Source organism: Nostoc sp. (assembly GCF_036917315.1).
Taxonomy (GTDB): domain Bacteria; phylum Cyanobacteriota; class Cyanobacteriia; order Cyanobacteriales; family Nostocaceae; genus Nostoc.
Genome location: NZ_JBALDR010000013.1, coordinates 346029 through 403699, shown reverse-complemented (window position 1 = coordinate 403699; position 57671 = coordinate 346029). Strand labels below are relative to the sequence as shown.

The 57671-nt window shown below is 41.9% G+C and carries 50 protein-coding genes and 1 pseudogene (2 of these 51 cut by a window edge); 35 read left to right on the top strand and 16 right to left on the bottom strand.

Annotation, left to right across the window (positions count from 1 at the left end; genetic code table 11):
* The 13 genes from V7K84_RS08075 to V7K84_RS08015 form a co-directional block, all read left to right on the top strand.
* Nucleotides 1-100: the final stretch of a type IV toxin-antitoxin system AbiEi family antitoxin gene (locus tag V7K84_RS08075; protein WP_334837278.1), read on the top strand. The gene continues 983 nt to the left of window position 1, outside the view; 100 of the gene's 1083 nt are visible here — the last part of the coding sequence; its start codon lies off the left edge, out of view; it ends in the stop codon at nucleotides 98-100.
* Nucleotides 93-875: a nucleotidyl transferase AbiEii/AbiGii toxin family protein gene (locus V7K84_RS08070; RefSeq protein WP_334837277.1), complete on the top strand. Its 783-nt coding sequence runs from the start codon at nucleotides 93-95 to the stop codon at nucleotides 873-875. The genes V7K84_RS08075 and V7K84_RS08070 overlap by 8 nt, the downstream gene beginning before the upstream one ends.
* Nucleotides 876-907: 32 nt before the next feature.
* Complete coding sequence (locus V7K84_RS08065) at nucleotides 908-1177, top strand: hypothetical protein (protein WP_334837429.1); 270 nt, start codon at nucleotides 908-910, stop codon at nucleotides 1175-1177.
* Between the two features lie 35 nt (nucleotides 1178-1212).
* Nucleotides 1213-1632: an Mpo1-like protein gene (locus tag V7K84_RS08060; RefSeq protein WP_334837276.1), complete on the top strand. Its 420-nt coding sequence runs from the start codon at nucleotides 1213-1215 to the stop codon at nucleotides 1630-1632.
* Nucleotides 1619-2623 (top strand): aromatic ring-hydroxylating dioxygenase subunit alpha, encoded by a 1005-nt coding sequence (locus V7K84_RS08055; protein ID WP_334837275.1) that lies wholly within the window; start codon nucleotides 1619-1621, stop codon nucleotides 2621-2623. Before V7K84_RS08060 ends, V7K84_RS08055 begins: the two co-directional genes overlap by 14 nt.
* Nucleotides 2624-2883: 260 nt before the next feature.
* Nucleotides 2884-3624 carry a hypothetical protein gene (locus V7K84_RS08050; protein ID WP_334837274.1) on the top strand — a complete coding sequence of 247 codons (741 nt, stop codon included), beginning with the start codon at nucleotides 2884-2886 and terminating at the stop codon, nucleotides 3622-3624.
* Between the two features lie 5 nt (nucleotides 3625-3629).
* Entirely contained in the window at nucleotides 3630-4691 is a 1062-nt protein-coding gene (locus tag V7K84_RS08045) for an aromatic ring-hydroxylating dioxygenase subunit alpha (RefSeq protein WP_334837273.1), read from the top strand.
* Nucleotides 4675-5580, top strand: coding sequence for a ferritin-like domain-containing protein (locus V7K84_RS08040; RefSeq protein WP_334837272.1), 906 nt, complete (start codon nucleotides 4675-4677; stop codon nucleotides 5578-5580). Before V7K84_RS08045 ends, V7K84_RS08040 begins: the two co-directional genes overlap by 17 nt.
* 39 nt (nucleotides 5581-5619) lie before the next feature.
* Nucleotides 5620-6825: a P-aminobenzoate N-oxygenase AurF gene (locus tag V7K84_RS08035; RefSeq protein WP_334837271.1), complete on the top strand. Its 1206-nt coding sequence runs from the start codon at nucleotides 5620-5622 to the stop codon at nucleotides 6823-6825.
* 18 nt (nucleotides 6826-6843) lie between these two features.
* Nucleotides 6844-7128, top strand: a complete 285-nt coding sequence (locus V7K84_RS08030) for a 2Fe-2S iron-sulfur cluster binding domain-containing protein (protein WP_334837270.1) — start codon at nucleotides 6844-6846, stop codon at nucleotides 7126-7128.
* Between the two features lie 32 nt (nucleotides 7129-7160).
* Complete coding sequence (locus tag V7K84_RS08025; protein WP_334837269.1) at nucleotides 7161-7553, top strand: deaminase domain-containing protein; 393 nt, start codon at nucleotides 7161-7163, stop codon at nucleotides 7551-7553.
* A gap of 14 nt (nucleotides 7554-7567) precedes the next feature.
* Nucleotides 7568-8032 carry an SMI1/KNR4 family protein gene (locus tag V7K84_RS08020; RefSeq protein WP_334837268.1) on the top strand — a complete coding sequence of 155 codons (465 nt, stop codon included), beginning with the start codon at nucleotides 7568-7570 and terminating at the stop codon, nucleotides 8030-8032.
* 153 nt (nucleotides 8033-8185) lie between these two features.
* Nucleotides 8186-8431 (top strand): type II toxin-antitoxin system Phd/YefM family antitoxin, encoded by a 246-nt coding sequence (locus V7K84_RS08015; RefSeq protein ID WP_334837267.1) that lies wholly within the window; start codon nucleotides 8186-8188, stop codon nucleotides 8429-8431.
* A gap of 71 nt (nucleotides 8432-8502) precedes the next feature.
* Here the strand turns inward: V7K84_RS08015 and V7K84_RS08010 are convergent, their stop codons facing one another.
* Nucleotides 8503-10008 (bottom strand): RNA-directed DNA polymerase, encoded by a 1506-nt coding sequence (locus tag V7K84_RS08010; protein ID WP_334837266.1) that lies wholly within the window; start codon nucleotides 10006-10008, stop codon nucleotides 8503-8505.
* A gap of 216 nt (nucleotides 10009-10224) precedes the next feature.
* Here V7K84_RS08010 and V7K84_RS08005 point away from each other — a divergent pair, with 216 nt between their 5' ends.
* The 4 genes from V7K84_RS08005 to V7K84_RS07990 all read left to right on the top strand — a co-directional run bounded on the left by V7K84_RS08005 (nucleotide 10225) and on the right by V7K84_RS07990 (nucleotide 14277).
* Nucleotides 10225-11247: an aromatic ring-hydroxylating dioxygenase subunit alpha gene (locus V7K84_RS08005; protein WP_334837265.1), complete on the top strand. Its 1023-nt coding sequence runs from the start codon at nucleotides 10225-10227 to the stop codon at nucleotides 11245-11247.
* A 122-nt stretch (nucleotides 11248-11369) separates the two neighbouring features.
* Nucleotides 11370-12122, top strand: coding sequence for a sterol desaturase family protein (locus V7K84_RS08000; protein ID WP_334837264.1), 753 nt, complete (start codon nucleotides 11370-11372; stop codon nucleotides 12120-12122).
* Nucleotides 12119-12727 (top strand): DapH/DapD/GlmU-related protein, encoded by a 609-nt coding sequence (locus tag V7K84_RS07995; RefSeq protein ID WP_334837263.1) that lies wholly within the window; start codon nucleotides 12119-12121, stop codon nucleotides 12725-12727. The genes V7K84_RS08000 and V7K84_RS07995 overlap by 4 nt, the downstream gene beginning before the upstream one ends.
* Nucleotides 12727-14277: a GH3 family domain-containing protein gene (locus V7K84_RS07990; RefSeq protein WP_334837262.1), complete on the top strand. Its 1551-nt coding sequence runs from the start codon at nucleotides 12727-12729 to the stop codon at nucleotides 14275-14277. The genes V7K84_RS07995 and V7K84_RS07990 overlap by 1 nt, the downstream gene beginning before the upstream one ends.
* A gap of 104 nt (nucleotides 14278-14381) precedes the next feature.
* Here V7K84_RS07990 and V7K84_RS07985 read toward each other — a convergent pair whose 3' ends face one another.
* Together V7K84_RS07985 and V7K84_RS07980 are read right to left on the bottom strand one after the other, a co-directional pair.
* Entirely contained in the window at nucleotides 14382-14729 is a 348-nt protein-coding gene (locus V7K84_RS07985) for a hypothetical protein (protein WP_334837261.1), read from the bottom strand.
* Between the two features lie 191 nt (nucleotides 14730-14920).
* Nucleotides 14921-16408 carry a CIA30 family protein gene (locus V7K84_RS07980; protein WP_334837260.1) on the bottom strand — a complete coding sequence of 496 codons (1488 nt, stop codon included), beginning with the start codon at nucleotides 16406-16408 and terminating at the stop codon, nucleotides 14921-14923.
* 229 nt (nucleotides 16409-16637) lie between these two features.
* Here V7K84_RS07980 and V7K84_RS07975 point away from each other — a divergent pair, with 229 nt between their 5' ends.
* Complete coding sequence (locus V7K84_RS07975; protein WP_334837259.1) at nucleotides 16638-17438, top strand: RMD1 family protein; 801 nt, start codon at nucleotides 16638-16640, stop codon at nucleotides 17436-17438.
* A gap of 48 nt (nucleotides 17439-17486) precedes the next feature.
* On the top strand, nucleotides 17487-17636 hold the full coding sequence (locus tag V7K84_RS07970) for a hypothetical protein (RefSeq protein WP_334837258.1): 150 nt from the start codon (nucleotides 17487-17489) through the stop codon (nucleotides 17634-17636).
* A 364-nt stretch (nucleotides 17637-18000) separates the two neighbouring features.
* Here the strand turns inward: V7K84_RS07970 and V7K84_RS07965 are convergent, their stop codons facing one another.
* The 6 genes from V7K84_RS07965 to V7K84_RS07940 all read right to left on the bottom strand — a co-directional run bounded on the left by V7K84_RS07965 (nucleotide 18001) and on the right by V7K84_RS07940 (nucleotide 27205).
* Nucleotides 18001-23490, bottom strand: coding sequence for a trifunctional serine/threonine-protein kinase/ATP-binding protein/sensor histidine kinase (locus tag V7K84_RS07965; RefSeq protein ID WP_334837257.1), 5490 nt, complete (start codon nucleotides 23488-23490; stop codon nucleotides 18001-18003).
* A gap of 83 nt (nucleotides 23491-23573) precedes the next feature.
* Nucleotides 23574-24020 carry a hypothetical protein gene (locus tag V7K84_RS07960; RefSeq protein WP_334837256.1) on the bottom strand — a complete coding sequence of 149 codons (447 nt, stop codon included), beginning with the start codon at nucleotides 24018-24020 and terminating at the stop codon, nucleotides 23574-23576.
* Between the two features lie 62 nt (nucleotides 24021-24082).
* Nucleotides 24083-24364, bottom strand: coding sequence for a hypothetical protein (locus tag V7K84_RS07955; protein ID WP_334837255.1), 282 nt, complete (start codon nucleotides 24362-24364; stop codon nucleotides 24083-24085).
* 59 nt (nucleotides 24365-24423) lie between these two features.
* Complete coding sequence (locus tag V7K84_RS07950) at nucleotides 24424-24561, bottom strand: hypothetical protein (RefSeq protein ID WP_334837254.1); 138 nt, start codon at nucleotides 24559-24561, stop codon at nucleotides 24424-24426.
* Nucleotides 24562-24586: 25 nt separating this feature from the next.
* Complete coding sequence (locus V7K84_RS07945; RefSeq protein WP_334837253.1) at nucleotides 24587-25711, bottom strand: substrate-binding domain-containing protein; 1125 nt, start codon at nucleotides 25709-25711, stop codon at nucleotides 24587-24589.
* A gap of 3 nt (nucleotides 25712-25714) precedes the next feature.
* A complete protein-coding gene (locus V7K84_RS07940) occupies nucleotides 25715-27205 on the bottom strand; it encodes a cyclic nucleotide-binding domain-containing protein (protein WP_334837252.1) in 1491 nt (496 codons plus the stop codon).
* 201 nt (nucleotides 27206-27406) lie between these two features.
* On the opposite strand from V7K84_RS07940, the gene V7K84_RS07935 reads away from it, so the two are divergent.
* Complete coding sequence (locus V7K84_RS07935; RefSeq protein WP_026103962.1) at nucleotides 27407-27757, top strand: four helix bundle protein; 351 nt, start codon at nucleotides 27407-27409, stop codon at nucleotides 27755-27757.
* A gap of 72 nt (nucleotides 27758-27829) precedes the next feature.
* Here V7K84_RS07935 and V7K84_RS07930 read toward each other — a convergent pair whose 3' ends face one another.
* The 4 genes and pseudogenes from V7K84_RS07930 to V7K84_RS07915 form a co-directional block, all read right to left on the bottom strand.
* Nucleotides 27830-30430 (bottom strand): adenylate/guanylate cyclase domain-containing protein, encoded by a 2601-nt coding sequence (locus V7K84_RS07930; protein ID WP_334837251.1) that lies wholly within the window; start codon nucleotides 30428-30430, stop codon nucleotides 27830-27832.
* A 60-nt stretch (nucleotides 30431-30490) separates the two neighbouring features.
* Nucleotides 30491-31233, bottom strand: a pseudogene (locus V7K84_RS07925) (IS5 family transposase).
* 158 nt (nucleotides 31234-31391) lie between these two features.
* Nucleotides 31392-31547, bottom strand: a complete 156-nt coding sequence (locus V7K84_RS07920) for a hypothetical protein (RefSeq protein ID WP_334837250.1) — start codon at nucleotides 31545-31547, stop codon at nucleotides 31392-31394.
* Between the two features lie 569 nt (nucleotides 31548-32116).
* Nucleotides 32117-34987: a WD40 repeat domain-containing protein gene (locus V7K84_RS07915; protein ID WP_334837249.1), complete on the bottom strand. Its 2871-nt coding sequence runs from the start codon at nucleotides 34985-34987 to the stop codon at nucleotides 32117-32119.
* Nucleotides 34988-35349: 362 nt separating this feature from the next.
* Here V7K84_RS07915 and V7K84_RS07910 point away from each other — a divergent pair, with 362 nt between their 5' ends.
* Both V7K84_RS07910 and V7K84_RS07905 read left to right on the top strand, forming a co-directional pair.
* A complete protein-coding gene (locus V7K84_RS07910; protein ID WP_334837248.1) occupies nucleotides 35350-37233 on the top strand; it encodes an ArsA family ATPase in 1884 nt (627 codons plus the stop codon).
* A gap of 45 nt (nucleotides 37234-37278) precedes the next feature.
* Nucleotides 37279-37563, top strand: a complete 285-nt coding sequence (locus V7K84_RS07905; protein ID WP_334837247.1) for a hypothetical protein — start codon at nucleotides 37279-37281, stop codon at nucleotides 37561-37563.
* A 74-nt stretch (nucleotides 37564-37637) separates the two neighbouring features.
* Here V7K84_RS07905 and V7K84_RS07900 read toward each other — a convergent pair whose 3' ends face one another.
* From V7K84_RS07900 to V7K84_RS07890, 3 genes are all read right to left on the bottom strand, one after another.
* Nucleotides 37638-38330 (bottom strand): DUF6745 domain-containing protein, encoded by a 693-nt coding sequence (locus V7K84_RS07900; protein ID WP_334837246.1) that lies wholly within the window; start codon nucleotides 38328-38330, stop codon nucleotides 37638-37640.
* 101 nt (nucleotides 38331-38431) lie between these two features.
* A complete protein-coding gene (locus tag V7K84_RS07895) occupies nucleotides 38432-38824 on the bottom strand; it encodes a hypothetical protein (protein ID WP_334837245.1) in 393 nt (130 codons plus the stop codon).
* A 213-nt stretch (nucleotides 38825-39037) separates the two neighbouring features.
* Nucleotides 39038-39289 carry a gas vesicle protein GvpG gene (locus V7K84_RS07890; protein WP_334837244.1) on the bottom strand — a complete coding sequence of 84 codons (252 nt, stop codon included), beginning with the start codon at nucleotides 39287-39289 and terminating at the stop codon, nucleotides 39038-39040.
* A gap of 214 nt (nucleotides 39290-39503) precedes the next feature.
* On the opposite strand from V7K84_RS07890, the gene gvpN reads away from it, so the two are divergent.
* The 13 genes from gvpN to V7K84_RS07825 form a co-directional block, all read left to right on the top strand.
* On the top strand, nucleotides 39504-40676 hold the full coding sequence (gene gvpN, locus V7K84_RS07885; protein ID WP_334837243.1) for a gas vesicle protein GvpN: 1173 nt from the start codon (nucleotides 39504-39506) through the stop codon (nucleotides 40674-40676).
* The gene (locus V7K84_RS07880; RefSeq protein ID WP_334837242.1) at nucleotides 40673-41023 is read left to right on the top strand and encodes a gas vesicle protein; all 351 of its coding nucleotides are present in this window, start codon (nucleotides 40673-40675) and stop codon (nucleotides 41021-41023) included. Before gvpN ends, V7K84_RS07880 begins: the two co-directional genes overlap by 4 nt.
* Nucleotides 41010-41444 (top strand): gas vesicle protein K, encoded by a 435-nt coding sequence (locus V7K84_RS07875; RefSeq protein ID WP_114085078.1) that lies wholly within the window; start codon nucleotides 41010-41012, stop codon nucleotides 41442-41444. Before V7K84_RS07880 ends, V7K84_RS07875 begins: the two co-directional genes overlap by 14 nt.
* 36 nt (nucleotides 41445-41480) lie before the next feature.
* Complete coding sequence (locus tag V7K84_RS07870; protein ID WP_334837241.1) at nucleotides 41481-42224, top strand: GvpL/GvpF family gas vesicle protein; 744 nt, start codon at nucleotides 41481-41483, stop codon at nucleotides 42222-42224.
* 288 nt (nucleotides 42225-42512) lie between these two features.
* The gene (locus V7K84_RS07865; protein ID WP_334837240.1) at nucleotides 42513-44336 is read left to right on the top strand and encodes an AAA family ATPase; all 1824 of its coding nucleotides are present in this window, start codon (nucleotides 42513-42515) and stop codon (nucleotides 44334-44336) included.
* Between the two features lie 355 nt (nucleotides 44337-44691).
* Nucleotides 44692-45381, top strand: a complete 690-nt coding sequence (locus V7K84_RS07860; protein ID WP_334837239.1) for a GvpL/GvpF family gas vesicle protein — start codon at nucleotides 44692-44694, stop codon at nucleotides 45379-45381.
* A gap of 239 nt (nucleotides 45382-45620) precedes the next feature.
* Complete coding sequence (gene gvpA, locus V7K84_RS07855) at nucleotides 45621-45842, top strand: gas vesicle structural protein GvpA (RefSeq protein WP_012408764.1); 222 nt, start codon at nucleotides 45621-45623, stop codon at nucleotides 45840-45842.
* 198 nt (nucleotides 45843-46040) lie between these two features.
* Nucleotides 46041-46739 carry a gas vesicle protein GvpC gene (locus V7K84_RS07850; RefSeq protein WP_334837238.1) on the top strand — a complete coding sequence of 233 codons (699 nt, stop codon included), beginning with the start codon at nucleotides 46041-46043 and terminating at the stop codon, nucleotides 46737-46739.
* 448 nt (nucleotides 46740-47187) lie between these two features.
* A complete protein-coding gene (locus tag V7K84_RS07845; RefSeq protein ID WP_334837237.1) occupies nucleotides 47188-48519 on the top strand; it encodes a response regulator in 1332 nt (443 codons plus the stop codon).
* A gap of 147 nt (nucleotides 48520-48666) precedes the next feature.
* On the top strand, nucleotides 48667-49029 hold the full coding sequence (locus V7K84_RS07840) for a response regulator transcription factor (protein WP_069071669.1): 363 nt from the start codon (nucleotides 48667-48669) through the stop codon (nucleotides 49027-49029).
* 14 nt (nucleotides 49030-49043) lie between these two features.
* The gene (locus V7K84_RS07835) at nucleotides 49044-49577 is read left to right on the top strand and encodes a chemotaxis protein CheW (protein ID WP_114085084.1); all 534 of its coding nucleotides are present in this window, start codon (nucleotides 49044-49046) and stop codon (nucleotides 49575-49577) included.
* A gap of 307 nt (nucleotides 49578-49884) precedes the next feature.
* On the top strand, nucleotides 49885-55122 hold the full coding sequence (locus V7K84_RS07830; protein ID WP_334837236.1) for a GAF domain-containing protein: 5238 nt from the start codon (nucleotides 49885-49887) through the stop codon (nucleotides 55120-55122).
* Between the two features lie 157 nt (nucleotides 55123-55279).
* Nucleotides 55280-57671, top strand: the 5' portion of a protein-coding gene (locus V7K84_RS07825; protein WP_334837235.1) for a hybrid sensor histidine kinase/response regulator. It continues 737 nt past the right edge of the window; 2392 of the gene's 3129 nt are visible here — the first part of the coding sequence; the start codon lies at nucleotides 55280-55282; its stop codon lies beyond the right edge, outside the window.

Below are 57671 nucleotides of genomic sequence, written 5' to 3'. Positions count from 1 at the left end.
TCATGCAGAATTAGTTCGGACTGGTAACAGTCGATTAAAAGAAACTGCTCAAATTATTTACAATAAATATATTGAAGAAATAAATCAAAATAATGATTGAATCTAACGAAAAACAAGTATTATCTGATTTAGTAAACATTTTTAGTGCATTAAATATACCAATGATTGTAGTTGGTGCCGGTGCTAGGTTACTAATATTTGATCAGAAATTTGGAAAAGGGAGAGGAACAAAAGACTGGGATATTGCAATATCTATAGATAGCTGGGAAGATTATCAACAAATTTGTGAAGCTCTAATAAATGGTGATTCTCCTTGTTTTGAGGATACAAGAAATCCTCACAAATTTATACATATTAAGACTAGTATCGAAGTGGACATTGTACCTTTCGGAGAAATTGGTGAACCCGATCAAAAAATTGTTTGGTCTGAAACAGGCAATTCAATGAACGTTTTAGGGTTTACTGAAGCGATGTTATCTGCCAAACATATTACTATTGATGATTTTGAAATACAAGTAATCGACATACCAGCTTTTATAGTTCTCAAAATTTTTGCTTGGGGAGATCGCGGAGAGCGCACAAACAAAGATTTAGAGGATATTGATTTTATTTTATCAAAATATGAAGATGATGATCGAGTTTATAATGAACTAGCAGAGGAACTTGCTGATAGAGTAATTGAGTTCCTTGATGCAAATATCTATTTACTAGGACAAGATATTTATAAAATTCTTCAGTCAAAAACACTGCTTGAGTTAAATTTACTATTGAACAAACTACTAGATAGGTTTGATGATAAGCCAGAATCTTTAGGCTATAAGTTGGAAATACTCAAAAAAGGCATTAGCTCTTTTTCCTCGAATAACGTGATTTAATAATGCATTTCATCTCTCTTCTCATGAATGACATGAATTCTAATCCTCAACAAAGTTTCAGAAATGGGATTAATAATCAAATTATAGATCATCCTTATAACATTTTAAAAGGGAAAAATTCCTCTATCCTTATGAATGTAAAACTCCAGACCGATAAAGATAAGCTACAGGCAAGCAGTAGTATAAACATAAATATAAATAAAGAAACAGAAAATGAAAAAGTTCTATGTCCTCATTGTCAGCGCACTGCTACGAACGGTATTAAATGTAAAGGTATTTGTGTGGCTGATAATGACTATTGATGTATAAAATATATCGCTTTTTTACAAACTCTCTTATGAGTAATATCAATTCTAATCCTCAAAAAAGTTTGAGAAATCGAATTAATAATCAAATTATAGATCATCCTTTTACAGACTATTGGGATATTTTTCTTCTTAAACATCAACATCCAATTAATATTACTTTACACATTCTCGGAATATTCTTTTTTTACAGTTTACTCTTTTATAGTTGGAAATTGCAAAACTTTTGGTTGCTCTTGGGCTTACCGTTAACTCAATTGTTGGGATTAACTGGACATTTTTTGTTTGAGCGTAGCCATATTAATTTACAAGATGCTGTTTTCTCTTGGCGAGCTTCTTATTGTTTAGGTAAAATGTTATTTAGAATTTTGATGGGTAAATATCAAGATGATATTCGCCAACGACAAGAAATATTAAATAATTATCTATCAAACAATTATGCAAATATTTAATAATTGGAATGTAATTGCTAAGGGTTGGTATATTGCCTGTCCTAGTCATGAAATTCCTAAAAAAATAGCAAAATCTGTAGAAGTATGCGGTCATAAAATTGCCATTTTTAGAGGCGAAGATGGGCAAATACGAGCTTTGGATGCTTACTGTCCTCATTTGGGAACAGATTTAGGAATTGGGAAGGTTGATGGTAATTGGATTCGTTGTGCATTTCATCATTGGGCATTTGATGAGACAGGGATTTGTCAAAATATTCCCTGTCAATCAGAAATTCCTACTCAAGCTAAATTACAAGCTTATGCAACAGAGGAAAAATATGGATTTATCTGGATTTATCCAGATGCTAAAGCATCAGAGGGAGTGGCTGATTTTGATGAATTGAAGGGTAAAGAAATTGTTGCAAAAGCTGATATTGCATTTGTAAGAAGTTGCCATCACCATATTTGTATGATGAATGGGATTGATGCTCAACATTTAAAAACAATTCATCATTTAGACATCAAAATGGATCTGTCACTATATCGCAGCGAATTAGGGACGCAAATTGACTTTACAATGCGGGGACAATTCCCTCAAACCACTTGGAGAGAAAAGTTAGGTCAAAGATTTCTTGGTTCTACATATCAATATTCAATGCGTTATGCTCATGGTTGCATTGGGTTGTTAACAATGATGAAAGATGTCAGGCTTCTTCCGCCACTGTTTATGATATATGCTTATACTCCAATTGCACCTGGAAGAACGAGAATTCAACCGATTTATGTAACTGAAAAGCGTCAAGGTATTGTGGGATATCTGCTAAGTCAGTTTTTGCTGTTCTGTACTCGCTTGGCTTACTATATGCTCAGAGATGAAGATGGCAAAATTTACGACAATATTCGCTTTAATCCGAAGTTGCTCCTTAGTATCGATCGGCCATTAGCTGAATATATGGAGTATGTAAATCAGCTAAAACCGTCTCGATGGTCAAAAAATAGGGGTGTAGAATAATAGGCTAGATTAAAGATCGCATAACCCAATAAAAGCTTTGGTAATGTTGCGTTTTGTTTCTCAATCTAAATACATCTTAATTATTTTGTAGAGTGCGCGATTTACTTCAACTCTGATTTAAAAGGTGCAAGATGTAAATACCGAATTGTAATGTAGATAACCATTCTGAAATCTGTCACATTACACCGTAAATTTACCATAATGGTCGATAAAGTTTTAATTAAATATAATACAAATAAAACCTAAGTAATTTACGAGTAATGAAAAGTTTGCTGATTCCTGTTGAAAAGTTGCAATCAAGCGATCGCACCGCCATGTATGCGCTGCTGCAAAATCACTTTCAAGGTATAACCTGGGATGGTTTTGAAATTGATCTAGAGCGTAAAAACTGGGTTTTGTTATTGAAAGATGAAACATCCAACACACTCAAAGGATTTTCAACTTTGATGTTATGCCAAAAGACTTTTTTGGGAGAAAAAATTAGTGTGGTATATTCCGGCGACACTATTGTTGATCCTAGTGCTTGGTCGAGTACAACACTACCACGTAGTTGGATTGCCGCTATCAATTTTTTGCGTCAACACTATGCAGAAAATAAACTTTACTGGCTGCTAATTTGCTCTGGTTTTCGCACTTATCGTTTTCTGCCTACTTTTTGGCAAGATTTCTATCCGCGTTATGATGTTACAACACCTGCCGATATTACAAATCTGATGGTGAGTTTAGCACGCGAATACTATGGTAGTTTATACCAAGAATCAACTGGTATCGTCAATTTTCCGCATCCCCAAATTCTCTGTGAGGCGTTAATTGAAATCCCCACAGGAAGACAGACTAACCCCCATATCCAGTTTTTTGAAGAAAAAAACCCCGGCTATCGATTAGGGGATGAATTAGTTTGTTTAACTGAAATTAACTATGACAATCTCACTCGTGCTGGAAAACGGATGTGGGAGTCAGAATCATCGTTACAATTTGTGCAAGATTGTGTTCTCATTTAATTTTTATGGTATCTACAAACCCACAATCAAACTTTAACAACCCGACACAATTTATAAAGGGATGGTACTGGACATTACCATCAAAAAAATTAAAAATTGGGAAGGTAAAAGCTATAACATTGCTAGGTAGAAATCTGGCAATTTATCGGGGAGTTAGCGATCAGGTAGTAGCTATAGATGCTTATTGCCCTCACATGGGCGCTCATTTAGCAGAAGGTAAGGTAGAAGGTGATGGAATTCGCTGCTTTTTTCATAATTGGAAGTATGACAGTCGCGGAATTTGTGTAGATGTTCCTTCTTTGGGAAAACCGCTACCTGTGTGTATTAAAACTTGGCACACGGCAGAAAAATACGGCATGATTTGGGTTTGGGTGGGAGAAGAAAAGCCAAGTTTGCTGCCCTTCGTACCAGAATTAGAACAGACAGATTGCGATTATATATTGGGGACTCGATTTGTCAAAAACTGCCATCCCAATGTCTTACTAATTAATGCGATTGATGCTCACCATTTCAATACAGTACACAATTTGCCCTTAGAGATTATATTTGATTCTCAAAACATCAATCCTAACGCTATTACCTTCAGCAACACTACACGGGGAGGGGATGATTCTTGGTTAATTCGCCTGATTCGTCCTCTATATCGCAACGAAGTTACTTATAGTATGTGTTACTGGTATGGCAGTACTGGCACTGTGACGCTAGGCCCGGATTTCCTGCACTTCTACATTATATTTACACTGCGAATGATAGAAGGTGGTAAAACTGAAGGGCAAACAATTCTTGTCACTCCCAAGCGTCCGGGATTTTGGGGATGGATTTTAAATCGTGGTTTATTATGGTTAACTCAGCAAGTTGGTAATTACTTTGCAAAAGGGGATACACAGGTATTTCAAACAATTCAGTTTGATTTAAAGACTCCTACTAAAGCAGATCAATCTATTCTGGAATTTATTCAGCACGTTAATCAACAAAAAGCTTTAACCTGGGCAACTTGGGACACTGTTAATTATCCAAATATTCAAACCCTATCAACACCTAGCCCTGAACATGGATTCAAAATATAACATTGTCGGTTTTGACCTACCACACACAGATTCTGATGACCGTTTACGACGGATATTAACAGCAGCCTTATCTAATCAGAAGAATTATGATAATTATCCCCAATTAAATTATTGGGATGCTGAATTTTTTAACTTACATCAAGTCCAAATTTTTCAGCAATCTAATATTGATGAACAATTTTCTATTCTGGAACTTGCTAACCGCAGTTTATTAGAAGAATCATATTTTATTGAGAAAGCAGGTGTTGGCTACATGGCAAAAATGGTACTGTTAGCCGAAACAGTTGAAGAACGAATGCTTTATGCATTGTTTACGGCTGATGAAGCTACCCACCTTCACCAAATTAGCCATTTTTTACCAGAAATGGAAGTAAATAGCACGGACGATCCATTTTTGCGCTTATTATCAGAAGTGGTTGAAAGTGTGGATAAAACAGTTTTGTTGTTTGTGCTGCAAGTCGTTTTAGAAGGATGGGGTTTAAGCCATTATCGGCGTTTAGCGAAGGAATGCCACTATCCAGTTTTAGCAGAACTTTTTTCCAGTTTTTTACAATCTGAATCTCGTCATCACGCCACGGGAACCACCTTGTTTAATCAAATTACTGTTTCAGCATTGAGTCAAACAACAATTCTCGATGTATTGGCACAGTTTTTGTTTATGGTGCAGGTGGGGCCACAAAGCTTACTCGCAGCAATTGAACAAGTGAAAGGACATCTGACGCGATCGCAAAAAATCCAAATTTTAGAAGAACTAGATACAGAAACCCACAGTGGAACGCGATTACAAATATTGCGATCGCTCATGGGAGGAAAATCAGCCCAGTCTATCCTGCAAAATTTAGAAGAACGCGGAGCCTTTGAACCACTCCCCGCCCATCAATGTGTGTAATAAATATCAATCTTATCTCTGCGTAAAATAAAAACGGATATGGAAAAAACTATTCATCGCAAATTACAAATTAACCACACCCGCAACAAACAGCAAGATCATACTGCTTTAATGGATGAAGCTGTCACCAAGTTTCGCTATGAGGATTGTCAAAACGAGTATTGGAATCCAGAAGAATTTTCTCTGCTATATGGCACACCTTTATGGGAACAGTCTAGCCAACATCAGCGTATAATTTTGAACCAACTTTACTGGGTAGCTTACTACTCACAAATTGTTTCTGCTGAAATTGCAACTATCTTTTTCAATCAAACCAGTGCAGCCGGACTTTACGCCCAAGAAGATTTTCGCTTAATCTGCGATACATTAGATTTGGAATCCGCCCAAGAGCGATCGCACATTAACGCCTTCCGCACAATTGCCAAACAGGTTGAACAAGCGTTGTTTGGGGAACTTATCTTTACCTACCCTATGCGCGGCCCCTTTACAGAAACGATGGTTTATGCTGACACCAATGCCCTAAAAACTTGGTGGAAAAAAATTCAACTTCAATACTTTGGGCTAATTTCTGCGAATAATACTTTTTTGGCTTGTCAGTATTTCACTGTCCGGGGAGTTCGGACACTAAACGGTAAGTTAGTACAGCACAAACTCAGCAATTATTATCAAAAACATCCCCATCTTGAAGCTGCTCCAATTCCTGCTAAAGTCTCCTATTATCACTTCATGGATGAAAGCTTTCACTTCAATAGTTCGACAATTATATCTCACGATATTATTACCTGCCTTAAGCCACCGACTGCTTATGAGCGACTGGTTGCTAATTTAGGATTGCTAGGATGTCAGCGCGATCATTTTCATTTTTCTGCTGCAATTAACGGGATATTTTGGTACGATCCGGCGCTGTATGGCAAGATTTATCGGGTGTTGCGATCGCCAATTTTTGAGATGAGTGACAGGGATACTAAAGAAATGATGCGGCGTTGTTTTACGGAGGAGTCGGAAGGATTGCAGCGCAGTTTTTCAACTCATCAGGAGGCGATGAAATCTTATCAGGTGTATGTTGAAAAACTCGATTATATTTGGCAACGTAATCGGGATATGTCACTGATGGCTACTAATTCAATTTCTCGATATTTGGCGACTCAAAAAAGAGCTTTTCAAGGTTTTGAACACCGAGAGGATTTATTTTTAGCTCACGCAGAGACGCAGAGGCGCACAGAGGAATGGAAGAGTGTTGTTTAGGTAAAATGATTTCGTATTATGCCTTACTTCTGCAATATATCGTTTCCAGAAAGTGATTTTATTTCTATAACTTTGGAATGTCATCAAAGTTTGTCTGAACATCTTACGATTCAGAATTCACCTGTTCTATTTGGTTGTCGGACTGGTATTTGTGGAACTTGTTTGGTTGAGGTTATTGGTGATATTCCGCCTCCTCAACCTGATGAACACGAAATGCTGGAGACTTTAGCAGCTAACAATCCTCATGCGCGGTTAGCGTGTCAAGTTAATGTTACAGGTAATGTTGAAATTCGTAAGATTTAGATGGTGATTTAAAAACAACTAAAAAAGCAAGTATGGATTGCTTAAAGCGCGTCGCAGAAATTCGTAAAACTTGTAACGTGCCAGCACCAGCCCGAAATGTTGCTATTGCTAGAGTATGGGTAGATGAGACGTTTTCCGAGCTATTTGCCTTTAGTGGTAAGCTATTGCGAGAGGGAGCGGTTATTTTACCGAATCAACCGATGTTTGAAACCTTTGAATTTACCGGACACCGAAGAGATTTAGACTCTGAGTACAAAATATTAGAAGCGATTGCCGAAAAATATACAAATAACAGAGAAGTAAACGGTAAGATTGAGTTATTCACCGAGAGAGAGCAATGTGATTCGTGTGAGTATGTCATTAAGCAGTTTAGGCAAACTTTCCCGAACATTCAGCTAGATGTACATCACGGAAACATTGCGTAAAGGAGTCGGTATAAATGTCAATTCGCAATTTACCCGAACCACTTCAGCTTATTCTTAACGAAAATCAGCTTTTGCCATGTTCAGATTTGGAAATAATTCAATTTGAACAACAACAAGGTATTACTTTGCCCAGTATTTACAAAGATTTTCTCAAGATGATGGGGCATGGTGCAGGTAAGTTTTTGCGTGGTTCTGATTGCTTTTACCAACATCTACCGCAAATTCAAGAATGGGCTAAAGAACTTTTGGTAGAAAATGATTTTTCTGAAGCTTTACCAGAGGATGCTTTTGTATTTTTCATGCACCAGGGTTATCAGTTTAGCTTTTTTAGGCTTTCAGAAGGTGATAATCCACCAACTTACTCATATTGCGAAGGGCAGCAAGAGCCTTATTTTGTCAAAAGTCATGATACGTTTAGTGATTTTCTAGCAGTGGAAATCGAGCTATATTTAAAATCTTTGATGTCTCTAGCGAGTTAGATATTTACCATATCAAATTGACAATCAGTTTTCCTTTTAACCAAAAGCGTTGTATTTCTACCCACTAAAAGCGAATTCAGAAAGCTTATTTCACAGTAATGGTTAATGGAAGGATGAATTGGTTAAACTCAATTTAGAGACTTAAATAAAATCATGGAAACTGTAAATATCCATCAAGCTGAAACGAATCTCTCACAGCTTTTGTTGCGGGTAGAGCATGGAGAAGAAATCATTATTTCTGACAGAGGCATTCCTGTTGCCAAATTGGTTCCATTTCGCACTTCATCAAATCGCCGCGATAGTTTAGGACAGGATAAAGGGCGTTTTGTAGTGCCAGAGGACTTTAACGCTCCTTTACCCAATGAGATGTTAGCAGCATTTGAGGATGGTGAGGAGTGAAACTTTTGCTAGATACGCAGTGCTGATTATGGTGGTTTATACATTAGAGTAATTTTTATACGGCAGGAACTTTAAATACCAAACGGATATTGCCTTGCCCACTTCATTACAGCCCTTTCAAGGGGATCGAGTCTAGCCTCAACAGACCGATACCAATGCTTTCGCGCATCAACAGGCATACAACTAGCTCCTGCAAGCAAAGCCCGACGCGACCAATGAGGTTCATCAAACAGACTACGCCATTGTGACTGAAACCAATGACGTTGTGATGCTCTTCCCATTGCCAGGATCAGTTGCCGTTTGCTCAAAGTGTCTCTTGCAGATACGAGTAATTCAAAAAATTTATCCTGATTGTTCCATTCAGTTGAATGGGTAAACAGATCCAGTGCCCACATTCTATGATAGTCAAGCTCGCTAATAATTGAATCTTTTAACAAGTCGATGAGTCTTGCTCCAATACTACTACGTTCTTCGTCTGATAGATGAGTAAGCCTTTTGAGATACTGAATAATGTCTGGGAATGCAGGATGTAGGACTTCCAAATTATCTAATACGTCGTCTATTATCGAAGCATCCCCAAGTTGACCCATTCGCCGTAACACAAATCTAATGAGCATTAAATCTGGCTCACCATCAACATCAATTTCATTACGAAACAGTTTGACAAGATTTAGAGAGTTAATCAGTTCCTGTTGAGATTGAGTTAAATCATCATAATTAATTCTTTCATACGGATCGGCCAACCCTAGCTCAGTGATAAGGCGCTTGAAGCCTACTTTCAAAGAATCTAATTCACGGTCTTCTGGTGATGATAAAAAGCGGTTTATGAATAAGTTATTATCAAGAATATTAGTTTTTTGTAGCTGAAGTGTAAGACCGTGATTGCGAAACAACACATCAGCTAGAAAAGCGAGATGACGGTAAGCCTCTGCGTAACTTTGTGCAAAAATTCGATAGTCATCATTGAAGCGAATAAAGCGTACTCTGTTTGCAAGAAGAGCCTCATCCACATCTGAGAGAGTTATTTCAGCAAGTAAACGTGATGGAGCATTGCCAACTGGAATTCCAAAAGTTTCTGTTCCATTCCAGCCAGCTAATAGACGCATTATTGCTTTAACATGAGACTGACGGTTAGTAGTGCTATGTAAGGCATTCTCTAAACGATGGTGATATATGCGTGGGTAAAAGTCAGCAATGTCAGTAATAGTGACAAAGTTTATTGCATTATCTTGCAATATAAATCGAGCTTGGTTTAAAAATGCTTCATAGCCAATATTAGAGTCAAATAATTGACCGTCTGTTCCTGCTGCAAATCGATATGAAAAAACTATTTTCTGGTTGACAGGAATTCGACTTGCTTCAATATCAGGCGCAATTTCTCGGATAGTAGCAGCAAAGATAAGAAAATCGAGTGGGTCTAGCTGTGTTATTACCCTAAACCCATGTTTAGCTTTAGGTGAGAGTAGAGTACGATGTGGGCGTACTTGCCATTCAAGAATATTTTGTCCTTCCAACCATCTACGAAGCTCAGTCCAATCATGTTGTATAGCCTCATACTCAAATGTAAGTGGAAACACATCAGTATCACCATACCTCAGCGCATGTTCCAAAGCCCAATTGAGACTATTTGCCTGAAGGGTTAGCATACATCTTGAATTTAATTAATACATATCTAATCTAATGTAAACTTACTCAAATGATTTGTGCGGATAACTTGCCTGAATAAACAAAATAAAATAGCAATGTCTACCCAAGACATTGCCATAATTTAAATACGATCGCTCCCACCCACCATGCAATTTGCAGATTTCTGGTACATTGTCGCACTCAGCGAACAGCTACAACCTAACCAAGTATTATCACGCACCGTTTTAGGAGAATGGTTAGCGATATTTCGTGGTGAAGATGGACAACCCGTAGCTTTGCGCGATCGCTGTTTACACCGCAATAGCCGTCTATCATCAGGTAAAATCTGTAACGGTGCTTTACAATGTCCCTATCATGGTTGGGTATATGACGGCGTTGGGAACGTTATTGCTGTTCCAGCTGAAGGAGATGATTTCAAACCTTCCCTACAGCGTCGAGCCAAGTGTTACGCTACCAAAGAACAAGATGGCTATGTTTATGTGCGGTTAGCCGATACGCCAAGCGTTGATCTTGAACCCTTTTCTATGCCTTACTACGGACAAATAGGATGGGAGACGGTGCGGGTAATTAACCGTTTTGCTAACAATGTGACTAATTGTGCGGAGAACTTTATCGATATTCCCCATACGGCTTTTGTTCATCCTGGTGTTTTCCGTACTTCCCGCCAACAAAAGTTAGAGATGACTGTAGAACGCTGTAATGGTTCGGTTTTGGTGGAGTATCGCAATGAAAATAGTAACTTGGGATGGTACAGCCGTTTTCTGAATTTGCAGGGTGCAGAGATTAAACATAGCGATCGCTTTTATATGCCAAATATTACCTCTGTAGAGTATAAGATGGCACATAATCGCCATTTGTTCATTACCAGTCAATCTATTCCAGAAACCGATAATTCAACTCTGGTTTACACAGATGTCACCTACAACTATGGCATCTGGAATAAATTAGCACGTCCCTTTGTGCGGTGGACTGCTCAACACATTATCCGCCAAGATGTGGAAATTTTGGGTATTCAGGGGGAAGCGATCGCTAAATACGGCACACAATTTTATAATACGCCTGCGGACACAATTCATATATTTGTCGAGTCAATTATGGCAGCTATATCTCGTGGAGAAGATCCGCGTTTATTGCCAAATCAATCAGTAAAAGTTACATTTTGGGTTTAATTACCCCCCTTAATCCCCCCTTGTAAAGGGGGGAGATCGGAAAATCCAGTTCCCTCCCCTTTATAAGGGGAGGGTTAGGGTGGGGTAAAACCCATGTTTAAAATCAGTGTGAGCAATCAGAAGTGGAAATACAAAACTTTTCACAACTACTAATTTTTGGTTCTTTTATCGGATTAGTGGGTTGGACTATTATCAATCAAGTTGGACGAACTCAACTCAAAGTTAAAAGTCGTGAAGATTGGGTAATAGATGCTACAGGATTAACAATTCAAGGAATATTGATTCCTTTACTACAAGCTACTTTAGTTTATTGGCTTTATCAATATTTAATACCCACTCAACAAGGATATTTCAAAGTATCATTAATTCCGGCTTTTATTATCAGTTTTGTTGTGGTTGATTATTTATATTATTGGAATCATCGTTTATTACATACTAAATTGTTGTGGAAAGTTCATCAAGTCCATCATACTGTTACTCAGATGGATGTATTAGGAACTTCTCGCAACACACTTTGGACAAGTTTGCTAATTATTTATTTATGGATACACACTTTGTTTTTGTATCTGTTAGCCGATCCAACAGGTTATGTACTTGGAGTAAGTCTAACTTCTGCCTTAGATTTATGGCGACATAGCCCCTTGATAATTCCTGAAAATAGATGGTTTTATCAATTTTTATCTTCTTGGCTAATTTTACCACAGGATCATGCTTGGCATCATTGCCGCGAAGTCCACAATCATAACTATGGGGCTAATATGAAAATTTGGGATAAGTTACATGGAACATATTATGAAAGCAAAAAAATGCCGTCTATAATCGGAATTTCTAGCTCATTAAACTTGTTCCAAAAACTTTTCTTCCCATTTTCATGACAGTTCTAAGTAAAATTCTTTCCTTTTTTCCCACCTTTATATTATTGCTAACTGGGGCAGCAATAGTCTACCTCGCCTATTCACCCAACATCTTCAGCATTCTGGCGATGTTCTTTTCTATTTATGGGCTACCAGTGCTAGTTTACCGCTTGCATGAATGGGTTTATCCTGTGCGCGAAGGTGTTAGTTATCTACAAGGTAAAGAATATAGTCCCTGGTGGGGTAGTCATCAAATCCAGGTAATTTATATTGCAATTCCGGTGTTGGAAGCAGTGCTGCGACTGATTCCGGGGGTGTTTTCCTGTTGGTTGCGATTGTGGGGTGCTAAAGTGGGGCGAGATGTATACTGGACAACAAGATTGGAGATTGCCGATCGCAGTTTATTACAAATTGGCGATCGCGTCGTTATCGGGCATGGTGTTGGTATCTATTCTCACATCATTAAACCCCGCAAGCAAAATTTAATGTTGTATGTCAAAAAAGTCAAGATTGGCAGCAATGTCTTTGTGGGAGCCGGATCTAATCTTGCTGCCGGTGTAGTCATTGGCGATGGTTCTTATTTACCAGCAGCCAGCAACCTTTATCCTAATCAAAAGGTGCAATAATGCGTCCGATTATTCAGCTTTTTGGGCAAATCCTCGCGCCAACTGCGAGGCGATTTCATCAAGCTTTGGATAACCCAGAGTTAATGCAGACATCTGTACAGAAGGAAATTTGCGATCGCCTAATCAAGAGTGAGTATGGTAAAACTTTGGGAATTCATTCTGTAAACGATTGGCAGCGTGTGCCAATCGTAGATTATGATGCACTCGAACCTTACTTAAATCAGAAACAGCAGCAAATTTCCCTCACACCAGAACCCATTTTATTCTACGAAAAAACCTCTGGTAGTAGTGGGGCGGTAAAATGGATTCCTTATACTCAATCTTTGCGGCGATCGTTTAATCAAATGTTTTGTGTGTGGGCGTATGATTTGATTGTAAATGGCCCGAAATTTTACACAGGCAAGATTTATGCTTGTATCTCGCCGCAATTAAATGTAGCGGATAGCCAAACTTTACAAGATGATTTAGATTATTTAGATGGCTGGTTGCGTTGGTTTTTGCGTCCTTGGTTGGTGATGCCAAATAAACTTAATCGCCTACATGACGCGAACTTATTTAAACATCAACTGGCTTTAGCATTATTAGAGGCTGAAAAACTAGAAATTATTTCTATTTGGAGTCCTAGTTTTCTACAAGTACATTTAAAATATATTCAAGAAAATCAGGACTTATTGCGAACAGAATTACACAACCGGATTTCACATCACCGGCTGCAACATCTGTGCGAAAGCAATATTCCCTGGATGCAACTCTGGCAAAATTTGAAGCTGATTTCTTGCTGGGATAGTGCCAATGCAGCAGATCAAGCTCAGGGATTGCGTTCTGCTTTTAGCAGCAGCGCCTCGCTATCGCAATTTCCAGGTATATTAATCCAAGGTAAAGGACTACTAGCAACCGAAGCCCCAATGACGATTCCCTTGATTGTCGCTGGGGGATGTGTGCCGGTTCTCGATGAAGTGTTTTTCGAGTTTGAGGATGAGACTGGTTCCCTGCATGGTTTACACGAACTCAACATTGGCAAGGAATACACGATTATTTTATCCCAGAAAGGAGGTTTGTATCGTTATCGAATTGGCGATCGCATCCGGGTAACTCATTACTATCGCCATACTCCCTGTTTAGAGTTTCTCGGACGACATCAAGCTGTTAGCGATTTGGTGGGCGAAAAGTTGCAAGAAACCTTTGTAAATAATGCTTTGACTATGTTGAACTTGCAAGAAACTAATTTTAAAAGCTTGATGCCCATTGCCGCTCCTCCACACTATATTCTATTACTAGATTCGGCAACACAAACCCCAGAAATTATCGCTCAACAACTCGATCTGGCTCTATCAGAATCATATCATTACAAGAGAGCGCGATCGCTCGGTCAACTCGCACCACCACAGGTTTTAATTTCTAGTCAAATTCCTGAAATATTAGTTTCCCATCGTATCCGTACTGGAAGTGTCTGGGGAGGTATTAAACATCCAATTCTGGCAAAATCACCCATTAGCACTGAACTTTTACAAGAATTGAAGTTGAAAATTGCCGTCAAGACGAAAGACTGATTATTGTAGAGACGGCGATTCATCGCGTCTCTTGCCTTAATGTATTCATTTTTAATTTTTAATTCCGCCTTGCGATACTACCCTTTTGAAATTTGATTAAATATTTAGCGTGATTCTAATTTAGCAACTCGCTGCTCTAATTTATTGACTTGTTGCTTCAATTCAACCACCAAAGTTGCAAGCCGATCGAACATCGGATCTTGCTGTGATAAGTTACCTCTAGAACGAGTTGATTGTCGTGGGGTAAGCGTTGTTCTTGAGGATGGAGACTGGCGAGTTTTACCTAGCTGAGACTCTAGCTGATTTAACCGCGACTCAACACGATTCAAATCCGCTTCCAGATTGTAGATGCGGGACTCTACTTGCTGCGATGAGGCAGTTTTAGAAAAAAAACTGCCCCAAATAATTGTTACTAAAATCCCGGCGATTACTACCACCTTGATTTTTTTCATACCAATAGCTGACTTGTTAGAACAGTCTATAGTGTTTACTAATTCACACGAGGTACATCATAATCATAGTCCCCTCTCGAAGAGCGGGGAGGGGGTTGGGGGTGGGGTTCTTGTACCTCGCTCAACTGAGAACCGCTATATTTAACCAGACTTGATTGAGATAATTTACAGACTAGAAATCTGTAGATATTTCATCTTTCGTCTGGTTGTAAGTTAGAAAATAAACTCTGCCAATCGATATAGTTGACAGTATTTTCTCCCTGTTTAACCTCAAATGTGACGTTAGACGCTTTTCCTAGTTTTAGCGCTTGCACGCAAAGTTCTGCCACATCCTCGCGGCTGATTTTACCTCTAATATTGTCACCTTGCTCAAATATTAATTCCTTACCACCTGCTTCTTCAGTTAAAGCACAAGGTCTAATAATTGTATAAGGAATTCCGCTTTCTCTTAAACTATCTTCTCCCTTCAACTTCCAAGTTAGAATTCCTCCCAATTGATCGTTTAATTTCACTGCTGGCGGTTCTTCATCTAAATTAATGCCAGGGCGACCGGGACGAGTCACACCTGCTGAACTGACGAGAATAAATTGTGGTAAAATTTTCCCGCCATAAGCTTTAATTGATTCCAACTGGAAAGTAAAACTACCTGGAGAAAATTTGGGATTTAAAGCGCCATCATGTTCAAATTTGCTCAACATCAGTTGGAATGAACAAATTCTACTTTGCTCAATTGGCGGTGCATCTTTGACAGTTTTTGCCCGAAAGACGGGAATCAAATCGGCAAAGGGAATCTGAATATCTATCCAAGTATTAGCTACAGTATCGAAAGAATAGCTATAGCCAATACCATCCCATGTTGTATCTGTCCGTAGAAAGATTTTATAACGCTGACCGTCACCTTTAACGCGCAATTTCACTCCTTCATAACCAGATAGGTTGAAGGGTGGATCAAAATTCTTCGTTCTGATAGAAACAAATCCGCCAGAGTTAGCGGTGGAGACATTACCAGCAAATAAAGCTGTATTTTCTACTAACTGGATATTACTGGCACTCACGCCACCCATGACGACATCATCCAGCGCTCCCCAGTTATCCTTTAATTCTGCTGATGGCTTGGTGAAATCAAATATTAGTTTTTCTTTTGCTTGGGGTAAATATTTTGCCGCCGCTTCGACTAAGTTTTTGACTCCTTGATATTCTACATTTTCGGGAGTGTCGCCAACAATTTCTGGCTGGTAAAATTTCACACCTTGATAATATTTGGCTCTATCTGCTGTGTCTCCCTCAACTGGTTGTACGCGTACTGCTGTGCAACAAATTACAGCTTGAATATCAGCCATAACTAAAGGAGTTAAAGTTTCTGGTTGCGTGATATCCGCAACTACTAAATCGATATCATTACCAAGAATTGACCGCGCTTTGTCAATATCTCGAACTAAAGCGCGAACTTTATAACCTTGTTGGAGCGATCGCTGCACTACTCGTTTACCGACACCACCTGTTGCACCTGCTACTAATATTACACCCACGTTGCTTCCTCCATTGGGCCTATATTGATTATCCTTAGGACGACCTTGGATTAATTGCTGTACCCAGTTAAGGAAAGGAATTACCTCAAAGTAAGTCAGGGTTTCGATAAACCTGCCTAAGTCCCATTGAGAACGATTTTTGTCAGTCATATTTGCGTCCTCATAACTTTATTTACTCTAACAATTTTGGAGGGAGTGTCGTTCAATTACTTGAAAAGCGCTGTAATTTATTCAAAGCGCAAGAGTATCTAAAACAGGGTATGGGGTGTAGGGGAAAGACGAAATGGTAAGCTGAGATTGTAGTTATTTCTGACAACAGGCATAAATTACTATCGCTACCAGAGCAGTAAAGCAGGCAGAATATAGCTTCCGGGCAACAATGCAAAAACTCCTTTTTAATGACAAAGATAGATTTAGAGCGCAGGCCCTATTCCTTGGTAAAGGTATTAATTTACAGACGCTGGAGAATTACGTTTGCTTGGCGAGTATGCCAGTATTGGTTAAAGTCGGTGAGGAAGGCTACGCAGTACTCTTGGGCTATGGTGCAGTTGTCCTGTTTAACCTTGAGCCTGTAGAAAAAGTAGCCTTTTTGACCAAACTATCCTCTCAAATTAGCGGCCCTTTTGCCGACCCGGAAACAGAAGAGGTGGAAGTTCATCTCAGTATTAGTGAGAGTGAACGAGCTAAAGAAGGAAAAATTTTACTGCATGAATTGAGTATAGAACGCTTGCAAATAGTGGCTGATATTCTCGCCAAGAGTGTTGTACTGTCTCACTATGAAACCAGCCTAGCGACTGTATTCGATCAAATTGAACCATTTGCAGCTAGTCTCCAGCGTGAAAACAGGAGTAGACAACAAAGCCGAGAATTACTGCGTCAACTAGGGACTACCCTATTAGTTCAACATAAGATTGTAGGTCAAGTAGAAATTATCGATAAGCCGGAGTTACTCTGGGAATCTCCACAGCTAGAAAACTTATATCTGCGCTTGGAAGATGAATACGAAATCCGTGAGCGTCACCATGCCCTAGAACGTAAACTAGAGCTAATTGCCCAAACCGCCCAAACAGTGCTGGAGTTCATGCAGCATAGCAGTAGTCAGCGAGTAGAGTGGTATGTGGTGATTTTGATTGTGGTAGAGGTTTTACTGTCACTTTATGACATCCTTTTCAAAGGCTAATGCTAAATTTGGGGTTGTGAGGGAGCGATCGCAACTACTCAAAATTCAGTGGTAAAAATCGCTCCTCAGAGCGACACTATTAATGAATTGCAAGCTCGGCTACGAACTGAAACTAGGCAGAAAAAAGCAGCGATCGCCTTACTTGATAATACTAAGTTGAAGTATAAACTCCTTCTCAAGTCACAAACTAATGGATGAACAGCTATTTTACAGCAGTCTTCATGTATTTGAACCACATCTATCGTAGGGGCACAGCATTGCTCATACGTGTTAACTTAAGGTGAAAACTATATCAGACACGCGTTTTGCAAATCCCTCACGCCCTCATCCCCTAACCCCTTCTCCCAAAAAAGAAGGGGAATTGAATGTCTAGCTCCCCTCTCTCTTAGGGAGAGGGGCTGGGGGTGAGGGCAAAAGATTTCACCAAGCGGGTTTAGCGTTACAGCTATTTGCGAACAAACCAGCCACAGAAAGAGCTATCTAATAGGGCTGAAAACAGACGACAATGATGAAACCAATTAATATTTGCTCAATAAAAACTAAAAAACTATCAGTCTTCAAACTACTGGGGAAAGTTACTAACTTCCTGGCAAACTGGAATACGGATTTGAAACTCCGCTCCCTCGCCGGGTTCTGAAGTGCAAGACAGTGAACCACCATGTTTTTCGGTGACAATTTGGTAGCTAATCGACAAGCCCATACCTGTTCCTTTACCCACAGGTTTTGTGGTGAAGAAAGGATCGAACAAGCGGCGGCGAATAGGCTCTGGTATACTCATCCCATTGTCTGCAATCCGAATTTCGACTTGATGAGCGTCAATTTGTTCAGTGTAAATAGTAATAGTTGGAATTTTTATTTGTCCTTGATTATCTGTTAATGACTCTTCTAAAGCATCAATCGCATTACTCAACACATTCATAAACACTTGATTTAGCTGTCCTGCATAGCATTCCACTTGGGGCAGATTGCCGTAGTGTTTAATAAGCTCAATACCCGGACGATCTGACTTTGCTTTGAAGCGATGTTGCAGAATCATCAGGGTACTTTCAATGCCCTCATGAATATTAACGGCTTTAATTTCGGCTTCGTCCATACGTGAGAAAGTTCGCAGAGAAGCGACAATTTGGCGAATTCGGTCTGCCCCAACCCGCATAGAAGAGAGTAGCTTGGGCAAGTCTTCCAGCAGAAATTTTAGATCCATCGCCTCTACTTCTTCCTGAATCTCTGGATGGGGAGATGGGTAATATTTCTGGTAAAGTTCCAGCAGTCTCAGCACCTCTTGGGTATAGGTGTTGGCATGAGTTAGGTTGCCAAAGATAAAATTGACTGGATTATTGATTTCGTGGGCAACGCCTGCTACTAGTTGCCCTAAGCTCGACATTTTTTCGGTCTGCACAAGTTGAGCCTGAGTTTGTTGGAGTTTGTGCAGGGATTGTGCAAGTTGTTCAGCTTTTTCTCGTTCGCGCTTTTCGGATGCTTGGAAAGCTTCATTTTTAGCTTCGAGTTCTTGTGATTTAGCTTCTAGTTGTTGCGAGTAGGCTTGCAGGTTGGTGTAGAGACGGGCGTTGTCGATCGCAATCGAAATTTGTGCTATCAACAGACTCAGCACATTTACCCGTTCTGGGGTAAAAGCACCAGAAATGAGATTATTTTCCAGGTAGATAATACCAGTAAACTTGCCAGAATGAATCAGCGGTAAACACAAAATCGATTTGGATTGGTAAGTGGTGATATAAGCATCAGCCGCAAAACGAGAGTCTTTAACAGCATTGTCTAAAACCAGATTGTTTCTGGTTCTTTCGACATAATTTAATAAGGCAACTGGGAGTAAGAGGGAATTGGTTTTCTCCTCTGCGTTAATAACAACACTAACCTCCTTACCTACAACTATGCCCATCGCTTCTAGCAGCCATTTATTTTCGTGCTTGGCAATAAAGTAACCTTGTTGAGCGCCAGCATTTTCGACCACAATCTTCATCAATTTTTCGAGCAACTGAGTTAGCACCATTTCTTCTGACAGTACCTGTGCAGCTTTCATCACTGTCATGAAGTCGAGAATCTGAGCGCCTCCTGTAGTCGTAGAGCTTGTTTGAAGAGTGTGCAGGTAATTCGTTTCTATTTTTTCTGTATTTGACCGCAAAATTAATTGCGGATAGCGTGTTTCTAAATCTTTGACTTTAGCAACAGCACCCCAATGGCTATAAGCGTAGTAGGCATTAGTCATGTAGATTTGAGCAATCGTTTCTTTACCCCATGACAAATAAAATTTGGCTGCGAGTTCGTGGGCGATCGCTTCTTCGTTGATGTACTCGTTTTCTTTAGCAAGTGCGATCGCTTTTTCATACATCTCGATCGCTTCGATTTTTTCGCCTAAAACCCGATGCCGTTCTGCCTCTACCAAATAGAATTTGTGTAAATGATTCATTGGGGCATAATCCGCCCATTTTTGGCTTTTTTCTTGATTAGCTTGGACGCGATCGAGGATGGCCTTTTGCTCTGATTCTTGGGTGTTGAGATACACCGCTAGCCGTACTAAAGAATCGTAAAAATTGAATACAGGAACAAGGGGCATTCCTACCACTGCATCTAAATACTTCTCCGCTATAGCGAGATTCTCAATCGCTTCCGAGTAATTCTCAAACCAATAACAAAGCAAAAATTTGTTCAAATATATGTAGCCAACTCCCCCATTGTCGTTTGCTTGCTGGTGCAGTGGCAACCTTATCTGTTCATCGCAGGCTTCACCCTTGAGAAGGCAGGGATTTTCACTTTTTCCCAGTAGATTTAAGGTAGCCTGCCAATAGATTTCTATATAGTAAAGCGCTGTTTCTTGCTTGGTTTTATGAATAGCATCTCTGTTTCTTGCTATTTCTCTTTCAAGGACAGTTAGTTCTTTACCGCTAAAGTAAGCTAAACAGGAGTACTGGAATAGACTATAGCCTGCATATTCCAAATCTCCTGTCTCCATTCCGCTAGAGTGACCTGACAGCAAAGGCTCTAAGGTTTCTCTCAGATGCTCTTTCCAATGTCGGATAAATAAATTTACGATGAAAACTGTCTTGGCTTTGATTTCTTGAGCATTTAACTTTGACACTAGATTTAAAGCCAACTGACCAAATTTATAACCCGAATCAATATCCCCCACAATGGCACAAAGAAGAAAACCATAATTGGCATAAGCAAACCCAGAAACGGCAGCATTACCATATTCGACGGATAATTGTACTTGTTTGCACACCGTCAAGGGCAACAGTGCAGGAGCAACAATATATGCAGGAGCAAAGATACTTGACAAAAGTCTAATGGCTGCTAATTTATAGCGATCGCTCATTTGAGGTAGCTCAATTAAATCCTCAATTCGCTGCCCGTTCAAAATTGCCGCAGTTTCTCCTAGTGCCTGCCCAATGTCTGACGCGTTCGGTTCTTGAGGAAACTCCACCCCTAACAGCTTTAAAACTTGTAGCGCTGTGTTAACCGCTTCTAGCAGCCTATTCTGCCCCATATAAGCTTGCATCTGGACTTCATACACTTTAATTTTGTCCAGTAGTGTCACAGCACAGTTTTGGACGATCTCAGACAATCTCTGCATTTCTTCAAAATCACCGCTCAAAAAAGCTGCCTCTGCCGCTTCTGAGTGCAGTGCTAATGTCAGTTCATATTCACACTTCCAGCTTTCTTCTGCTAACAATCCCAAAGCAACTTGCAAATATTTGATGGCGGAATCATGGGCTGTGGCTGCCTTTGCTCTCTGACCGGCGATGAGGTTTAGTTCTGCAAGTTGATATTTTTCTGCTTCAGATATCAGTAAATCAGTACCATAATTGAGTTGATTAACTAAAGCAAATATATTTTCTTTGCGTTCTTCTGGTGTCGTATTTTGCAGTAGTAATTGACCAATTTTTAGATGAGTTGCTTGCTTGCGATCGTCGGGAATCAGAGAATAGGCCGCTTGCTGTACTCGATCGTGTAAAAACTTGTAATCAACCTTGACATCAGTTAAATTAATTCCGTCAGATTCTTCCTGACTAAACGCTAAGGGAATTTTGTAGTCCTGACTTAACGGCAGAATTAACCCAGCTTGCAGGACTGGCCACAATTGCGCCGCAGTTGTTAGAGAAGATGCTTCATTAACGATCGCTAATACATCTAAGTTAAAAGTATTACCAATACAAGCAGCGAGTTTTAGAACTTGTTGCGTTTCTAATGACAGTTTGCGAATATTTCTCGCTGTCAATTCAACAACATTCAGGTCAGCAATGCCGATTGCTTGAATATGTTGGATATTCCATTGCCATACTCCTGAATGGAAGTTGTATGTTAGTAAGTCTTCTTGGTGTAGGGTTTTCAGCAGTTGTGTTAAGAAGAAGGGGTTTCCTCCGGTTTTATGGAATAGTAATTCTGCTAGTGGCTGACTGCGTTCTATGTGATTCAATGTATCGCTAATTAACGCTTCTACATCCGTTAACTGCAATGATGACAAGACGATGTTATTCACCACCGCACCAGAGGATTGAATTTTGGACAAACTCATCATCAATGGATGGGTGGGCGACACTTCATTATCACGGTATGCCCCGATTAGTAATAAATATTTGCGCTCAGTATCCGTCATCAATCGCTCAATTAAGTTCAGTGATGCCGAATCTGCCCACTGTAAGTCATCCAAGAAAACAACTAAGGGATGGTCTTGGTTCGTGAATACCCCAATGAATTGCCCAAAAACGCGATTGAAACGATTTTGAGATTCTGCGGCTCCCAGTTGTGTAACAGGTGGCACAGTTCCAATAATCAGTTCGACTTCGGGAATCACATCAATAATGACTTGCCCGTTTTCTCCCAATGCGGTTAACAGTTTCTCTTTCCACACTTGGATTTGGGCTTCGCTTTCAGTTAGTAATTGCCCAATCAAAGATTGGAATGCCTGAATCAACGATGCATAGGGAATATTGCGTTTGAATTGGTCAAACTTGCCTGCAATGAAATAACCCCTTGCCCCCACAATCGGTTTATGAACTTCATTGACCACACTCGTCTTGCCAATGCCCGAATAACCGGAAACAAGCATAAATTCGCTGCTACCACCTGCTACACGCTCAAATGCAGCCATCAATGTTGCTACTTCTGCTTCGCGTCCGTAGAGTTGTTGCCCAATCAAAAAATGCCCAGATTTGTCCTGTCTCCCTGGTACGAAGTTTTCAATCTTGCCAATCACTTGAAGTTGAAACAAGCATTCCTCTAAATCCGCTTTCAGTCCCCAAGCGCTTTGATACCGCTCCTCTGCTGTTTTCGCTAACAATTTCAAAATAATTGCACTAATCGCCTCTGGCACATCTCCCAGAACACGACACACGGTTTCGCTACAGGGTGCGACTGGCATTTTGGCGATGTGACAGTGAATTAACTCCATCGGGTCACTAGCATAAAATGGCAGCGTACCTGTTAGCATTTCATACAAGGTGACACCCAACGAATAAAAGTCGGTGCGATAGTCGCACACTCGGTTCATTCTACCTGTTTGCTCAGGCGACATATAGGCAAGTGTACCTTCAAGCAAATTAGGATTGCTCAAAGTAGGATTTTCTCGATCGAGGCGCGAGGAGATACTGAAGTCAATCAGTTTGATTTCCCCTGATTCGGGATTGATTAAAATATTGTGCGGCTTAATATCTTTATGTATAATTTTTTGGGCGTGTAGCTCTCCTAAAGTCTGTGCCAAATTAATCGCCACCTTAAGAAAAGTAATCAAGGTAGTTTTTTGAGTCGCAATCACTTCTTTGAGCAAGCAACCTGGAATATCTTCTAATACCAAAGCCAAACCATGCTGATAATTCTTTAACTCGTAGGCTTTAACAATGCCAGGAATTTGCAGGGACTCAATGATTTGATATTCGTGGCGCAGTCGAGCAATATCTTCCAGGGGTGGATGTTCGCACAGAAGAGTTTTGATCGCCACAGGGACATTATCGGTTTCTCGCCGTCCACGATAAATGACGGTTTTACTACCGGAGTGAAGGGTTTCGAGGAGTTGATAACCAGATAAAGTAGCTGTCATTGTTTTTTCTTGCAAAATAAGCATTCTTAATATGCCCATGCAAGTTTAGCTTTGTAACATTTGTGACGAAAATAAGCATATTTTTACGATATGTTACATAAATAATTTGGAATAAAAGTGTATATTATTACTTGATTTTTACGGTATTTTGCATATTTCTGACCTGTGATGAAGTAACGCTTATCCGATCGCAGCCGCAAGTAAAGAGTGGTTGAGACATTAAGGTTCAAGAAAAAATTCCGAATAACAAATTGATAGAAAAGTTCGCCAAGACGCGTACTCCGCCAAGTGCTGATAAGTGGATCGTTTGGTGCCCATTTTTTGAAAGCTTTTACAGCAGTTTCTGGAACTCCACTCATCTCTATTTGCTCATCAACTTGAATAAGAGTGCCGCCGGGAGTAACTTGTACTTCAACTTCAAAGCCTTGTTGGTTTTGACCTCTGAGTATGTAGATTAAAGAACCATATGACTTCAATTCAATTCGGGCTTGGCTAAATTTAGCATTGGTCGCTGTCTTGGCTGAAGACATTGCGGGAAGTGCTACTTCTTCTAGGGGGATTTTTCGGACTATTCCCCCGAGATTTTGGGCTATTAATAAACGAGGCAAGAGGCAGGAGGCAGGTGGTCACTGAGCGTAGTCGTTGGCGCAGCCTCTCGTAGAGAAGTGAGGCAGGAGGCTTTATGAGCTTTCTCAGTGGCTCCTCTGCCTTCTGTCTTCGGAGATAAACTTCTATTGTTAGTGAGAGATTGAGCCTGAGCATCACCCAAATAAACAGAGGAGGTGAACATAGCTATTCCTGTAATTGTTAACAATTTCCCCGCAGTAGTTGTGCAGAAAGTCATCACTTTTTTAGTTAGTTTTTTCTTATTCATTATTTTTAAAGTTCAAAATTACCCGGCGACTCAGTTCCTTTTCTCCAGCATTAAATCAGTTAATTAACCTGTTTAAATAAACCTATATGAACGTGTTCGCCACCAATAAGTTTTATCAAAAAGTTATTAGTATCGCTTGGGTCGTAATAAATTTGTATTTGCTTATCAGCCTCAGCTAAATCTCTGTTTGCATTCATGATTTAAACGTTAATAATTGCCCCACTAACTATTTTTTTTAATTGCTGACTTCAATAACTCTTTATTACCTTTCACTTGTAAGAACTTAGCTTTTGATTCATCCAATACAGTTGCTTTAACTGGAAGGTAGCCCAGAGTAGAACTTTCTTGGCCCACATAGGTCAAGTAATAGTTAATAAATCCTTCTAATTCCGGTCGGTTCCGAATCGCTTTGGCATCTGCATAAATGTACAAAGGGCGAGTTAGAGGATATCCTGGGAGGAAAGGGTCTACTTTATCAATAGCGATCGCCCTCAACTTCTCGCGGTTTTCTTGATAAGAGCCATACTCTAAAAAGCCAACCATGTAAGGATTAATTAAAGCTTCTGAGTGCAACTGCTCTACAAAGTCATAAGATATCGTATTGGGAGCACTAGTAAGTTGGCTAAAGTTCCCCTTGAGAATAGCTTCGGCAAACAAGTCAATTGCTCCCCCAGTACCAGCCCCCTCTGGAACAATGCGTTTAATCAGCTCTTGTGGCCATTTGGGATTGACATCTGACCACTTTTGGACAGTAAATACCTTTGCCAGTTCGTCGCGTGTCAGAGTATTTGGGACGAAATTATTCTGAGAACTAACTACAATAGTCACTGCATCGGTGGCAATTTGAAAGCCGATCGGCTGAATACCTGACTTAGCACAGGCGGCTAACTCCTGACTGGTAATCGGGCGAACTGCATTGACAATATCTATTTTTTTCTCTTGGCAAAATAGCTTGAAGCCAACGACTGTATCAATACCAGCGAGATTAATCTTACTAGGATACCCGTCTTGGATAAAGCGTTGAGCAATAGCCTGACTAATCGGTAAAACTACCTGAGTTCCCGATATCGCTATTGTTCCCTCTAGTTCTAGGGGGTTTACCTGCGGAAGCGCAATGCCTTGTTGAGCTGAGTCTTGGGTTGAGAGTGATTTAACTAATTTCCTCTCGACTTTGTGAATACCTAAATTTTCTTTTGAAGATTTGTCCGCACCAGCCTGATTGTCAATATTTGCTTTTGAGGTTTTTGATCGATCGGCGCAGGCTATTAATAGTAAAACTATGCCGAACAAAAATAAGTAATTTCTGAAACTTTTTGCTCTAGTTATCTCGATCCTGATTAATGACATATATTATCTTCCCACTTGGACTCGGCGACCATTTTTGTTATTTGGCAGATTCACATCCTCCTTAATTCCTTTAGCAAGTCGAACCATCTTTTTCCGTTCTTCGATATACTCAATAATTTCGGAGGCAAATTTGTTGTTAGACTCGATTATTTCAACAACCTCGTCCGCTGGAATCACTACAACCTCAACATCTTCATTGGCGATCGCTGTAACTGGGCTTACCTCCCCTGGAAAGATAGCCATTTCACCAAATACTTCGTTAAGTTCTAGTTCATCTACTATCTTGCGGTTCCCTTGCGCGTCTTTGAGATAAGCCTGTCCCGTGCCTTTGAAGATAATATAAAGTCCCTCGTCTTCTTTACCCTCCTGAATAATTAACTCATCTTTACCATAGGCTTTAAATCTAGCCCGTTCGCTCAGTTTTTCAATTTGATTATCATTGAGCGTTAGGAAATATGGGAGCGATCGCAAATAAGTTACCAATTCCTCTTGGCGGTTCTCGACTATTTGAGGAATCCGGCTTGGTATTCCTTTTTGAGTATCGACATCGTACTGCACTTGAATCGGATAAGGCATAGTAAAGCCATAACGTTTGGTTATATAGTAAAGTCGAAATTTGAGTTCCGCTGAAACGATCCAATCTTTTTCCGGCACTACTTTATAAGAAAGCTTGTAAGTAATACTGAAGTCTTCATAGGAACTAACCAGAGCAGGATCTTTGGCTTCGATCGTATCTATACCCTCCGTCAAAGTATTTAGGGCTGAAATCACTTCACCAGGAGAATCGTCATAAGAAAATGAGGCGTAAATACTTTTCCAGATTCCTCTCTGACCGTAATTGATAATGCTTGCCTTCGACAACACTCCGTTGGGAACGTTGAATGTCATCACCGGATTTTTCATAGTGACTGACCACCAGTTTTGTTCAATTACCCGTCCTTGCTTTCCATCTAACTCAATCCAATCACCTGTTTTGAAAGGTTTGGCAAATAGCAGCAGTAATCCTGACACCAGGTTACTGAGAGTATCTTGCAGCGCTAGGGCAATTACTGCTGAAGCTATGCCCACAGCGCTGCCCAAGCCAGCCAAATTTATATTCCAAATTCCATTGATAATGTGATAACCAATGGCAAAAATTACCACACCCCTAGCTACCTGAAAGAACAGACTAGGTACATGAATTTGCCATTTGATCGGTTGTTTTTTTGTGGTCAACAGGGCGTTAATTAAAGAGATTCCCGCCACAATCACGGCAACCCAAGTTAACGTTTCCACAAAACGTGCCCAAGAATCTTTGCCAGCGACGCTTAAAAGCTGTCGCATGACCAAAATTATGGCTAAGGGAGGTAACACATACTCCCGTATCTGACGCAGAGCAACTGCTAAGGGGTGCTGCTGCCGTTCCAATCTTGAGGCAGCTTCACCAAGCAGTATACCGAACAATGGAAAACCCAGCCCCAAAATTAATATCCATCCCAGAAATGATTTATCCATGATTGTTTTTTTTACGAACAATAAACAGTGAGTAGCGGGGAAAAAGGCAGGAGGCAGGAGGCAGGGGGCAGGAGGCAGGGGGCAGGAGGCAGGGGGCAGGAGGCAGGGGGCAGGAGGCAGGGGGCAGGAGGCAGGAGGCAGGGGGCAGGAGGTGTAGAATAGTTTAGTTTCTCCCAACTTCCTACTTCAAACTTCTAAACCATGAGCTACAGAGAGCAATTTATCTGGCAGCGTGGAGTCAAGCTTGCCATTAACTGCTATCGACTTACCGAAAAATTTCCGAAATCTGAGCTTTACGGATTAACTAGCCAGATTAGGCGCTCCGCAGTTTCTGTGCCATCAAATATAGCAGAAGGGTATGGAAGACGAACGCAGAACGAATATATCCAATTTCTACATATTGCTTTAGGTTCGCTTCGGGAACTTGACACTCAGTTAATTATTTCCAAGGAAGTTGGATTAGCATCCCCTGAACTATTTACTCCCGTTTTGGAAGAAGTCGATAGATTTCAAGGAATTTTAGTGTCAAGCATTCAAAAAATTAAGTCTTAAAACCCTCCTGCCCCCTGCCCCCTGCCCCCTGCCCCCTGCCTTCTGCCTCCTGTCCCCTGCCTCCTGCCTCCTTCAAACACCTATTTTTTCCAACTCAGTTTCCGCTGCTGCTTCTTTCATAATTTCGCTCAGGAATGTGTAAGCTTCTTCCCATGCTTTTCGCACTGGCGTAGTAAACTCTTCACCCAATCCTTGGGCTAACGTCCACAGCAATGCTTCACCGACAATATCGTAGTATTCTGCCTCGACACCATAACCCGTATGGTTGCGACCCAGCTTTTGGAGGGCGGGGATAATCTGATCTGGCTGACGTAAACCTTCCACGGCGAGAGCAAGCGTAGTCATTAGCTTCCGTTCCTGCTGTTTCATATCGCCCTTAAATAAAGGACGAAAGGAAGGTGCTAATTCAAACAGTCGTTGATAGAACAGTTCAGCAGCCTTATCAGCAATGGGCTTTACTTTTTCAAAGGATGACTGAACCAACTCCACCTGAGTTAGAACTAACTTCCTGGTGGTTACTAGCGTCCAGGTTTCCACTTCTCCCAGACCTCTAATTTTCACGACCGGGTTTTGGATGAATGTGTAGCTATCGGCTATGCGATCGTACACACTCTGAGTGATCAAAATATAGTTCAAATCAGCTTGGCTTTGAAGACTGGTTGCTACATACGCTGTTTCTCCCCAAACACTGTACCCAAGTTTTTGTGTTCCGACTACCCCGGCGGTTACAGAACCTGCATGAATGCTGATGCGTAAAGCCAAGGCAGAATTGTGATTAACATTCAGACGCTGGATTATGTCTAACATGGCTAGGGCAAAATCAACAGTTCGCTGGCTGTGATCAAATCTCACTTCAGTGAGTCCACACACCGCCACATAGCTTGTACTCAGGGAGTTCTGTCGTTCCAAGCCGTAGCGTTCTGCAAAGTCATCAAATTCATCAAATAGCTCAGTGAGCAATTTTGTTATCTCTGGCGGTGACAGGCGTTTGTTCAACGCAGCAATCCCAGCCAGATGAGCATTGAGGATGCTTACTTGCTTGAAGTTTTCCGCAATGGATAGCTCTCCTTGTTTCCTGCGTTCGGCGATCGCTCTTGGTAAGATATTCTGCAAGAGAATATCGTTTTCCTGCTTCTTGGTTTCCAGCTCTTCCTCAGTTTGATGTAATTTGTTCGCCAACTCTTTGAACTCTGTTGCCAATTCCCCAAACTCGTCAAGGGATATCACATCAACTTCTGTATCCAGTTCCCCAGCAACAAGTTTCCGGGCGCTATCAGTCAAACGACGCAGGGGAGAGGTGAAAATTTTCGCAGCAACTGCCGCTAAAAACGCCGTCCCCAGTAAGAAAAGCGTCGCTGCTATCAGCAAAATTACCTGTAACGTGTAAAGCGGACGATAAGCTTCCCCTACCTCCATCTCTGCTATAATCCCCCAATTTAACCCGTTCAACTTCAAAGGAGTGTAGGAACTCAATACTTCTGCCCCCCGATAGTTGCGGTCTACCATCATCCCTTGTTGCCCTTCTAAGGCGGCTTTAGCGGCTGAACTATTGATTTTCTGTAAGCTAATGGTAGTGTTAAAGTTCTCCATCAGTTGCAGAGTTCTCTGGTCAGTCCCCGTGTAACGAACAGCATTTTGATATTTTTTGGGGTCTTCAACCCAAAAACGAGATGTCGAACGCATTAGTGAATCGGGTCCGACTAAATAAGCTTCCCCCGTTTTCTGCAAACCACTGCCTTCCCAATTATTATTCCGGCTAATAGCGTTGTTGATCTTTTCAATGGGAATTTGCACTGCCAAGATGCCAATCATGTTAGAACCGCTATAAATCGGCGTTCCCAGGAAAGCAGCTGGAGCATTATAAGAGGCACGGTAAGGTTTGAAATCAACAACCTGAATGCTACCTTGAGTCGGATTTGTCTGGACTGCTTGCACCAATTCCTTTAGTCCATTCCGGGAGTCATAACTCTGTAGTGGAGTAGTGGCAAAATCTGTCTCTTTAAAATAGGAATAGATGATATCTCCTGTTTTAGGATTAATCAAAAATAAATCGTAATAACCAAATTTTTCGATAATTCCTGCAAAGAATTTTTGATATTTGGCGTGAGCCTTGGTGTAAGCGCTGCCATCACCAGCATCAAGGAGCTGGTCTTTTTTGCCAACTGGATTGGGGTTAGAAGCAATGTAGTAATACTGGAGATAGCGAGCTGCTTGTCCGAGAGGCTGATAGGCACTGGGGTTCAGTTCTTCAGAGGAGAGATTCTTTTTCAAGCGAGGAAAAAATTGTTGGGTGTAGTAAGCTTCCATTGCTCTATCCCATTCGGGGGGAATAAAGTTGCGCTCCAGGTTGCGGAAACCCCCATTCAAATCCACCATTGCTTTCACAATGTTGCCATCTGCCGCTAGCATCCCCACTTGGTTATTCAAATTTTCAAAGTACGACTCAAACTGCTCGGCTTTGGTTGTACGTACACCGGAAAGTTGCTCGGCGATTTTGCTTCTAAGGGTAGCTTGTGTTTGATACCAACCAATCCCACTAACTACTACTACAGAACCAAGGCTAACTCCTAAGAACAACCCTTGCAGCTTCGATTTAATTGTCCAGTCACCCAGTTTTAGATTAATTAAGGAGCCATTACGCAACTTACGCAAGTGATTTTGGGGATTTAACATCTTTTTTTATGAATCTCGATCGTGAATATTTAACTTGTTGCTTACGTCTAGGGCGTGTCATCAATTAAGCCAGATAACAGCAGCAGCAAGATAAATTGCGCTGAGAAAGTTGATTGCCCGCTTATCATAACGTGTGACGTAGGCGTAGCCTGCCGTAGGCATCGCTCGATATTGTTTGAGTTGGGCAAAGAAATTTTCAATTAGATGTCGTGCTTTGTGCAAGTCTCGATCGTACTCACGCTTAACAGTACGGTTGCATTTAGGCGGAATAACTGCCGTTTTGCCCTGTTGTTCAAGTCGCTCAATTACGCGTTCATCAGCATCGTATGCCTTGTCAGCCAGAACTGTATCAGTAGCAAGCTCGTTAAGCAAAACATCGGCTCCATTAAGATCACATCTTTCCAGGAGTTAGGTGAAAGCCGATAGGATTGTCCAAGGCATCCACCAGAGCGTGAATCTTAGTACTCAATCCACCCTTACTGCGTCCCCCCCCCTTTGCCCCAGCACTCTGTTGGTGGGCACGCACAATGGTCGAGTCAATCATCGCATATTCGTTGTCTGCATCCTCGGCTAACGCTTCAAATACCCGTTGCCCATCGACTGAAACGGGTATGAACTACTCGAAAATCGCCAAATCGTTCGGGTAAGTCCCGCCAGGGAATGCCTGCTCGGTAACGATACAACACTGCTTCGACAAACGATCGATTATCTTTAGCAGTTACTCCGACCGTCTGTTTTCGTCCTGGTAGTAAGTCTTTGATACATTCCCACTGGTCATCCCGCAAAGCATAGCGGCGCGTCATTTTAGCACTCCTCCAATGACTCAATTCGCGCTTGGCTATCGATTTTATACTATATTGACATCTAATTGATGACACGCCCTAAACCAATAAATCTACTATTTCTAGATTTTTAAGCTTTGTATTTGTATTTCTTTGTTTTATCAAACAGAATACATCCGTCAGGAGTCAGAATTCAGTTGGGTATTCTGTTCGACTGGCGGATGAATAACTGGCTTTAAGACCCGCACCAAATTTTCAATTTGGTGGTCAACAAGAAAGTCGCGGGGTTTTAACCATTCCCAGTTAAAATATTCCAGATTTCGGGAAAAATTCACTGACTAGCCTAATTGCAATTCTGGGCTACTCTACACCATCAGTTTTCTTGACTCAGTGCTTAATGCGATCGCTCTTTGCTATCAATTCATTTAATCTAGACATCTCCAAAATAGTATAAGTAAATGGGCATGAATAATTAAAGGTTTGTAGTAAGCGGCTTCAGCCCTTGCTAAATACATAATTTCGTAACTTCATAGCGAATCCCTCTGTGTACCTCTGCGTTTCCCTCAGCGTTCCTTTGCGTTTAAAACCGCTACGAATTAATGCAAAGCTGTACTAACAGACAAATTAATTAATTTTACATGGCGTAACTTAGTTTGATTTATTCTTGCCCACCTACTTATTTAGTCTTCATCTCGATAACAAGACCCCAAGTTCATCACGCAAGCGCATTAGGTTCTGGGTTTCACAAATATGGATAAAGTCGAGCTTATGCTTCAGAATTTTTCTCATTTTTTGCTTCAAACCACAACCAGCTACACGATCGATACCAAAACAGTTCAAATTTGAACAACCAAAATCACCCCCAGTCAACCCACTAGTACAGTTAAACAAACCGTAGTCCGAGTTATTGGTTCTCTGTGGGTAATGATTGCCAAGCAAGGCGATCTTTCCAGTGTGATGTGAAATTAAGTTGAACTGCTTGCTTAAAGTCCTCCAAAGCTGCTGAAAACGCTTTCTCTTTTAGCTCACCTTGGTTGTTCAACTGTTTAGGGCATTGTGGATTCCATACATATTTTTGACAAATTTGGTGGGCAATTTCTACATCACTGCCATTTTCAGGGTTTTGAAAGACGGGATGATAATGTAACCTGTTGCAGCAAACTTGCAACCATTCTTGCCATCCACACTGCCACAAGCGGACTGTTCCATCAAGGCTACCACTGGCAATCAGTTTACCATCAGGGCTAAAAGCTGCGGAATTTACCCAATACTCATGCCCGCGCCAAGGTTGACCAATGGAGTTGCCGTCAATATCCCACAAGCGCACTGTCGAATCATTACTGGCACTGACAATCCACTGACCATCAGGGCTAAAGGCTACAGAATTAACTTCTTTTTCATGTCCGCGCCAAGGTTGACCAATGGGGTTGCCGTGAATATCCCATAAGCGCACTGTCGAATCATTGCTGGCACTAACAATCCACTGACCATCAGGGCTAAAGGCGACAGAATTAACTTCTTTTTCATGTCCCTGCCAAGGTTGAGTGATGGGGTTGCCGTGAATATCCCACAAGCGCACTGTCGAATCATTGCTGGCACTGACAATCCACTGACCATCAGGGCTAAAGGCGACAGAATTGACCCAATTCTCATATTTGCGCTGCGATCGCCCGATGACCCGATCTTGTAGTATTTGATGTAGCTCCCACAAACGCACAGTGCGATCGCCACCACTGATAATCAGCTTGCCATCGGGGCTAAAGGCTAGGGAATTAACCTGTCCTTCATGTCCCCGCCAAGGTTGAGTGATGGGGTTGCCATCGATGTTCCACAAGCGTATTGTCCGATCGCAGCTACCACTAATAATAAACTTGCCATCAGGGCTAAACGCTACAGAATTTACATGTCCTTCATGCCCGTGCCAAGGTTGACCGATGGGATTACCTTGGATGTCCCACAACCGCACTGTATAATCACTACTACCACTGACAATCAACTTGCGATCGGGGCTAAAGGCGGCGCAAATAATTTTTGCCTCATGTTTGTGCCAAGGTTGGGTAATGCTGTTACCTTGTAAATCCCACAAACACACCGTTCCGTCAAAACCAACACTGATAATGCAATCGCCATTTGGGCTAAAGGCGACGGAAATAACTCCTTCCTTGTGTCCGCGCCAAGGTTGAGTAATGGCGTTACCTTGTAAATCCCACAAACACACTATTCCGTCAAAACCAACACTGACAATGCGTACCCCGGAGGGGTTGGCGCAGCCATCGCCATTTGGGCTAAAAGTGACGGAAATAACTCCTTCCTCATGTCCCTGCCACGGTTGAGCAATGAGATTACCTTGTAGATCCCATAAACACAAAATTCCGTCAATACTGCCACTAACAATAAACTTGCCATCAGGACTAAAAGCTAGACAATTAACCTCTTGCTCGTGCCCACACAAAAATTGAGCAGTAGGATTGCCAATGATATTCCACAAGCACACCGTAGAATCGCTACTGCCACTGGCAATAAACTTGCCATCAGGACTAAAGGCTACACAATTAACCTCTTGCTCGTGTCCGCGCAAGCTATTTGCCTCTGTGGGTGTGTTCATTGCTTCCTTTAAGCTTCCCAAAACAGGAGCTAGAAGCTGGTTTGGGTATTTCTCTAGATTCTCACCCATTGTTTGAATTGCCAGCACCAAACCCTCTAGCGGTTGGACAGGAAGTAAATTCAAAACCCTGGCGGATTGCTCGCGCAGTTTTAATTCAGTCAGTGCAAGGTTTAACTTTTGAATCTCTTGTTCCTGGCGATCGCGCCATCCAACACTAGCATTAATAAATCGATTAGCTTGTTCGCTTAAATAACCAAACGTTTGCTCTTTTAGTTCTTTATAAGTGTTTATCTTCAGAACTCGGTTTGCAATATTTTCTCTTTTCCACAGCATATCTAAGGTATATGTCAGAAGTGGTAAATAATCATTTTGTTGGTGAAAATCATGAATAATTTGCTCAACTAATCCTTGTTCAAAAATAACGCCATTTCTCGCAGCAGGTTCAGCGATCGCTAACTTTAATTCTCCGTCGCTCATTCTAGTGAGTATACGACTATGGCGATCGTGGATCTTCGCAAGTTGGGGATACTCACTAAATCTATCCAGAAAATCAGACCGCATTGTTAAAACAATTTTGATAGAGCTATCCTCCTGCTGGAACAGTTGAAAGAGACTAGCAACAAATTTATCGCGTTCCGGTTTTTGAGTTTTTGTAAACAGTTCTTCAAATTGGTCAATAAAAATTAGAATGCATTGATAATCTTGTTTGAGGAATGTGATAATTTGAATTAGGGTATTTTCTCTTATTTCTCTAGCAATATCCGCTATTGGCGATTTTTTACCATAAGTAGAGGCAAGACAGTAATAAAGAGATTTAAAAGGATTTTTATCTGGGTGAAAACTTATATTAATTAATGATTTTTTATGAGATCCTAAATAAGGAATTAAACCTGCCCGAATCAATGATGATTTGCCAGTATCTGATGCTCCTAAAAGCAAAATTACATTATCTTTTTTTAAGCGATCGCTCAGATTAGCAATCCAATTCTCCCGACCAAAAAATTTGTCTTTATCTTTAATTTCAAAAGTTTTCAATCCTAAGTAGGGAGAGTCTGTTTTCAGTGGACGACAATGAATGTCCTCAAAATTATTGTCAGAAAAAAAGTCGTATTCAGAAATACCTTGGACATTACACCCAATATTTATATTGCCTTCAGAACTGTTAACCATCTTATCTCTTTACCTTTGGACATCTCTGGCTAAATCTTTACCTCAGTTATAGTTCCTCGGCTAATCTTTGTAAGTAACTCAACAAAATTAATTACCGAAGAAAGGCAGCTATGCTGGAGGCAGAAGGAAAAAAATACAATTCTTGATCTCTGCCAATTTGGGCGACTAGAAGTCGCAGCTACACAGGCGAAGTCCACCTCCGTGGACTAATGAAAAAGTAAGAATCTTAACCCGCGCAGGCGGGTTTTGTCTGTATAGCCGCGACTTCTAGTCGCCAAGGCTAGTTTTAAATCTCTTTATTCAGCAAAATTACTTAAGTAACTTTCAAAAAAATGTAGTAACTTTATCCTAAAACGCCATAAATGACAAACGGGATGGAACTTTTTGATAACCTACACCTTGCTATGTTTAGCGGCAAAGGTGGAGTCGGAAAAACGACAATTTCCTGCACCTTTGCATGTCGTTGGGCGCAGAAATTCGCCAATGAGCAAATTCTTTTAATCTCAACCGATCCGGCTCACTCTCTTGGAGATGTCTTACAAGTTAGCGTTGATGACATTCCTCGTCCCATAGCGGAACTACCCAATCTACTAGTAAGGGCGTTGGATGCAAAGCTTCTGCTACAAGAGTTTAAAGAGCGTTATGGTCAGGTTTTAGAACTGTTAGTGGAGCGAGGTAGTTTTGTTGAAGGAGAAGACTTGTCTCCAGTTTGGGATTTAAATTGGCCTGGACTGGACGAGTTGATGGGCTTGTTAGAGATCCAACGCCTTTTTAAGGAGCAGCGGGTAGATCGAGTAGTAGTTGATATGGCTCCTAGCGGTCATACTCTCAACTTATTTGGATTGATGGATTTTTTAGACACTTTCCTCCACTCTCTTGAACTGTTTCAAGAAAAGCATCGGATTATTAGCAAGACCTTTGCTGGAAGTTACACACCCGATCGCGCTGACGATTTTTTGCAAACCCTGAAAGCTGAACTGTCGCAAGGTCGTCGTCTGCTTCAAGATCCCACCCATACAGCTTGTTTGTTAGTTGCGATCGCCGAACCAATGAGTTGGTTGGAATCAAAACGGTTCCTAGAAGCCTTACAAACTTTGCAGGTTCCTTGTGGAGGGTTGTTTGTTAACCAAGTCCTGGCCAGTGCGACTGACCCAGATCGTTACCAAGAACAACAACCGCTGATCGGTCAGTATACGGAGCTTGCTAACGAAAAGCCGATTTTTATTGTGCCACAGCAAGATGAGGAGCCTTTAGGGATTCTAGCCCTCAGCCATCTGATCGACCAAATCCATGTTCCTCAGCTTGAACCGCTATCTTTTATCGATCTACTCCCAGTTCAATGGCCGGAAACAATTCTTCCTAGCTTTGGAGATTTTCTCACCAAAGGTCGTCGCCTGTTACTAATTGGCGGTAAGGGTGGAGTAGGCAAAACCACAGTAGCAGCTGCGATTGGTTGGGCTATGGCTCAACAACATCCCGATCGCAAAATTCGCATGGTTTCCATCGATCCAGCCCATTCCTTGGGTGATGCCTTTGGTCTGAGTTTAGGACACGAACCATATCAAATAACTGCCAATCTTCGAGGTCAGGAAGTGGATGGCGATCGCATTCTCGATCAATTCAGAGCCGATTACCTATGGGAACTGGCCCAAATGATGAGTGGCGAAACCCAAACAAGCGAAGCTATTGAAATGGCCTATGCTCCTGCTGCCTGGCGCAAAATTGTCGATCAAGCTTTACCAGGGATTGATGAAATACTTTCCCTGTTAACAGTAATGGAATTGCTAGAGCAACAAGAAGAAGACTTGATTATTTTAGACACTGCTCCTACAGGTCATCTTCTGCGTTTTCTAGAAATGCCAACTGCATTAGCAGACTGGCTAGCTTGGATTTTCAAACTCTGGATCAAGTATCAGAATGTCCTTGGTCGTACAGAGTTTATGGGGCGTTTACGAACTTTGCGACAGCGTGTAGTTAAAGCCCAAAAAGTGCTAAAAGACCCACAACAAGCAGAGTTCATTGGGGTTACACTTAACCAGACTAGTGTACTTGCCGAACAACAACGCTTGTTCAAATCTATGCAAGAAATAGGTGTAAGTCAGAATTACCTTGTTCTCAACCGTTTTAATTCTACAGCAACCATTAATTGCGATTTTCCAGGTTTGACAATGGTTCGCTTACCAATGCTTCCTCGCTCAGTTCAGCCTTTAGAACGCATCCAAGCAGCAGCCGGCTGTTTATTTTAACGGCTAATTAGACTAAATACTTTCATACCCAAAGAGAAATTTATTATGCATCGCACTCCAAACCGCAGACAAATTCAAGCCAAATTTAGCACCATGCCTCCTCAACGTTCTCAAGCAACAGCTTACTTAAATGCTTACAAAATGATGTTAGAGAAGGAGCGTTTAGAGGAGGAACTAGAGAAACTCGAAGCACGCCGACATCAGATTCAGCAGCGTCTTGCCATTTTAAACAGTCAAACAATTGCTGAAGAGAACACGATCCATCAGCAAGCAAATACTGACTTGGAGAACAAGACACCAAAATTCAAAACCTTAACATTGGAATACTAAGTACTAAGATTTCAGCTTGCCTATTCTTCGCTACTTCCTTGCGCTGTCGAGATTGTTGTCTCTAATAATGAATTTTATTCTTCGCTTATTATTACACCATGAGAAGCGTATAGGCTAAATCCATCAGCAAATTGCACAGCAGCTTTACCCTCAGCATGAAGTCTTTGTTGATTATCCAAAGAGATTTTAATAGGACGATTGCAAATTATAGCTATTTGCTCAAAAGGGATAATTAAGCCACAATAACTAACTAATGCTTGAAAAACCTGCCAGATTTTCTTGGAATGAGCTAAGTCTAAAATGGAAATGCAAAAGTCAAAGCAACTACCATAGCTTACCCATTGTTCTATTCTCAGCCAAGGCTCATATATATGTTTCTCTATTTCTGAATGCAGCATTATATAAAACCAGATTTTACTAGAAAGTTCTTCTTCTAGCTTTTCTTCCCAAATCTCTAAAAATATACTGAGTTCATACCCACTTCTGTTTATTAATTCTTCTTTGAGTTGCTCTAAAAGTTTGATATTAAATTGGTTAGAGACTCCACGCCCTAGTTGGTAAGATGCTAGTATAATCTCTTTTGCTTCTAGTGGGCTATCACAAAAAATCACTTCTGGTTCAGACAAATTAATTAGAGCATAAGCTTCTTTAATAGCATTTTCTGCCTTTTCTTCATCTATTCTTTCAGTAGATAGCGCAATATTTATCCACTTCTCTTGATAATGGGGAACCAAGGTTTTTTGTTCTGGAGTTAAAATTTCAATCATTATATAAAATGTGTAAAAATATGAATAACAAAAAACAAAAGTTTACTGTTAAAGGATTGTTGAGGTTCTTACTTCTACTCAATTCACTAAAATTAGCCAGATCACTTCACTAGGGATGAAGAATCGACATCTAAAAGCCAATTCTCATCAATAAATTCTAGATTTTCATCATAAACAAGAACCAATTCACCAAGTTTTTGAGCATTGCTACTTGCAGTTTTCGTATTATCAACAGTATCAGCTATGAGCAAAAACTTTAGTTGTAAAAAACGTTCTTCGTGATTAACGCCTATTGAACTGCTAACTAATTCGGCTTCTAGGGTACGAGGTAACGTAATTTTCTCATAATATTCATCTTGTTCATCCCAATAGCCACACACTTTATAATCACACTGGTCAAGATGTTCCTGAACAAGAAGATTAGCATCTAAACTTTGTAATATTTCAGTTAAATCTTGCCAAACTTGATGATTTTTTAATTCGAGCCTTGCCATAGTTATGTGGGTTTAATGTTCTGTTACCAAACCAGGGAAGTGCAATATACCATCAATGAATTTTGCATGAAATCGGCGCTCGCCACCTTTACCTAAGACTTTAATTTATTTAAGTATAATATCTAACAATATTTTTAAAATTAACGTGAGTCTCCAACAGAGGCGCACGTTAGTTAAAGCAATAAATCACACAAGCTAGGAAAGAGAATTTCACTACTCTTGTGTTTGATCGCGTTCCTCCTGTTCTGCTTCCAGAATCGCTAATAAAAGAGCTTCTTCCTGAATTTCAAACTCTTCTTCAGGAATTTCTCCCATATCAAAAGCAAGTTGGAGTGCAAGAAGTTGCTTGCTGAGATTTTCTTTATCATCAATTTCAGTACTGGCATGTTCTAAAATTTTTTCCCCAAGCCACGTTACACCCATTAATGGGCCAGTAATCGGTAATAGTAAGAAGCGCAGAACCATATTGCTTTACACCTGTGTGGACTTCTTAAAGGTATCCTCTCAACACCGTAATCATGCTGATGACATAAATATTAAACATTACTAGTCTTGTGTTGATGCCAAAATCCGTTGGATTTGAGTCCAGTTAAGGCTGATTGACATCTGTATTTTATATTTGCAATGTAACAAAAAAGACTTTAGTATAACACATTACTATTGAGGAGGTACTTAGAGTTTGACAACAGTATTAAATGCATCTCCCCAGCGATTTGTCAATACACCTGCGGTTCAACGCGTCGCTCAACGTGCTTTGCGCTATCTACAGTCAGGTTTTTCAATACATTTACGTGGTGCAGCCGGAGTCGGAAAAACTACTCTGGCAATGCATCTAGCTGATTTGCTCAACCAGCCGATCATCCTCTTATTTGGAGATGATGAGTTTAAAACCTCAGACTTGATTGGTAATCAATTAGGTTATACCCGCAAAAAGGTTGTTGATAACTTCATCCACAGCGTTATCAAAGTTGAGGATGAAGTCCGACAACATTGGGTTGATGCACGATTAACCCTAGCTTGTAAAGAAGGATTTACGCTGGTTTACGACGAATTCAATCGATCGCACCCGGAGGTAAATAACGTTTTACTCTCCGTACTTGAGGAGAGGTTGTTAGTATTACCAACAAACCAACATCGAGCCGAGTATATCCGGGTTCATCCTCAGTTTCGGGCAATCTTAACATCAAATCCTCAAGAGTATTGTGGAGTTCATGCAACTCAGGATGCTTTGATGGATCGTGTTATTACCATCGATATGCCTACACCTGATGAACTGAGTCAGCAGGAAATTGTAGTTCATAAAACAGGCATAGATTCTGAGAAAGCGGAAGTAATTGTCCGTGTAGTACGGATGTTTTGGAGTCGTTCTGGCTCTGGACAGGGCGGTGGATTGCGTTCTTGTCTGATGATTGCCAAAATCTGCCACGAACACGAAATTTCTGTAAACCCTGGAGATCCTAGCTTCCAAGATATTTGTGCGGATATCCTGCTTTCTCGCACAAATCAACCTCTGATGGAAGCAACTCGGCTACTGGAAGAGGTTTTAAGTGAATTGCACCATAGTATAAATACTCAAACTCAGTCGTCAGAGATAATACCAAACAACCAAAATCAGATTGCATTGGAACAACGAGTACCTTACGAGCATGAAGTCTACAACTACCTGTGTAATTCTCCAGGAAGGCGTTTCTCTGAATTGGCAGTAGAACTAGGGATCGATCGCAGTCAAATTGTCGCTGCACTCAAGTCTCTCAGGGAGCAGGGAGTATTAGTACAAATGCAGGGCAATGCCGAGCCGCCGAACATCTCACAGACAGTTCCTTTTGATTCTGGCCATTTAATAAAAAAATGAGTACTAATACTAACCGGGGAGCGATCGCCACATCAACTCAAGGTTCTACCTTGGCAGATATTCTAGAACGGGTTCTGGATAAAGGCATTGTTATCGCAGGAGATATTTCTATTTCCGTAGGCTCCACAGAACTGCTCAACATTCGGATTCGTTTGTTGATTTCTTCTGTTGATAAAGCCAAAGAGATTGGAATTAATTGGTGGGAGAGCGACCCCTATCTTAATAGTCAAACTCGCACCTTATTAGCAACTAATCAACAACTTCAAGAGCGTCTTGCCAGTCTAGAAACAGAACTGCAATCGCTTAAAACACTAAATCCTATTAATCATCAGAATGCAGGCGATTAGTAAATCAAAAGGTTCCGATTCCGGTTTAGCACCGTTGTTACTGACGGTTGTCGAGCTGATACGCCAACTCATGGAAGCTCAGGTGATTCGGCGAATGGATGCTGGCACTCTCAACGACTATGAGTTAGATCGAGCTTCCGAAAGCCTACAACAGCTTGAACAACAGGTTGTTAAGCTTTGCGAGATATTTGATGTTGACCCAGCCGATCTAAATATTAACTTGGGTGAAATGGGAAATTTACTTCCCCAATCTGGAGGATACTACCCCGGTGAAACCTCTAGTCAACCCTCTATTTTAGAACTTCTGGATCGCCTATTAAATACGGGTGTTGTGGTTGAAGGTGACTTGGACTTAGGACTGGCTCAATTAAGCTTAGTTCATGCCAAGTTAAGACTAGTACTCACCTCTAAACCTCTGTAACTTTTTTATCTACATTCTTCTTGGTAAGACATTTATATGAGTTTTTACATTTATGGAATTTTGACCTTGCCTGCTCCACAAAATTTAAATTTAGAGGGCTTAGATCGGCAACCCGTACAAATTAAAATTTTGGATGATTTTGCAGTAATCTACTCGGAAGCACAGCAAGAGCGTTATTTGGCCAGCCGTCGTAACCTGCTAAGTCATGAAAAAGTCCTTGAGGAAATCATGCAAGGAGGCGATCGCTATTTACTGCCCGTGCAATTTGGACTTTTGGTTTCAAGCTGGGAAACGGTTTCACAGCAATTAATTCGTCCTCATCAAGAAGAATTGACGCAAATGCTTGCGAAGTTATCGGGTTGCCGAGAAGTTAGTGTCAAAGTTTTTTGGGATACCGAGGCAGAAATTCAGGGACTATTGGCAGAACACCCAAATCTCAAAACCGAAAGGGATAAGCTAGTGGGCCAACCCCTGAGTATGGAGCGGGTAATCCAAATAGGGCAAACCATCGAACAGGGAATGAGCGATCGCAAGCAAGGTATCATCGATGTATTTAAAAGCACGCTCAACTCCATTGCGATCGAGGTGGTGGAAAATAGTCCCCAAGTGGACACAATGATCTACAATTCAGCCTACCTAATTCCTTGGGAAGCAGAATCACAATTTAGCGAACACGTTGAAGCACTCGATCGTCAATTTGAAAACCGTTTGCGAATTCGTTACAACAATTTCACTGCCCCGTATAACTTTGCTCGTCTTCGATTAACCGCTTCCAATTGATTAATTGCTTTCCGTGTTGAATAACAATAAAAATTGAGAATTAAAAATTATTGAAACTTTTAAATTTTTTGAAATCAAATTGAAAATTAAATTTTTCTCTGCCTTTTGTTTAAGAGGATGTTTGAAAAGTCCTCTTGTCGGTAGTAAAACGTTCTAGATCCCCCTAAATTCCCCTTAAAAAGGGGGACTTTAATTCTGGTTCCCCCCTTTTTAAGGGGGGTTAGGGGGGATCTAAAAATACCCAAAATCACAGTGAAACGCTTTTCAAACAACCTCTAAGTAAAATCAATGGACGACATATTTAAAGGATTTGAACACCTATTAGAAATTGCCAAAGCTTTAGAAGAAAAAGTAGAGAAAGGCGAGTTAAAAACTTCTATTCAAATTCGCTCTCATAATCTCAGTAGTATTCCCCGGCAAGGCAATATTCCGAGAACAAATAGTTCCAGCCGAGTCAGATCCAATTCCACCGTTGGCACCACACCAATGGATGATACTGATGTCACCCCCCCATCAGCTCGGACGAACTCAAAAGCTTCTTGGCAAGGTATCGGCGGCTTGGCTGATGTTCTCCAAGAAATCAGAGAGTTAGTTGAAATTCCACTTAAACGTCCAGATTTATTGGTGAAATTAGGGTTAGAGCCTCCGCGTGGGGTTTTGCTCGTTGGCCCGCCTGGTACGGGAAAAACTTTAACAGCCCGTGTTTTGGCAGAAGAGTTAGAGTTAAACTACATTGCCATCAATGGCCCAGAGGTGATGAGCAAGTATTACGGGGAAGCAGAAGCTCGTTTGCGAAGTATTTTTGAGAAAGCAACTCGTTCCGCTCCCTGCCTGATATTTATTGACGAAATTGACAGCCTTGCCCCAGATCGCAGCCAAGTAGAAGGTGAAGTTGAAAAAAGACTAGTGGCGCAGTTGCTTGGGTTAATGGATGGGTTTGCCAAAACCGAGGGCGTACTTGTATTAGCGGCAACAAATCGTCCCGATTATCTCGATCCGGCGCTGCGTCGTCCAGGACGCTTCGATCGCGAAGTTCAGTTTCGGGTTCCCGATCGCAATGGACGATTGGAAATTCTGACGATTTTGACAAGTGCCATGCCCTTGGAGACTTCAATTAATTTAGGAGCGATCGCCGATTTGGCTGTCGGTTTTGTTGGTGCCGATATCAAAGCTCTTTGTCAAAAAGCAGCCTATATTGCCCTTCGTCGTCAAGTCCCCTCGCTCAATAGTCCCGTTCCTGAGAATATGACTATCGTACAGCAGGATTTTCTCGAAGCAATTAAGGAGATAAAACCCTCAGTTCTCAGGGATGTAGCAGTTGAAGTACCAAGTGTCAGTTGGGATGACATTGGTGGTTTGGATGATGTGAAACAAAAACTTCAAGAATCTGTAGAGGGCGCACTTCTCTATCCCGAACTATACGAGCAAACCAAAGCCAAGCCTCCCCGTGGGATTCTGTTGTGGGGGCCGCCTGGAACCGGAAAAACGTTACTTGCAAAAGCGATCGCATCTCAGGCTAGAGCCAACTTTATTGCTGTGAATGGCCCGGAATTACTCAGCCGATGGGTAGGTGCAGCAGAACAGGCAGTCAGAGAACTCTTTCGCAAAGCTCGGCAAGCAGCACCTTGCGTTGTGTTTATAGATGAAATTGATACCCTGGCACCAGCACGGGGACGATTCACTGGTGATTCTGGAGTTAGCGATCGCGTTGTCGGTCAACTGCTCACCGAACTGGATGGGTTGCATGAATGCCCTAAAGTACTGTTAGTAGGAGCAACCAATCGTCCAGAAGCGCTCGATCCTGCCTTGCTCAGAGCCGGAAGATTGGACTTACAAATCAAAATCGATCTACCAGATCGAGCCAGCCGATTAGCGATTTTACGAGTTCACAATCTAGATCGTCCCCTGGTTGATGTCGATTTAGAAACCTGGGCAACAGTTACTGAGGGTTGGAATGGAGCAGATTTGGCTTTGTTGAGCAATCAAGCTGCTTTAAGCGCCATTCGTCGATACCGCGCCCAAGGATTGACTGACTCCAGCTTGATTCAGATTACAAATGATGATTTCCAAGTTACATACCAAATGCTTGCTAATCAGCATCAATCTCAATAGAAGGCAGGAGGCAGGAGGCAGGAGGCAGAAGGAAGAAGTAGAATTTTCATGCTTGATTGTGCCAAAACTAGGCATGAATAGCTTATACCATTTCTTTATGAGGCTGCGCCAAACCCTTTTAACTTCTTTCTTCCTTTGTGTCCTTTGCGTCCTTTGCGGTTCGTTTTTCTTTCTTCTTTCTTGTACTTAAATATGGTTTAGCGCATCTTCATACAGAATTGGTATTACTTGAAAAATGCAGAAGTTCAGAGTGGAAGCTACTTAAGTTATGTGACTAAAAGTAAATTTAACTTAAACCCTCTTGCCTTCTGCCTTCTGCCTCATCTCAACTACAAATATTTACGCCGTTCTACTTATGTCAATATACGCTTATGCTCTTCTAGTCCCGACCGCATCACCACTTGTTCTACCTTTAGGGATGGAAAGGAATATTGAACTCGTTTACTCTTCTGGTTTAGGTGCGATCGTAGAGCCGGAAATCTCAGTAGAGGGAATACAGGCAACAGATGAGCGTTTACTTCAAGCTGTATTAACTCACGATCGCGTAATTCGAGAACTTTTTCAACAAACTCCCCTTCTTCCCCTACGCTTTGGGAGGGGTTTTACCTCTGTAGAAAAACTGCTGAATCATCTAGAAAACCACCAAGAGCAATATCTAGAAGCCCTAACTCACCTAGCAGACAAAGTTGAGTACACCTTAAAAATGACACCCTGTGATTTGCTTGACGATTCTGAAACTATTGATGCCAAGGGAAAAGCCTATTTATTGGCTAAAAAACAACGCTACCAAACACAGCAAGCATTTCAAGCACAACAATCCGAACAGTGGGAACTCTTGAGCCAGTTAATTCTCAAAACATATACAAATGTTATCTGTGAAACTCGACAGTCAGATGTACGGCAAATCCACTTTTTGGCACAGCGCAACGATTCAACGCTCAGTACGCAGCAGTTTTCCCTCTGGCAGGTACAATCCTCACACTGGCAATTGTCACTGAGTGAACCTCTACCATCCTATCATTTTCTCAAAAATACTCTCATATAATTTCATAAAAAATAATATTTAAAATTTTCGCAGAAAAAATCAAGATTAGATGATTTTTTCTTTAATTTTTGTCTGAAAAAAATATTGTTAACTTTTTATTATTTTTTTATTTTGTTATATTTTCTCATGTTTTTGGGAACACTAAACCCAGGAAGAATAAAACACATTGTGTAAGTTTTACCTACTGCTCAATCAGAGCAAGATGAAATAAATAATTAGAGTTGTGGGAGAAAAAGAAAATGGCTGTTGAAAAAGTTAACTCATCTTCAAGTCTGGCTGAAGTTATTGACCGCATCTTGGACAAAGGAATTGTAATTGATGCTTGGGTACGTGTTTCTTTAGTTGGTATTGAACTGCTATCAATAGAAGCTCGGATTGTAATTGCTTCAGTTGAAACTTACTTAAGATATGCCGAGGCAGTTGGTTTAACATCTCAGGCTGCTGTTCCATCTGCTGCTTAACACCACATTAGAAAAAAGGAGTTTTTATGGCTTCTAAGCTGATGCGCGTCTAAAGTATATAAATACTCTTGATGGTCGTTGACAGATGACTATTGACGGTTAACAGTCATCTGTCATCAGTCATCAGGTAAATGTACAAATTAAATGCGTAACAGCTTATTTAATATTTCTAGTTAACAAAATAGGAGATATCAGCTGATGGCTCTCAAGAATTTATGGGAACAAGAGCGATCGCAGCGATTGCAAATAACTGCTGAACGCCGTCAAAAAGTTAACCAGTGGAAACAGCTAACTCAACAAGAATTTCAGCTGCAAGCAGATGTGCTTCATCAAGAATTGAGCAGTTTTGTTACCAGCCTTCACAACGACAGGAACTCACAACAGCAGCAATTTCAGCAAGAGATTGTAGAGCGGCAATTGGAAATATTGCAAATAAAAACAGATGTCTCGCAACGCCAGCAAGAATACCGCCAACAGAGGGCAGCAAAAGCTCAGGCATTATTCCAAAACTTGCAAGATTTCCGGGAAATCTTACATAACAGTGTTTGGGGCGATTACAGTCCCGAACAACCAGTTTCTCCAACTCCTGCTAAAGAAGAGAAATTAGTTGCAACAGTTCCGAAATGGTCAATTTCCCGTTCTGCAATTAAAGCCACAGGTTTTCGTCCTGCCGTCAATACCATGACTAGGAAAGCGCCTGCGTTGAATGCAGATAATGTTAAATCTAAAGTGCAGCAATACATTCAGCAAGCTGAAGGAGCTACTCTGATAGAAATTGAAGAGGTGATAGGCTTAAGCCGAGTGCAAACGATAGATATCCTGCGCTCCTTAATCAAGCAAGGGGTACTAGAACAACGCGATCGCCAATACTTTATTCGGCAACAAGCAATTTCTTGACAAACTTAATCAAGCTCATTTTTTGTATTTGCAGACTAGCAGAATGCGATCGCTTATGTCTATCGCCTTAAGCAGCATACAAAATCGATAAGCATTAAAGCTGGTCTATGCTTTGTAGTATTCAACATTTCCATCTTTTTTCGGTCTGTATTGCAACTACATCTATACAAGCAATTTGCTCAAGAGATGTAACATGGCAACAAGTTAACCTATTAATAATTAGTTAACCTATTAATAATTAGAAAAAGAGCTTAAATCTTTGTTCAAGTTTCCGACTTTGAACTTTAAAAATATCCAGATTGGAAAGGGATATAACAAGCTGGGATAGCTCAATCAAGGTTTTGAACTGTACTATTGGCAATCTCACAATAAAGTTAGTAAGCTGGATTATTTGAGCAATTCTAATGTAAATGCAAAACTCAAGATATATAAGGAGGTGCGATCCATTGTGAATCAATTGATCGAGCAACTTCAAACTAAATTATTTACAGGCAGGCTAAATCTTGAAGCAAGGGATGGGCCGACTTGGACGCTATATTTTCGTTTAGGACGATTAATTTGGCAGGCTGGCGGTTCTAATGCCGATGAGCGATGGCGACGACACTTGTTGCGGTACTGTTCTAATCTGGATGTGACACAGTTGGAGCAGCTTGTCTCTCCTCAGGAAAATTACCGCGAGTATTCCATTCTTGCTAAGTTGCGAGAACAAAAATTAATCGAACAACAACAACTTGTTAGCCTGATTGCAAGCTCAATAGCTGAAGTCCTGTTTGATATCATGCAGTACATTGAAGCCAAAAGAAATGGCAACAATCCAGCAGGGCAGTTGTCACATACTACCGTTGTTGGTGAAGTTCCTGGGGTTCTCCTAGCTGTAATACCAACAGAGGAAGTTTTGAAACGGGCTACACAAGCCTGGCAAGAATGGCGAGATGCAGGACTGGCAACCTATTCGCCCAATTTATTTCCGATCATTCAACAAATTGAGCTACTCCAAGGACAAGCATCCTCTAAACAGATTATTGCTCTAGTTGATGGAACAAAAACTTTACGAGGTCTAGGGCAAAAAAGCGGTCGGGATGTCTTAGCTTTGACTCGGTTATTGATGACATTGGTAAAAACAGGGGCGATCGCTTTTTCACCTACCCCAAAGCTCAGGCAGGTTGTGATTAGTAAAGAAACTGGCAACCCGTCCAGTACAGTTAATAACTCCAATTCTTCACCGAACAGAGAAGAGGACACTGTTTTACAATTTGCACCCAATTTCAACAAAGTTGTTCCCCCAGCACCTAGTAAAGAAATTGTCAGTCCGTCCAGTGCAGTTAATAATTTCAATTCTTCACTGAAGAAAGAAGAGAACACTGTTATACAATTTGCCCCCCCAGCGGCTAGTAAAGCAATTATTGATGTCTCAAGACCTTTAGTAGCCTGTGTGGATGATAGTCCGACGATCTGTCGCAGTTTGGAGGAAATTCTCACTCATCAAGGTTATCGCTTTGTTGGCATTCAAGATTCCTTGACGGCAGTTTTAAACCTAATTAAAAGCAAGCCAGACTTCATTTTTTTGGATCTTTTGATGCCAAAAGTAAATGGCTATGAAATTTGTTCTCAAATCCGTAAAACTCCAAGTCTCAAAAATGTGCCAGTTGTCATCTTAACTGGGAAAGATGGAATAGTAGATCGGATGCGAGCAAAATTAGTAGGAGCAACTGACTTTTTAGGTAAACCTGTAGAACAAGACAAAGTACTCAATATGCTTCACAAGTATTTAACCGTTTAGGTTGAAGTGACAGTCATACTAGTGGCTCTCCTACATCCATTTTCAAAACCGATTGTGGATGGGAAATTGCTTTCTAAATCTAGCTTGGTGTTAATTTATTTGTCGCCATTATTTTTCAAATTCTGAATTAAATAGTTAGGAAAAAAAATGAAAAAAGTTCTTTTAGTTGAAGATAGCCTCACAGAATCCGAAAAGATGACACGTTACCTAGAGCAAGGAGGATATTCAGTTTATGAAGTTCGCAGTGGTGAAGAGGCTCAACTGCGATTGAAACAACAAAAACCTGACTTGATCTTACTGGATTTGATTTTGCCAGGCCAAAGTGGATTTGAGTTCTGCCGCAAGTTGAAAGCCGATCCGACAACAAAAGGAATCCCGGTAGTGATTTGCTCAACTAAAAACACAGATGTTGATAGAACTTGGGGCAATATGAGTGGCGCTGATGGCTATTTAGTCAAACCTGTAGATGAAAATACCTTGCTCCAGACTGTTAATAAATTTATTCGCTAAAGGAAACTAGGGCAATGGTACAGGCCAACGATCGCTTTTCTTCGCTACCCATTAATAGCCAATTTCGACTTGAAAACTCTTCCCAAGGAAACAACCAGAGGTTTTTAAGATTTCCGTTGAATGGAAAGGTAAATGGGTTACTTCCATTAGCTGATTTGCGGGGAGTAATTCAGGTTGCGCTGACCGAGATTTTACCAGTACCGCAAGTAGCAGAATTCTTGTTAGGCATAATGAATTGGCGGGGAGAAGCGATCTGGATTCTTGATTTAGCAGCTTTGTTGGGAGCAACACACTGGTGTCGGCGGGAAAGTGTGCGTAACTCTGGCATGGCGATGCTTGTTCAAGTCCAGAATCAAACCGTCGGGCTGTTGGTAGAGCAAGTCAATACCATTGAAGTTCACGATCCCCAAGAGCGGTTAGAGATTTCGACATCGATGTTACCTGGCCGACTAGGCTCATTCTTACAGGGTTACTTTGTGGATTCTCAAGGTAGCCCTTTGATGTTACTTGACACCCAGGTTGTGATTCAAGCCCTTCAGCCTCTTTAACACTAGTAGTCTGCCAACCCAAAAATGCGCTTGTGAGGTCTGGGGAAAGGGGAAAGGGGAAAGGGTAAGGGATTTAAAACCTTTCCCCCTTCTCCCTTACCCTTTACCCCGCCAAGTTCACTTGGCGAACTACTAGACCTCTTGCAAAAATAGTTTTGCACTCTTGGGGGAAAGGGTAAAGGTAAAAGGGCAAGGGTTTTTTCTTATCCCTTTACCCTTTCCCCCCTTACCCTTTTCCCGACTTCTGCAAGAAGTTTACTCTGCATTCTACTTATTAACTCCGACAACCTTCATAGCAAGAAAGATCATGGTAATGCATACACCCAGCCAACCTCGCTCAAATTCCAGCAACGGTTTTAAGGAAACCGATAACGGGCATACCGTTGATGTACCAGGAAAACAGCAAATCACCTCCGCTCTAGAAGAATTGCGAACTGAACTGGATCAGGCTGATTGGGTGGAAACAGGGCCGTTGCGAGAGAGAATCCGCAAGTTAAAAGAACTGCTAAGTGTGTTGCCATATCAAGACGGAGGAGATGGATTGGAGGTAGAGCAAGTACAGGCGATCGCTAGCAAAATCCGCCAATTTTCCGATCTAGATACCTTGCTGTCCACTGTTGTCATAGAGGTACAAAGCGCCCTGCAAGCCGATCGCGTGGTGCTGTATGAGTTTACGAATCCGACGCTGGGGATAGTTGTTGGGGAGGCGATGAGGGATGGCTTTACCCCCATGCTGAAGGAAAAACTGCCCGCCGTCACTTTTGGGTTAGGTTCTGCCAAGCTTTATCAACAAGAAAAATTAGCTGCGATCGCGGATACCTACACTGCAAGCTTGTCCCCTTACCAAAAGCAGCTTGTGGATCGGTTTCAGGTAAGAGCTTGTGTGAGTTTGCCGATTTTAGCAAAAGATGGGGTTTGGGGTTTATTGGTAGTGCAGCAATGCACTGCTGCTCGCCAGTGGCAAAATGCGGAAATTCAGTTACTAAAATTAATCGAGCAGGAATTAGAAGCGCAACTGCAAGTTGCTGTAATTCAGGCTGCGTTGCAACAAGAAGTGGAAAAAGACCAAATCCTTACTGGTGTAGCGAATAAAATTCTCCAGTCCAAAGATGCGGATACCATCTTTCGCGTTGCCACCCAAGAAGTGCGACAGTCACTAAAATGCGATCGCGTGGCAATTTATCGTTTCCAGCCAGATTGGAGTGGGGAATTTATTGCTGAATCTGCTGGATCTGAATGGGTTTCTCTATTAGAAGAACAGCGAAACAATCCAGCAATTGTCAATAACGTTAACTATTGCAGTGTGAGGAACCTTGCAGACGAAGGCGGATTGGCTGGGACAACAGGGCGATCGCCCAGTGCAGATAGCTACATTCAGCACACCCAAGGCAAAAATTTCCATCGCGGACAGATTTATCGAGTCACTAATGATATTTACAGTGCTGGTTTTTCTGACTGCTATATCAAAGTTTTAGAAACCTATCAAGCCAAAGCATACATTATTGTTGCCATCTTCCAGGGAGAAAAGTTGTGGGGCTTGCTGGCTGCCTATCAAAATTCTCAGGCTCGTCAGTGGAAAGATAGTGAAGTTCGACTAATGGTGCAGGTTGCATCCCTGTCCAGTATTGCGATTCAACAGTTGCAATATCAACAACAACTTTATCACCGCTCTGAGGAGTCAGCCAAACTTGTTGAACGAGAACGTACCGTTTTCGGCATCATTGAAAAGATTGGGCAAGCAACGGATCTTCGCACCCTTTTCCGCACTGCAACCCAAGAGTTGCGGCGATTTTTAAAATGCGATCGCGTAGTCGTTTATCAATTTTATCCAGACTGGAGTGGAGAAATTATCGCGGAATCTGTGGCTGCTGGTTGGTCGTCACTGTTGGACATGCAGGAACAAGACAGCACTTTCAAAACAGGTCTGATATCTTCAGAACGTTGCAATATTAAGGATTATGGCTCTCCTGTTAAACCTGATGCCGATACCTATTTCAAAGAAACGCAGGGTGGAATGTACGCCAAAGGAACGCGCTTCCGTAAAGTCAACGATATTTATGCAGCTGGTTTTTCGCGTTGCTATTTAGAAATATTAGAGAAATTCCAAGCCAAAGCATACATTAATGTTCCCATCTTCCGCGCTGGTAATCTGTGGGGTTTGTTAGTAGCCTATCAAAATTCTGATGTTCGGAAATGGGCTGAGGAAGAGATTGGTGCTTTGTTGCAGATTAGCGAACCGTTGAGCATTGCCCTCCAGCAAGCTGAATATATCGAACAGCTACGGTTAAAAAATATCGAAATGACCCAAGTAGCTGAAGTAGAAAACGCGATCGCGCGAATGGCGGATAGAATGCGTCAGTCCCAACAGCCAGAAACAATTTACCGCACTACTTTGGCAGAATTGCGGCAGTTGTTAAAATGCGATCGCCTGGCAATATATCGCTTCAACTCTGACTGGAGTGGTGAATTTATTGCTGAATCTGTAGGAAGTGACTGGGTGCCTCTGGTTGGCCCCGATATCAAGACCGTATGCGAAGACGAGCATCTACAGCAAACCCAAGGCGGACGCTATCGCAACAATGAAACCTTGGCCGTCAATGACATCTATACTGTTGGTTATGCCCAGTGCCACATCGACCTGTTAGAGCAATTCCAGGTTAAAGCCTACACCATCGCTCCCATTTTTGCTGGCAACAAACTTTGGGGTTTGTTAGGAGCTTACCAAAATAGCGGGCCGCGCCAGTGGAATTCCGAAGAGGTGCGATTGCTGACCAAATTGGGCATTCAGTTGGGGTTAAGCGTGCAGCAAGTTGAGTACATCGAACAGCTGAAGATGAAGAATGCAGAGTTGGCGCGGACAGCAGAAGAGGAACAAGTGCTGACAGGGATGGTGGAAAAAATCCGTCAAGCCCAGGATATAGACACAATTTTCCTGAATGTGCTGCCAAGTTTACGCAAACAACTACAGTGCGATCGCCTAGCAGTATTTCGCTTTCATCCCGACTGGAGTGTGGAGTTTGTTGCCGAATCCGTAAAAGATCAATGGCTGTCTTTAGCTGGTTCCGACATCAAAACGATTTGGATGGACGAACACTTACAAGAAACTCAGGGCGGACGCTATCGCAATCATGAAACCTTTGTTGTCAATGATATCTCCACTGCCGGTCACGTTCAGTGCTACGTAGAGATATTAGAAAAAATGCAGGCCAAAGCTTACGCGCTCGCTCCGATCTTTATTGGAAACAAACTCTGGGGCTTTTTAGGAGCATACCAAAATACTGGCCCTCGCGAGTGGAAATCTAAGGATGTGCAACTGTTGCGAAAAATAGCTGTGCAAATAGGTATAGGCTTGCAACAGATTAAGTATATCGAACAGCTTAAGAAGAAGAATGCAGAGTTAGCCAGAACCGCAGAAGGGGAACGAGCGCTGACACGGCTGTCAGAAAAAATCCGCCAAGTTCAAGAGCTAGATACGATTTTCCGCAATGCCCTACCAGAATTGCGATCGCATTTGGAATGCGATCGTCTAGCAGTGTATCGCTTCAATCCAGATTGGGGTGGGGAGTTTATTGCCGAATCCGTAAGTCGTGAATGGGTGGCTTTGGTTGGCCCCGATATCAAGACTGTATGGGAAGACGAACACCTACAACAAACCCAAGGTGGACGCTATCGCAACAACGAGACCTTTGTAATTAATGATATTTACACTGCTGGTCATGCCCAGTGCCACTTGAAAATTCTCGAGCAATTCCAGATGAGAGCCTATATCATCACCCCGATTATTGCCGGAAACAAGCTCTGGGGTTTGTTAGGAGCATATCAGAATAGCGGGACGCGGCACTGGCAAGAGAATGAAGTCAACTTGGTAACGAAAATCGGCACGCAGTTTGGGGTTGCCGTCCAGCAATCGCAATACTTACAACAAACCTTAAGCAAGAATGAAGAACTGATGAAACTGGCAGAACGGGAAGTAGCAAACGCCCGATTTTCCTATCGCCTGCCAAGTCGGTTAACAGAGATGGCTCAAAGTCATAGTAATGTTCTGGAATTTGTCCAGTTTGCCACCCACGAACTTCGCCAACTGCTGAAAGTAGATCGAGTTGGAGTTTACCGTTTTGAGCCTGATTGGTCTGGAGAATTTGTCGTTGAGTCTGTGACTGGGGATTGGCCTAAGTTGGTGGGAACTAGCCTGGCCAGAGTTAGAGATACCTATCTCCAGTACAACCAAGGAGGGCGTTATGTCCGCAAAGAAAGTTTGCGGGTTGACGATATATATAGTGTCGGTCATGACGAATGTCACATCCAATTGTTAGAAATGTGGGGAACTAAAGCCTACATGATTTCTCCGATTTTTCAAGAAAATCGGCTCTGGGGGTTGATGGGAGTTTATCAAAATAGCGCATCGCGCCAGTGGGAGCAATCCGAGGAGGATGTTCTCAACCAAGCCAGTGTCCAGATTGGTCTTGCCCTCAATCTTGCAGATTACCTAACACAGGTGCGGATTCAAGAGCAGCAACTAGCAGAAGCAGCAGAGCGCGAACGCACCGCCCGCGAAAAACTCCAACAAGGAGCAATCCGCGTTCTCATGGCTTTGGAACCATCCTTCAGAGGCGATCTTACCGTTCGAGCGCCCCTATCTGAAGATGAAATTGGGACGATCGCCGATGGTTACAACACTACGATCCAAAGTTTGCGAGATTTAGTGCGACAAGTGCAGATTGCTGCTGGCAAGGTGAGTGAAAATTCCAGCAATAACACTACCTCAGTAGTGAAACTATCTGACCAAGCTCAACAGCAGGCAGAACGGCTCGAAAACGCTCTGGAACAATTACAAATCATGGTAACTTCCACCCAGATAGTCGCTGCTGATGCTCAAAAAGTCGGACAGGCGGTGCAAAGAGCTAATAACACCGTCCAAGCTGGTGATTCGCTGATGGAAAGAACCGTAGATGGCATTTTGGAAATTCGAGAAACTGTGTCGGAAACAGCCAAGAAGATTAAACGCCTTGGTGAAGCTTCTCAGAAAATCTCGAAAGTAGTGAGTCTGATTGAAAACTTTGCCACTCAAACTAATTTGCTGGCACTCAATGCGGCGATCGAGGCTACCCGTGCCGGGGAGTATGGCAAGGGCTTTGCGGTGGTTGCAGATGAAGTTCGTTCTCTGGCTTATCAGTCCGCTAGTGCCACCACAGAAATTGAGCGACTCGTGCAAGAAATTCAAGCTGGTACCAACGAAGTTACCGAAGCAATGGAAATAGGGATTAGCCAAGTTGTCCAAGGCTCGAACTTGATCGATGAGACTCGTCATTCCCTGAGTGCGATCGTGGTAGCTACCAACGAAATTGGTGGACTAGTACAAGGAATTACCCAAGCAGTTTCCCATCAAAGTCAGCAATCTCAGATGTTGACAGAAGCGATGATGGATGTTTCGGCGATCGCTCGCAAGACTTCAGAAAGTGCCATTCACATTTCCGAGTCTTTTGAGGAACTACGGATGACTTCACAACAACTGGAAACCAGCGTTAGCCAGTTCAAAGTTGACTAAGTAAGTCGTGGTGAATATTTGTTCTCAGGATAAGGCAGAGGGGCAGAGGGGCAGAGGGGCGGAGGGGCAGGGGAGAAACAACTCTCCTCTGCTCCCCTGCCTCCCCTGCTCCCCCTGCCTGCCTTAACAGATAAATCTCCTTGACACCAAGCGTATTATGAACCCCGATCCCAGTAATCAAGAGCAGGCTTTTCTTGCTGAAGCGGCAGAGTTGTTGCAAACCATTGAGCAGAATCTGATCGGTTTGCTTGATGAAAAAACAATAGAAAAAGTTCATGCCTTGATGCGAAGCGCCCATACTATCAAAGGGAGTGCTGCCAGTGTTGGGCAAGAAACTATTCAGACGATTGCCCATCATTTGGAAGATGTATTCCAAGCGTTATACGCTCCAGAACTGGAAATCGATCCAGAATTGGGTGCTTTGCTTCTAGATGCTTATGAGTGCCTGCGAACTCCATTGAGTGCAGCTTTGATGGGCTTAACCTGCAATGAGGCAGAAATACTCGATCGCACTGCCTCAATCTTTGCCCAACTCCAACATAAACTAGGCGACTTTTTTGGTCGTGAGGCTCCGCTTCCCAGTTCGGAAGAACTTGGCTTTGATGTGGTAGAGTCAATCTTTTCCGGGAGTGTACTCCAGGATTTGCAACAGCTGGAAACTGACATCCAAAGCCAAGATCCGCAACAAATTCAAACAACACTCAACTCCCAAGCCGAATTTTTTGTCGAACTAGCAGCATCTTATGGCTTATCTGGATTGGAAGAAATTGCTCAGGCGACCCTAAACGCGCTCAAAGCACATCCAGACAAAGTATTGCAAATCGCTCAGGCGGCTTTAGAAAATTTTAAAGCAGCTCAAATAGCAGTACTTGCAGGCGATCGCACTCAAGGGGGAGAAATATCTCCACAATTGCGAGAATGGGCAGGAATAACTACTCCTGTCCCAGAACCGCAAGAGCAGCCAGTTGCGATCGCTGCCCAACCCATAGAAACGTCTACAACTGAGAATCAGCCATCCCCCCTCCTCAGTGCCAGCGAAGCGGAATCAATTTGGTCGTTTTTCCCGAAGCGGACTGATAACTCCCTACCGAAAACACCGGAGGTACTAGCACCTATTTCTCAGGATTCCGTAGTTGCCCCCTCTGCCATAGATCGGATTTTACAGTCAATCTGGATCGGAGATCCACAGACATCCTGCCGATACTCAGACTCAGATCGGCCAGCCTCTCCACCACCAGCACCAAGCCTCCAGGCTCAGTCATCGGCATCACTTCCCAGTATCCGAGTAGCGATAGAACAACTCGATCGCCTCAGCCATACAATTGGGGAATTGCTAATCAGCGAAAACCAACAAAACCTGCAATCTAACCACATCCACAAAGCAGCTCAAGACACTCTACTCCAGTTTTTGTACTGTCAACAACAACTTAGTAAAGTTTTTACTTGGTCGGATCGACATCTGCTGCTTCCCGAACGCAAGCAGCGACATATACATGGATCTCCACGAGTTATCTCTGCTACCGAGGCACAATCCAATTTTGATGCCTTAGAAATGGATAACTATAGCGAGTTGCACATTCTCCTGCAAAATCTTACAGAAGACATGGTGCAATTAGGAGAACAGATTGAGGCTGTTAATGGCTTAGTTCAGCAATCTCGTTTCAGTCTCGGAAAGCGCAAGCAACTGCTTTCAGGAGCGCAGGAAGATTTGCTGCAAGCCAGAATGGTACCACTGGGAACAGTGTTGAATCGATTACCCCGCCTCTTGCAACAGATGGTAGCAACTTATCATAAGCCTGTTGAACTCAAGCTTGGCGGTACGAAGGTACTGGTGGATAAAGCCATTTCTGAGCAGCTATACGATCCTTTGCTGCACATGATTCGCAATGCCTTCGATCACGGCATTGAACCGATAGAAACCCGTCGCCAGCAGGGTAAACCAGAAACCGGAACGATTACAATTAAAGCCTATCATCAAGGCAACCGCACTACTATTGAAGTACGGGATGATGGTCGAGGCTTTAACTGGGAATCCATTCGTCAGCGAGGTATAGAAAAACACCTGCTGACTCCCGAACAAGCCGCCTACGCCTCAGAAGACCAACTGGCAGAGTTATTATTTGAACCGGGCTTTTCTACCGCCAACCAGGTTGGTGAGTTGTCTGGCCGTGGTATCGGCTTAGATGTGGTTCGCACTCAATTGCAAGCTTTACAAGGTTCGATTGTGGTGCGATCGCTTTCAGGGCAGGGAACCACCTTCATGCTGCAATTGCCCCTGAGCTTAACAACAGCACGCTTGCTCGTTTGTCAATCTCAAGGTATTACTTATGGTTTGCTGTCTGAAGGAGTTAGCCAGGTTTTATTACCGCAGCCAGAGCAGATTCAAATCCAGCAATCTTTACACGGGCAAGGCAGCCAAAAATACTGGCAGTGGGGAGAAGGGCACAGTCAGCAACTAGTTCCCATCCGCTCGCTTGCGAATTTGCTGGATTACAAATATCCTTTATTCACCCAAGACCACAATTTAAACCTAAGTCCTTTTCCAGTCA

Bases quoted from the DNA above. Each gene is read 5' to 3' on its own strand.
- V7K84_RS08070 (WP_334837277.1), top strand. From the start codon at position 93: ATGATTGAATCTAACGAAAAACAAGTATTATCTGATTTAGTAAACATT.
- V7K84_RS08065 (WP_334837429.1), top strand. From the start codon at position 908: ATGAATTCTAATCCTCAACAAAGTTTCAGAAATGGGATTAATAATCAA.
- V7K84_RS08060 (WP_334837276.1), top strand. From the start codon at position 1,213: ATGAGTAATATCAATTCTAATCCTCAAAAAAGTTTGAGAAATCGAATT.
- V7K84_RS08055 (WP_334837275.1), top strand. From the start codon at position 1,619: ATGCAAATATTTAATAATTGGAATGTAATTGCTAAGGGTTGGTATATT.
- V7K84_RS08050 (WP_334837274.1), top strand. From the start codon at position 2,884: ATGAAAAGTTTGCTGATTCCTGTTGAAAAGTTGCAATCAAGCGATCGC.
- V7K84_RS08045 (WP_334837273.1), top strand. From the start codon at position 3,630: ATGGTATCTACAAACCCACAATCAAACTTTAACAACCCGACACAATTT.
- V7K84_RS08040 (WP_334837272.1), top strand. From the start codon at position 4,675: ATGGATTCAAAATATAACATTGTCGGTTTTGACCTACCACACACAGAT.
- V7K84_RS08035 (WP_334837271.1), top strand. From the start codon at position 5,620: ATGGAAAAAACTATTCATCGCAAATTACAAATTAACCACACCCGCAAC.
- V7K84_RS08030 (WP_334837270.1), top strand. From the start codon at position 6,844: ATGCCTTACTTCTGCAATATATCGTTTCCAGAAAGTGATTTTATTTCT.
- V7K84_RS08025 (WP_334837269.1), top strand. From the start codon at position 7,161: ATGGATTGCTTAAAGCGCGTCGCAGAAATTCGTAAAACTTGTAACGTG.
- V7K84_RS08020 (WP_334837268.1), top strand. From the start codon at position 7,568: ATGTCAATTCGCAATTTACCCGAACCACTTCAGCTTATTCTTAACGAA.
- V7K84_RS08015 (WP_334837267.1), top strand. From the start codon at position 8,186: ATGGAAACTGTAAATATCCATCAAGCTGAAACGAATCTCTCACAGCTT.
- V7K84_RS08005 (WP_334837265.1), top strand. From the start codon at position 10,225: ATGCAATTTGCAGATTTCTGGTACATTGTCGCACTCAGCGAACAGCTA.
- V7K84_RS07995 (WP_334837263.1), top strand. From the start codon at position 12,119: ATGACAGTTCTAAGTAAAATTCTTTCCTTTTTTCCCACCTTTATATTA.
- V7K84_RS07990 (WP_334837262.1), top strand. From the start codon at position 12,727: ATGCGTCCGATTATTCAGCTTTTTGGGCAAATCCTCGCGCCAACTGCG.
- V7K84_RS07985 (WP_334837261.1), bottom strand. From the start codon at position 14,729: ATGAAAAAAATCAAGGTGGTAGTAATCGCCGGGATTTTAGTAACAATT.
- V7K84_RS07980 (WP_334837260.1), bottom strand. From the start codon at position 16,408: ATGACTGACAAAAATCGTTCTCAATGGGACTTAGGCAGGTTTATCGAA.
- V7K84_RS07975 (WP_334837259.1), top strand. From the start codon at position 16,638: ATGCAAAAACTCCTTTTTAATGACAAAGATAGATTTAGAGCGCAGGCC.
- V7K84_RS07965 (WP_334837257.1), bottom strand. From the start codon at position 23,490: ATGACAGCTACTTTATCTGGTTATCAACTCCTCGAAACCCTTCACTCC.
- V7K84_RS07960 (WP_334837256.1), bottom strand. From the start codon at position 24,020: ATGTCTTCAGCCAAGACAGCGACCAATGCTAAATTTAGCCAAGCCCGA.
- V7K84_RS07955 (WP_334837255.1), bottom strand. From the start codon at position 24,364: ATGAATAAGAAAAAACTAACTAAAAAAGTGATGACTTTCTGCACAACT.
- V7K84_RS07950 (WP_334837254.1), bottom strand. From the start codon at position 24,561: ATGAATGCAAACAGAGATTTAGCTGAGGCTGATAAGCAAATACAAATT.
- V7K84_RS07945 (WP_334837253.1), bottom strand. From the start codon at position 25,711: ATGTCATTAATCAGGATCGAGATAACTAGAGCAAAAAGTTTCAGAAAT.
- V7K84_RS07940 (WP_334837252.1), bottom strand. From the start codon at position 27,205: ATGGATAAATCATTTCTGGGATGGATATTAATTTTGGGGCTGGGTTTT.
- V7K84_RS07935 (WP_026103962.1), top strand. From the start codon at position 27,407: ATGAGCTACAGAGAGCAATTTATCTGGCAGCGTGGAGTCAAGCTTGCC.
- V7K84_RS07930 (WP_334837251.1), bottom strand. From the start codon at position 30,430: ATGTTAAATCCCCAAAATCACTTGCGTAAGTTGCGTAATGGCTCCTTA.
- V7K84_RS07915 (WP_334837249.1), bottom strand. From the start codon at position 34,987: ATGGTTAACAGTTCTGAAGGCAATATAAATATTGGGTGTAATGTCCAA.
- V7K84_RS07910 (WP_334837248.1), top strand. From the start codon at position 35,350: ATGACAAACGGGATGGAACTTTTTGATAACCTACACCTTGCTATGTTT.
- V7K84_RS07905 (WP_334837247.1), top strand. From the start codon at position 37,279: ATGCATCGCACTCCAAACCGCAGACAAATTCAAGCCAAATTTAGCACC.
- V7K84_RS07900 (WP_334837246.1), bottom strand. From the start codon at position 38,330: ATGATTGAAATTTTAACTCCAGAACAAAAAACCTTGGTTCCCCATTAT.
- V7K84_RS07895 (WP_334837245.1), bottom strand. From the start codon at position 38,824: ATGGCAAGGCTCGAATTAAAAAATCATCAAGTTTGGCAAGATTTAACT.
- V7K84_RS07890 (WP_334837244.1), bottom strand. From the start codon at position 39,289: ATGGTTCTGCGCTTCTTACTATTACCGATTACTGGCCCATTAATGGGT.
- V7K84_RS07880 (WP_334837242.1), top strand. From the start codon at position 40,673: ATGAGTACTAATACTAACCGGGGAGCGATCGCCACATCAACTCAAGGT.
- V7K84_RS07875 (WP_114085078.1), top strand. From the start codon at position 41,010: ATGCAGGCGATTAGTAAATCAAAAGGTTCCGATTCCGGTTTAGCACCG.
- V7K84_RS07870 (WP_334837241.1), top strand. From the start codon at position 41,481: ATGAGTTTTTACATTTATGGAATTTTGACCTTGCCTGCTCCACAAAAT.
- V7K84_RS07865 (WP_334837240.1), top strand. From the start codon at position 42,513: ATGGACGACATATTTAAAGGATTTGAACACCTATTAGAAATTGCCAAA.
- V7K84_RS07860 (WP_334837239.1), top strand. From the start codon at position 44,692: ATGTCAATATACGCTTATGCTCTTCTAGTCCCGACCGCATCACCACTT.
- gvpA (WP_012408764.1), top strand. From the start codon at position 45,621: ATGGCTGTTGAAAAAGTTAACTCATCTTCAAGTCTGGCTGAAGTTATT.
- V7K84_RS07850 (WP_334837238.1), top strand. From the start codon at position 46,041: ATGGCTCTCAAGAATTTATGGGAACAAGAGCGATCGCAGCGATTGCAA.
- V7K84_RS07840 (WP_069071669.1), top strand. From the start codon at position 48,667: ATGAAAAAAGTTCTTTTAGTTGAAGATAGCCTCACAGAATCCGAAAAG.
- V7K84_RS07835 (WP_114085084.1), top strand. From the start codon at position 49,044: ATGGTACAGGCCAACGATCGCTTTTCTTCGCTACCCATTAATAGCCAA.
- V7K84_RS07830 (WP_334837236.1), top strand. From the start codon at position 49,885: ATGGTAATGCATACACCCAGCCAACCTCGCTCAAATTCCAGCAACGGT.